Annotated in this window: 66 protein-coding genes and 1 pseudogene; 60 read left to right on the plus strand and 7 right to left on the minus strand. The window is 40.8% G+C overall.

Annotated features, from left to right (window positions below; translation table 11 throughout):
- Window positions 1-186 precede the first annotated feature (186 nt).
- Window positions 187-1,536, plus strand: a complete 1,350-nt coding sequence (locus tag AALA56_RS04320) for a glucose-6-phosphate isomerase (RefSeq protein ID WP_369908905.1) — start codon at window positions 187-189, stop codon at window positions 1,534-1,536.
- 37 nt (window positions 1,537-1,573) lie between these two features.
- On the opposite strand, the gene AALA56_RS04325 is transcribed toward AALA56_RS04320, so the two are convergent.
- Window positions 1,574-2,302 carry a CPBP family intramembrane glutamic endopeptidase gene (locus AALA56_RS04325; protein ID WP_369908906.1) on the minus strand — a complete coding sequence of 243 codons (729 nt, stop codon included), beginning with the start codon at window positions 2,300-2,302 and terminating at the stop codon, window positions 1,574-1,576.
- A 221-nt stretch (window positions 2,303-2,523) separates the two neighbouring features.
- Here AALA56_RS04325 and AALA56_RS04330 point away from each other — a divergent pair, with 221 nt between their 5' ends.
- Together AALA56_RS04330 and AALA56_RS04335 are read left to right on the plus strand one after the other, a co-directional pair.
- The gene (locus tag AALA56_RS04330; RefSeq protein ID WP_369908907.1) at window positions 2,524-3,099 is read left to right on the plus strand and encodes a hypothetical protein; all 576 of its coding nucleotides are present in this window, start codon (window positions 2,524-2,526) and stop codon (window positions 3,097-3,099) included.
- Window positions 3,100-3,247: 148 nt separating this feature from the next.
- Window positions 3,248-3,448 carry a CsbD family protein gene (locus AALA56_RS04335; protein ID WP_369908908.1) on the plus strand — a complete coding sequence of 67 codons (201 nt, stop codon included), beginning with the start codon at window positions 3,248-3,250 and terminating at the stop codon, window positions 3,446-3,448.
- A gap of 254 nt (window positions 3,449-3,702) precedes the next feature.
- Here the strand turns inward: AALA56_RS04335 and AALA56_RS04340 are convergent, their stop codons facing one another.
- Window positions 3,703-4,863 (minus strand): tyrosine-type recombinase/integrase, encoded by a 1,161-nt coding sequence (locus AALA56_RS04340; protein ID WP_369908909.1) that lies wholly within the window; start codon window positions 4,861-4,863, stop codon window positions 3,703-3,705.
- A gap of 246 nt (window positions 4,864-5,109) precedes the next feature.
- On the opposite strand from AALA56_RS04340, the gene AALA56_RS04345 reads away from it, so the two are divergent.
- On the plus strand, window positions 5,110-5,871 hold the full coding sequence (locus tag AALA56_RS04345) for a hypothetical protein (RefSeq protein ID WP_369908910.1): 762 nt from the start codon (window positions 5,110-5,112) through the stop codon (window positions 5,869-5,871).
- Here AALA56_RS04345 and AALA56_RS04350 read toward each other — a convergent pair.
- Entirely contained in the window at window positions 5,868-6,563 is a 696-nt protein-coding gene (locus tag AALA56_RS04350; RefSeq protein ID WP_369908911.1) for a hypothetical protein, read from the minus strand. The two genes, AALA56_RS04345 and AALA56_RS04350, sit on opposite strands and share 4 nt — an antisense overlap.
- Window positions 6,564-6,619: 56 nt before the next feature.
- The gene (locus AALA56_RS04355; protein ID WP_369908912.1) at window positions 6,620-7,363 is read right to left on the minus strand and encodes an XRE family transcriptional regulator; all 744 of its coding nucleotides are present in this window, start codon (window positions 7,361-7,363) and stop codon (window positions 6,620-6,622) included.
- 170 nt (window positions 7,364-7,533) lie between these two features.
- Here AALA56_RS04355 and AALA56_RS04360 point away from each other — a divergent pair, with 170 nt between their 5' ends.
- Window positions 7,534-7,659, plus strand: a complete 126-nt coding sequence (locus tag AALA56_RS04360) for a hypothetical protein (RefSeq protein ID WP_369908913.1) — start codon at window positions 7,534-7,536, stop codon at window positions 7,657-7,659.
- 151 nt (window positions 7,660-7,810) lie between these two features.
- On the opposite strand, the gene AALA56_RS04365 is transcribed toward AALA56_RS04360, so the two are convergent.
- The gene (locus tag AALA56_RS04365) at window positions 7,811-8,140 is read right to left on the minus strand and encodes a hypothetical protein (protein WP_369908914.1); all 330 of its coding nucleotides are present in this window, start codon (window positions 8,138-8,140) and stop codon (window positions 7,811-7,813) included.
- A 310-nt stretch (window positions 8,141-8,450) separates the two neighbouring features.
- Between AALA56_RS04365 and AALA56_RS04370 the strand changes: the two genes are divergently transcribed.
- Together AALA56_RS04370 and AALA56_RS04375 are read left to right on the plus strand one after the other, a co-directional pair.
- Window positions 8,451-8,642, plus strand: a complete 192-nt coding sequence (locus tag AALA56_RS04370) for a helix-turn-helix domain-containing protein (RefSeq protein WP_369908915.1) — start codon at window positions 8,451-8,453, stop codon at window positions 8,640-8,642.
- A 5-nt stretch (window positions 8,643-8,647) separates the two neighbouring features.
- On the plus strand, window positions 8,648-8,848 hold the full coding sequence (locus tag AALA56_RS04375; RefSeq protein WP_369908916.1) for an XRE family transcriptional regulator: 201 nt from the start codon (window positions 8,648-8,650) through the stop codon (window positions 8,846-8,848).
- Window positions 8,849-9,056: 208 nt separating this feature from the next.
- On the opposite strand, the gene AALA56_RS04380 is transcribed toward AALA56_RS04375, so the two are convergent.
- Window positions 9,057-9,572 carry a hypothetical protein gene (locus tag AALA56_RS04380; RefSeq protein ID WP_369908917.1) on the minus strand — a complete coding sequence of 172 codons (516 nt, stop codon included), beginning with the start codon at window positions 9,570-9,572 and terminating at the stop codon, window positions 9,057-9,059.
- Window positions 9,573-9,623: 51 nt separating this feature from the next.
- On the opposite strand from AALA56_RS04380, the pseudogene AALA56_RS04385 reads away from it, so the two are divergent.
- The 49 genes and pseudogenes from AALA56_RS04385 to AALA56_RS04625 form a co-directional block, all read left to right on the plus strand.
- A pseudogene (locus tag AALA56_RS04385) lies at window positions 9,624-9,833 on the plus strand (antA/AntB antirepressor family protein); the annotation flags it as partial.
- A 78-nt stretch (window positions 9,834-9,911) separates the two neighbouring features.
- Window positions 9,912-10,166, plus strand: a complete 255-nt coding sequence (locus tag AALA56_RS04390; protein WP_369908918.1) for a helix-turn-helix transcriptional regulator — start codon at window positions 9,912-9,914, stop codon at window positions 10,164-10,166.
- Between the two features lie 46 nt (window positions 10,167-10,212).
- Window positions 10,213-10,347, plus strand: a complete 135-nt coding sequence (locus AALA56_RS04395) for a hypothetical protein (RefSeq protein ID WP_369908919.1) — start codon at window positions 10,213-10,215, stop codon at window positions 10,345-10,347.
- Window positions 10,348-10,859: 512 nt separating this feature from the next.
- Window positions 10,860-11,030 carry a hypothetical protein gene (locus AALA56_RS04400; protein WP_369908920.1) on the plus strand — a complete coding sequence of 57 codons (171 nt, stop codon included), beginning with the start codon at window positions 10,860-10,862 and terminating at the stop codon, window positions 11,028-11,030.
- A 170-nt stretch (window positions 11,031-11,200) separates the two neighbouring features.
- Window positions 11,201-11,641 (plus strand): hypothetical protein, encoded by a 441-nt coding sequence (locus tag AALA56_RS04405; RefSeq protein WP_369908921.1) that lies wholly within the window; start codon window positions 11,201-11,203, stop codon window positions 11,639-11,641.
- Between the two features lie 10 nt (window positions 11,642-11,651).
- Window positions 11,652-11,804 (plus strand): hypothetical protein, encoded by a 153-nt coding sequence (locus AALA56_RS04410; protein WP_369908922.1) that lies wholly within the window; start codon window positions 11,652-11,654, stop codon window positions 11,802-11,804.
- Entirely contained in the window at window positions 11,804-12,148 is a 345-nt protein-coding gene (locus AALA56_RS04415; RefSeq protein WP_369908923.1) for a hypothetical protein, read from the plus strand. Before AALA56_RS04410 ends, AALA56_RS04415 begins: the two co-directional genes overlap by 1 nt.
- Window positions 12,148-12,630, plus strand: a complete 483-nt coding sequence (locus tag AALA56_RS04420) for a siphovirus Gp157 family protein (RefSeq protein ID WP_369908924.1) — start codon at window positions 12,148-12,150, stop codon at window positions 12,628-12,630. The genes AALA56_RS04415 and AALA56_RS04420 overlap by 1 nt, the downstream gene beginning before the upstream one ends.
- Entirely contained in the window at window positions 12,627-12,779 is a 153-nt protein-coding gene (locus AALA56_RS04425) for a hypothetical protein (RefSeq protein WP_369908925.1), read from the plus strand. Before AALA56_RS04420 ends, AALA56_RS04425 begins: the two co-directional genes overlap by 4 nt.
- Window positions 12,776-13,477: an AAA family ATPase gene (locus AALA56_RS04430; protein ID WP_369908926.1), complete on the plus strand. Its 702-nt coding sequence runs from the start codon at window positions 12,776-12,778 to the stop codon at window positions 13,475-13,477. Before AALA56_RS04425 ends, AALA56_RS04430 begins: the two co-directional genes overlap by 4 nt.
- 37 nt (window positions 13,478-13,514) lie before the next feature.
- A complete protein-coding gene (locus AALA56_RS04435; RefSeq protein ID WP_369908988.1) occupies window positions 13,515-14,807 on the plus strand; it encodes a DEAD/DEAH box helicase in 1,293 nt (430 codons plus the stop codon).
- 15 nt (window positions 14,808-14,822) lie between these two features.
- Complete coding sequence (locus tag AALA56_RS04440) at window positions 14,823-15,281, plus strand: DUF669 domain-containing protein (RefSeq protein ID WP_369908927.1); 459 nt, start codon at window positions 14,823-14,825, stop codon at window positions 15,279-15,281.
- An 11-nt stretch (window positions 15,282-15,292) separates the two neighbouring features.
- Window positions 15,293-16,108, plus strand: coding sequence for a bifunctional DNA primase/polymerase (locus AALA56_RS04445; protein ID WP_369908928.1), 816 nt, complete (start codon window positions 15,293-15,295; stop codon window positions 16,106-16,108).
- Window positions 16,105-17,622 carry a phage/plasmid primase, P4 family gene (locus tag AALA56_RS04450; RefSeq protein ID WP_369908929.1) on the plus strand — a complete coding sequence of 506 codons (1,518 nt, stop codon included), beginning with the start codon at window positions 16,105-16,107 and terminating at the stop codon, window positions 17,620-17,622. The genes AALA56_RS04445 and AALA56_RS04450 overlap by 4 nt, the downstream gene beginning before the upstream one ends.
- A gap of 359 nt (window positions 17,623-17,981) precedes the next feature.
- A complete protein-coding gene (locus AALA56_RS04455; protein WP_369908930.1) occupies window positions 17,982-18,305 on the plus strand; it encodes a VRR-NUC domain-containing protein in 324 nt (107 codons plus the stop codon).
- 242 nt (window positions 18,306-18,547) lie between these two features.
- Window positions 18,548-18,787, plus strand: a complete 240-nt coding sequence (locus tag AALA56_RS04460; protein WP_369908931.1) for a DUF3310 domain-containing protein — start codon at window positions 18,548-18,550, stop codon at window positions 18,785-18,787.
- The gene (locus AALA56_RS04465) at window positions 18,784-18,936 is read left to right on the plus strand and encodes a DUF7204 family protein (RefSeq protein ID WP_369908932.1); all 153 of its coding nucleotides are present in this window, start codon (window positions 18,784-18,786) and stop codon (window positions 18,934-18,936) included. The genes AALA56_RS04460 and AALA56_RS04465 overlap by 4 nt, the downstream gene beginning before the upstream one ends.
- Before the next feature lie 244 nt (window positions 18,937-19,180).
- A complete protein-coding gene (locus AALA56_RS04470; RefSeq protein ID WP_369908934.1) occupies window positions 19,181-19,654 on the plus strand; it encodes a hypothetical protein in 474 nt (157 codons plus the stop codon).
- Complete coding sequence (locus tag AALA56_RS04475) at window positions 19,651-20,205, plus strand: DUF1642 domain-containing protein (protein WP_369908935.1); 555 nt, start codon at window positions 19,651-19,653, stop codon at window positions 20,203-20,205. Before AALA56_RS04470 ends, AALA56_RS04475 begins: the two co-directional genes overlap by 4 nt.
- 75 nt (window positions 20,206-20,280) lie before the next feature.
- Complete coding sequence (locus AALA56_RS04480) at window positions 20,281-20,526, plus strand: hypothetical protein (RefSeq protein ID WP_369908937.1); 246 nt, start codon at window positions 20,281-20,283, stop codon at window positions 20,524-20,526.
- Window positions 20,523-21,080: a hypothetical protein gene (locus AALA56_RS04485; protein ID WP_369908939.1), complete on the plus strand. Its 558-nt coding sequence runs from the start codon at window positions 20,523-20,525 to the stop codon at window positions 21,078-21,080. Before AALA56_RS04480 ends, AALA56_RS04485 begins: the two co-directional genes overlap by 4 nt.
- Before the next feature lie 189 nt (window positions 21,081-21,269).
- Window positions 21,270-21,512 carry a hypothetical protein gene (locus AALA56_RS04490; RefSeq protein WP_369908940.1) on the plus strand — a complete coding sequence of 81 codons (243 nt, stop codon included), beginning with the start codon at window positions 21,270-21,272 and terminating at the stop codon, window positions 21,510-21,512.
- Window positions 21,509-21,658, plus strand: a complete 150-nt coding sequence (locus AALA56_RS04495; RefSeq protein ID WP_369908941.1) for a hypothetical protein — start codon at window positions 21,509-21,511, stop codon at window positions 21,656-21,658. Before AALA56_RS04490 ends, AALA56_RS04495 begins: the two co-directional genes overlap by 4 nt.
- 2 nt (window positions 21,659-21,660) lie before the next feature.
- Window positions 21,661-21,843: a DUF7204 family protein gene (locus AALA56_RS04500; protein WP_369908942.1), complete on the plus strand. Its 183-nt coding sequence runs from the start codon at window positions 21,661-21,663 to the stop codon at window positions 21,841-21,843.
- Window positions 21,824-22,129, plus strand: a complete 306-nt coding sequence (locus AALA56_RS04505; protein ID WP_369908944.1) for a DUF1372 family protein — start codon at window positions 21,824-21,826, stop codon at window positions 22,127-22,129. Before AALA56_RS04500 ends, AALA56_RS04505 begins: the two co-directional genes overlap by 20 nt.
- 67 nt (window positions 22,130-22,196) lie before the next feature.
- Entirely contained in the window at window positions 22,197-22,601 is a 405-nt protein-coding gene (locus AALA56_RS04510) for a DUF1492 domain-containing protein (protein ID WP_369908946.1), read from the plus strand.
- A gap of 122 nt (window positions 22,602-22,723) precedes the next feature.
- Entirely contained in the window at window positions 22,724-23,146 is a 423-nt protein-coding gene (locus AALA56_RS04515) for a terminase small subunit (RefSeq protein WP_369908989.1), read from the plus strand.
- Window positions 23,133-24,410 carry a PBSX family phage terminase large subunit gene (locus tag AALA56_RS04520; protein ID WP_369908947.1) on the plus strand — a complete coding sequence of 426 codons (1,278 nt, stop codon included), beginning with the start codon at window positions 23,133-23,135 and terminating at the stop codon, window positions 24,408-24,410. The genes AALA56_RS04515 and AALA56_RS04520 overlap by 14 nt, the downstream gene beginning before the upstream one ends.
- Window positions 24,410-25,828, plus strand: a complete 1,419-nt coding sequence (locus AALA56_RS04525; protein ID WP_369908948.1) for a phage portal protein — start codon at window positions 24,410-24,412, stop codon at window positions 25,826-25,828. Before AALA56_RS04520 ends, AALA56_RS04525 begins: the two co-directional genes overlap by 1 nt.
- Window positions 25,800-27,305 carry a minor capsid protein gene (locus AALA56_RS04530; RefSeq protein ID WP_369908949.1) on the plus strand — a complete coding sequence of 502 codons (1,506 nt, stop codon included), beginning with the start codon at window positions 25,800-25,802 and terminating at the stop codon, window positions 27,303-27,305. Before AALA56_RS04525 ends, AALA56_RS04530 begins: the two co-directional genes overlap by 29 nt.
- Window positions 27,292-27,447, plus strand: a complete 156-nt coding sequence (locus AALA56_RS04535; RefSeq protein ID WP_369908951.1) for a hypothetical protein — start codon at window positions 27,292-27,294, stop codon at window positions 27,445-27,447. Before AALA56_RS04530 ends, AALA56_RS04535 begins: the two co-directional genes overlap by 14 nt.
- Before the next feature lie 129 nt (window positions 27,448-27,576).
- Entirely contained in the window at window positions 27,577-28,164 is a 588-nt protein-coding gene (locus AALA56_RS04540) for a DUF4355 domain-containing protein (RefSeq protein ID WP_369908952.1), read from the plus strand.
- A 3-nt stretch (window positions 28,165-28,167) separates the two neighbouring features.
- Window positions 28,168-29,010, plus strand: a complete 843-nt coding sequence (locus AALA56_RS04545) for a N4-gp56 family major capsid protein (protein WP_369908954.1) — start codon at window positions 28,168-28,170, stop codon at window positions 29,008-29,010.
- Window positions 29,010-29,171, plus strand: coding sequence for a Rho termination factor N-terminal domain-containing protein (locus AALA56_RS04550; RefSeq protein WP_369908956.1), 162 nt, complete (start codon window positions 29,010-29,012; stop codon window positions 29,169-29,171). Before AALA56_RS04545 ends, AALA56_RS04550 begins: the two co-directional genes overlap by 1 nt.
- 10 nt (window positions 29,172-29,181) lie before the next feature.
- Window positions 29,182-29,502: a phage head-tail connector protein gene (locus AALA56_RS04555; protein ID WP_369908958.1), complete on the plus strand. Its 321-nt coding sequence runs from the start codon at window positions 29,182-29,184 to the stop codon at window positions 29,500-29,502.
- Window positions 29,499-29,798 (plus strand): hypothetical protein, encoded by a 300-nt coding sequence (locus tag AALA56_RS04560; RefSeq protein ID WP_369908960.1) that lies wholly within the window; start codon window positions 29,499-29,501, stop codon window positions 29,796-29,798. The genes AALA56_RS04555 and AALA56_RS04560 overlap by 4 nt, the downstream gene beginning before the upstream one ends.
- Window positions 29,791-30,135: an HK97-gp10 family putative phage morphogenesis protein gene (locus AALA56_RS04565; RefSeq protein ID WP_369908961.1), complete on the plus strand. Its 345-nt coding sequence runs from the start codon at window positions 29,791-29,793 to the stop codon at window positions 30,133-30,135. Before AALA56_RS04560 ends, AALA56_RS04565 begins: the two co-directional genes overlap by 8 nt.
- A gap of 47 nt (window positions 30,136-30,182) precedes the next feature.
- On the plus strand, window positions 30,183-30,521 hold the full coding sequence (locus AALA56_RS04570) for a hypothetical protein (RefSeq protein WP_369908963.1): 339 nt from the start codon (window positions 30,183-30,185) through the stop codon (window positions 30,519-30,521).
- A gap of 12 nt (window positions 30,522-30,533) precedes the next feature.
- On the plus strand, window positions 30,534-31,025 hold the full coding sequence (locus tag AALA56_RS04575; RefSeq protein WP_369908964.1) for a phage major tail protein, TP901-1 family: 492 nt from the start codon (window positions 30,534-30,536) through the stop codon (window positions 31,023-31,025).
- 68 nt (window positions 31,026-31,093) lie between these two features.
- Window positions 31,094-31,459, plus strand: a complete 366-nt coding sequence (locus AALA56_RS04580; protein WP_369908966.1) for a tail assembly chaperone — start codon at window positions 31,094-31,096, stop codon at window positions 31,457-31,459.
- Window positions 31,460-31,494: 35 nt separating this feature from the next.
- A complete protein-coding gene (locus AALA56_RS04585; protein ID WP_369908968.1) occupies window positions 31,495-31,830 on the plus strand; it encodes a hypothetical protein in 336 nt (111 codons plus the stop codon).
- On the plus strand, window positions 31,823-34,888 hold the full coding sequence (locus AALA56_RS04590; RefSeq protein ID WP_369908970.1) for a phage tail tape measure protein: 3,066 nt from the start codon (window positions 31,823-31,825) through the stop codon (window positions 34,886-34,888). The genes AALA56_RS04585 and AALA56_RS04590 overlap by 8 nt, the downstream gene beginning before the upstream one ends.
- A 1-nt stretch (window position 34,889) precedes the next feature.
- Window positions 34,890-35,675 carry a distal tail protein Dit gene (locus AALA56_RS04595; RefSeq protein ID WP_369908972.1) on the plus strand — a complete coding sequence of 262 codons (786 nt, stop codon included), beginning with the start codon at window positions 34,890-34,892 and terminating at the stop codon, window positions 35,673-35,675.
- Window positions 35,672-39,517 carry a phage tail spike protein gene (locus AALA56_RS04600; RefSeq protein ID WP_369908973.1) on the plus strand — a complete coding sequence of 1,282 codons (3,846 nt, stop codon included), beginning with the start codon at window positions 35,672-35,674 and terminating at the stop codon, window positions 39,515-39,517. Before AALA56_RS04595 ends, AALA56_RS04600 begins: the two co-directional genes overlap by 4 nt.
- Window positions 39,518-39,540: 23 nt before the next feature.
- Window positions 39,541-39,684 (plus strand): hypothetical protein, encoded by a 144-nt coding sequence (locus AALA56_RS04605; RefSeq protein ID WP_369908975.1) that lies wholly within the window; start codon window positions 39,541-39,543, stop codon window positions 39,682-39,684.
- 18 nt (window positions 39,685-39,702) lie between these two features.
- Window positions 39,703-40,104, plus strand: coding sequence for a hypothetical protein (locus AALA56_RS04610; protein ID WP_369908976.1), 402 nt, complete (start codon window positions 39,703-39,705; stop codon window positions 40,102-40,104).
- On the plus strand, window positions 40,097-41,338 hold the full coding sequence (locus AALA56_RS04615) for a hypothetical protein (RefSeq protein ID WP_369908977.1): 1,242 nt from the start codon (window positions 40,097-40,099) through the stop codon (window positions 41,336-41,338). Before AALA56_RS04610 ends, AALA56_RS04615 begins: the two co-directional genes overlap by 8 nt.
- A gap of 14 nt (window positions 41,339-41,352) precedes the next feature.
- Window positions 41,353-41,736, plus strand: a complete 384-nt coding sequence (locus AALA56_RS04620) for a phage holin family protein (RefSeq protein ID WP_369908979.1) — start codon at window positions 41,353-41,355, stop codon at window positions 41,734-41,736.
- An 11-nt stretch (window positions 41,737-41,747) separates the two neighbouring features.
- Window positions 41,748-42,593, plus strand: coding sequence for a lytic exoenzyme target recognition domain-containing protein (locus tag AALA56_RS04625; RefSeq protein ID WP_369908981.1), 846 nt, complete (start codon window positions 41,748-41,750; stop codon window positions 42,591-42,593).
- A gap of 160 nt (window positions 42,594-42,753) precedes the next feature.
- On the opposite strand, the gene AALA56_RS04630 is transcribed toward AALA56_RS04625, so the two are convergent.
- Entirely contained in the window at window positions 42,754-42,948 is a 195-nt protein-coding gene (locus AALA56_RS04630) for a hypothetical protein (RefSeq protein ID WP_369908982.1), read from the minus strand.
- A gap of 509 nt (window positions 42,949-43,457) precedes the next feature.
- Between AALA56_RS04630 and dapD the strand changes: the two genes are divergently transcribed.
- From dapD to AALA56_RS04650, 4 genes are all read left to right on the plus strand, one after another.
- Window positions 43,458-44,156, plus strand: coding sequence for a 2,3,4,5-tetrahydropyridine-2,6-dicarboxylate N-acetyltransferase (gene dapD, locus AALA56_RS04635; RefSeq protein WP_369908984.1), 699 nt, complete (start codon window positions 43,458-43,460; stop codon window positions 44,154-44,156).
- 59 nt (window positions 44,157-44,215) lie between these two features.
- A complete protein-coding gene (locus AALA56_RS04640; RefSeq protein WP_369908985.1) occupies window positions 44,216-45,346 on the plus strand; it encodes an N-acetyldiaminopimelate deacetylase in 1,131 nt (376 codons plus the stop codon).
- Window positions 45,347-45,574: 228 nt separating this feature from the next.
- The gene (locus tag AALA56_RS04645; RefSeq protein ID WP_369908986.1) at window positions 45,575-46,102 is read left to right on the plus strand and encodes a 5-formyltetrahydrofolate cyclo-ligase; all 528 of its coding nucleotides are present in this window, start codon (window positions 45,575-45,577) and stop codon (window positions 46,100-46,102) included.
- Window positions 46,099-46,767, plus strand: coding sequence for a rhomboid family intramembrane serine protease (locus AALA56_RS04650; RefSeq protein WP_369908987.1), 669 nt, complete (start codon window positions 46,099-46,101; stop codon window positions 46,765-46,767). The genes AALA56_RS04645 and AALA56_RS04650 overlap by 4 nt, the downstream gene beginning before the upstream one ends.
- Window positions 46,768-46,891 lie beyond the last annotated feature (124 nt).

Raw genomic sequence — 46,891 nt, forward strand, 5'->3', positions numbered from 1 at the left:
TATCCTAAGAAAGTATTAGATTACAAAACTCCCAGAGAGGTGTTATACGCTGGCTAACTTGGACTTGAATTTTGCCTTTATGGTAGCGGTTTATTTTCTTTTGAAAAAGCACAGCAAAACCATTGAAAAAAAAGCTGAAAAAGAGTAAGATAAAAGGTGAATTGTTTTTTAAATAAGGAGAATATGATGTCACATATTTCATTTGATTATTCTAAAGTATTGGACAAGTTTGTCGCACCTCACGAAGTCGAGTATTTCCAACCACAAGTTAGCATTGCAGACAGCATGCTTCGTAATGGGACTGGACCTGGTGCAGATTTCCTAGGCTGGCTTGACCTTCCTGAAAACTACGATGAAGAAGAATTTGACCGTATCCTAAAAGCTGCTGAAAAGATTAAATCAGACAGCGAAGTCTTGGTGGTTATCGGTATTGGTGGTTCTTACCTTGGAGCAAAAGCAGCCATTGATTTCTTGAACAACCACTTTGCTAACCTTCAAACTGCCGAAGAACGCAAAGCACCACAAATCCTCTACGCTGGAAACTCTATCTCTTCAACTTACCTAGCAGACCTTGTTGAGTACGTACAAGACAAAGAGTTCTCTGTTAACGTTATCTCAAAATCAGGGACAACAACAGAACCAGCCATCGCCTTTCGTGTTTTCAAAGAGCTTTTGGTGAACAAATACGGTCAAGAAGAAGCCAACAAACGTATCTACGCTACAACTGACCGTGTCAAAGGTGCTGTCAAGGTTGAAGCTGACGCTAACAACTGGGAAACATTTGTCGTTCCAGATAACGTTGGTGGACGTTTCTCAGTGCTTACAGCTGTAGGACTTCTTCCAATCGCAGCTTCAGGTGCTGACTTGAATCAATTGATGGCTGGAGCAAACGCTGCTCGTAAAGACTTGTCATCAGACAAGATTTCAGAAAACATCGCTTACCAATACGCTGCTGTTCGTAACGCCCTTTACCGCAAAGGCTACACTACTGAAATCTTTGCTAACTATGAGCCATCTCTTCAATACTTTGCAGAATGGTGGAAACAATTAGCTGGTGAGTCAGAAGGTAAAGACCAAAAAGGAATCTACCCAACATCAGCCAACTTCTCAACTGACCTTCACTCACTTGGTCAATTCATCCAAGAAGGAACACGCAACCTTTTTGAAACAGTTGTTCGTGTTGACAAACCACGCAAAAACGTGATTATCCCAGAACTTGATGAGGATCTTGACGGACTTGGTTACCTTCAAGGAAAAGACGTTGACTTTGTTAACAAAAAAGCAACAGACGGTGTGCTTCTTGCCCATACTGACGGTGGTGTGCCAAACACATTCATCACTATCCCAGAACAAGATGAGTTTACTCTCGGTTACCTTATCTACTTCTTTGAGCTTGCCATTGCTGTTTCAGGTTACCTTAACAGCGTCAACCCATTTGACCAACCAGGTGTTGAAGCTTACAAGAGAAATATGTTTGCCCTTCTTGGTAAATCAGGATTTGAAGATCTTAGCGCTGAACTTAACGCTCGTCTCTAATCCTAAAAAAGCTCTCCTTGAGAGCTTTTTTTGTGTCTTATCCCCAATTGACCAAGAGGTAAATCAAGCTGGAGCCAAACATGTCGGCAAGAGCATGTACCAAGAAGAATGGCAGGAGATTTTTGACCAGATATTTGTAGACGAAGTAGTAGAAAAGTCCGACCACCACACCAATGATGAGAGCTGAGGTCATGCCTTGGTAGGTGTGAAATGAGATACGGATGATAGTGGAGTAGACGAGAACCAGCCATTTATGCTCGTCCTTGACGCTAGTTAGTAACCCAAGGAAGAAGAACTCTTCGTAAAAACCGTTTAAAAGGCTATAGAGGATGAGCATGGGCGAGAGGGCTAAGATTTTCGTGACAACAGCCCCAAAGCTCCAATCAATAGCGCCCAAAATTTTAGGGTCAAAGTAGTTGTAGTAGCCTGTGACGCTGTAAAATACGTCTGAAATCAAGCCCATAGCTGCAAAGACAAGGGGCACCCACAAGAGCACAGACCAAGACAGACGGATAGGCAGACTCTTGAAGTCAAAATGACGAAACTTGAGGTAGACAAAGGTCAAGACAAGCATGCAGCTTTGAAAGATAAAGTTTGGTAAATAATCAACCGCCGCCCCGACAGAGCCTGAGTCGCCAGTCTTGATAAAACCGAGTAAGATAGCATTGGATTTGAAAATAAACCAACCAAATAAAATGAGAGTGACCACTAAAATATCATACCATTTGAGGTATCTGTATGTGTCAGCTGTTTGCGTGTTTTCCATAGGATAATCTCCTTTCCTTTCAGTCGATAAGCAGGCTGATATCATATACTGTTAAGCGCTTACAAACTCATTCTACCACTTTCTTTCAGCGCTGACCATATGAAATCCATTAAAAAAGTTTCCTAGGTGTCATTTTTTTGAAAAAAACTTTTTGAAACCGCTTGACAATATATATATATATATAATTATTTTAAGGAAAATTTAAGGTTGGGAGAATCTTTATGGCAAAAAATGGAAAATCATCGAAAAAACCAATCTATAAACGCATTTGGTTTTGGCTCTTGGTCATTGCACTACTTGCCTATGTAGGTAAACTAGGAGGTAATTCGTCTAAGACGCAAGAAGAAACAAAAGTGACAGCCACTTCTTCGAGTTCTTCAAGTAGTACGGAGGAGTCATCTACGTCTAGCAGTACATCTAGTAGTTCTTCAACTGCTGAAAGTACGACAGCAGAGAGTAGCACGACTGTGGTGAGTAGTTTTAATCCAGTGGATACTTCGGATGCTACAATCGAGAGTATCGCAACCTACGATGACTATCTCACAATGTATCAGTTAATCGTCAATGAGTATTTGAGCAATTACGAAGCAGCTATGGCACAATATGGTCTCACAGATGCTACGACATTCCAGTCAATGAGAGACGGCGTTGAAGAAGGCATTGCGCAACAAAAACAAGCCTACGGTGCTATGAGAAGGTCGCCTATCGTTGGGAAATCGGATTTAGTTCAATTTTTAAAAGATTATCGTGACGAGCTAAATGCGTACGTAGCACAAATGAGTTCAGCATTGCAATAAGGAAGTGGTGAGGAATGACATCAAGAACAAAAGGGTGTTTAGGAACGATAGTGTTTATAGAGACTCTTTTTTGCTAGAAAATACATAATATTTGACAACGCTTTCAAAAAGTGAGATGATAGAGCATATCACAAAAGGAGGTATTCCTATGTCAGAAGAAAAATTAAAAGCCAAACTGGACCAAGCCGCTGGTAGCTTAAAAGAAAAAGTAGGCAAGGTGACAGGTGACAAAAAGTTAGAAGCCGAAGGCTTTGTTGACAAGACAGTTGCTAAAGGCAAAGAGCTGGCAGACGACGCCAAAGAAACAGTAGAAGGTGTCGTTGACAGCATTAAGGACAAACTGAAATAAAAAGAGGACTCTAGTTACAAAACTAGAGTTCTTTTATTGAGGTTCATATTTTGCCTAGAATACGCTTTTATGAGAATTAAGACTACAATATTTGGAAAATTCTGTTATAACGCTAATTCAATTTTTTTAATGGATTTGAAAGGTGTAAAAAGGCTTTAAATCAAGGTTTTTAAGATTTTTCTTTTTAGAGCGAACTTGTGGATAGGTGTGGATTTTGGGAATTAGTCGGGGAAATTAGTGGGGATTTTTTGCTGTCAATTGATGGCTTGCATGATGGTTTGTGTAACGTTGCTAGCCACCTCATCTTTGATGTGAGTGTACTTTTCAGTCATGTAATGAGTAGAGTGACCAAGCGCAGCCGCCATGTGGGCGATAGGCACGCCAGCGATAACGCCTTGTGTAGCAAAGAAGTGTCTCATCATGTGCGGCGATACTTTGCTATCTAGCTGATTATTAACCTTGTCAAAAAGATATTGCAAGTGTCCCACTGGAACGGGCTCTCCAAAACGTTTGTGTGTTTCATAGGCGACACGGAAAAGAAAATCTTCTTTTGATAAAATATGGTTGCACTGTTTGCCAATCTGATAAGATTGTTTAATAGCATAGTCAATAAAAGCTGATGTTTGGTCATCTGCTATTAAGGTACGCCTTGATGATTGTGTTTTAAGGGCTTTACCGTTTTTACGTCTTAGTGTGCGGCTTTCTGTTATCGTGATGGTGTATAATCCATCGGTGCGCTTAATGAAATCAGAAAACTTGAGTCCGGCAACCTCACTACGGCGTAGACCTAAATAGGTCAGTCTAACCATGGTATATTGATAGTCGGTCAATATGGAGCGTGCTGTCTCATCCCACGCCTTGAACTCTTCCAAAGATAAGCGCTTGTTTTTAGATGGTTTACTACTTTTGCCAATATAAATACCATTAATGGGGTTGTCATCAAGGTATTTATTTGTGACAGCATCGTTAAACATGGCGTTAAAAATACCATGAGATTGCTTAACGGTATGGAAAGTGAAACGTTTTAAAAGATCGTTAATGTACATTTCATACTCATGACGTGAGACATCTCTCATTTTGACTTTACCATATCGCTCTTTAAAGCGGTGAGTATAAGCCTTGTCTTTATTAGAGATGGTGTCTGGCGCCCATCTACCTGTCTTGATACGATTTTCACAGTACATAGCCCAGTAAGCGTCCACCGTGAGATTTTTGTCAATAGCGTACTCGTTATTTCGTGCTTTTTGCTCAATGTCAGAGAGTACAGAGCGTGCTTGAGAGAGCGTTTTTAGTCCGCTCTTGGTAATTTCTTTTTTCTTGCCCTGAATAATAACAGTCTTTCTGACATAGTAGAGTTTGCCTTTTGCGTTAGTGTAAGTGAAAATATTTGGGTATTTTGTTTTGATGTATTTCATTATGTTTCTCCTTTTAAAAGTGACTTCTGGACAAGGTCTTTTAAGGGAGAATGGTTGATATCACCTCCTTTCATGGTAAAATAGAGTATAGAAAAACAGAGGTACAGAAATACAGTACAGTATAAGTACCTTGGTTTATATTAGTGGATAAGTCTCACACTCAAACTTGGCGGGGAGAGTTTGGGGCTTTTTTATGCTATAATCTTCTTAATAGTAATAAATAAGATTTTTTGGAGTAACTATAATATGAAATATACTAAAATTATTCTAATTGTTATTTCTTTAATTTGGACATCCATACATATTTACTCAGCTATTACTTCTCCTAATGTTGTCAATTTTACTAGTTTTCTTGGAATAATACCGATAATAGCAGGTTTGTACTCTGAGATAGATTGGATATACATAAATTGGAACAAACTAAGAGCATATCTATTTTTAAAAACTGTTTCTTTTGCTCCAAAAAGTTATAAATATATTGATGACAGTATTGAATTTTCAGACTTAGAATCATTAGTAAGGTCATCTCTAGATACAAACGATTATATGGTTGAAGAGGCATATGTGAAAAGGACTGAAGAAGACTTGTACATGAGAATATCAAAAGATGGTTTAAAAAGTGACTTAACCTTGAATTTTCATAAAAAAGCAGATGGATGGCTCCTCATATTTAAAATTGACTATCAACTTGCTTATAGAGATGTCAATAAATTTTGGAAATCGTTTATTAGTATTCGTAATGAATTGTTTTCACAATTCGCAAAAATGCCAAACAGTAAGGAACGTTATGATGTCACAATTCAGACAACAAAAGAAAAAAATTATAATCCATTCTATAGATTGACTGTAAAACACATTGGTAAATCTGAAATCAAAAGCTTTAACCTGAAATTTACTGATAACAAATTAACAGTTACAACTAATATGAATAAGATTCATGGAACATCTTCAAATTACCAAGATATTGAAAAACTTATCAAAGAATATATTCCGCTTTCTCGTACTTAATGTAACATTCCAATTTTTATTAAAGTTGCAATTGCAAATTCTAACATTGGATACTCTTTCTGGTCAGAGAAATCCGTCAATGATGTGAAAGATAAAATTGTACCTGATTGAGTTAGCATTATTGTACGAGATTTCCCGAGAATATCTAAGGTTCCTATAATTTTTGTTGCTTCATCATTATCTAAGGCTTCTATTGCTTCGTCGTTAACATCTACTTCATCACCAGAAAAAGACTTACTGGATACACCAGCGTCGTTACTATTAAATGAAACGCCTTTTGTTTGCGGCATCATATTAGAGATAGTCTTCAAATCAAATTTTAATGAAGTATATCTGATTTCTAAACCATCTATTTTTTCGAGCTCTTTTAAAAACTTTTTGGCAATTGGAGTTGTTGTGCTTAGAAATAATAGTTGATCTGACGAAGAATAAAAAATGTCAAACTCGAAAGCTTTTTGGTATTTTTCATATTGTTGGTATTCATCAGCCTCAAGATTATAAACTAAAATCTCATCATCAATAGTTTTTGTATAACTACCTTTAAATTTTACGAATGTCTTATTTTCGATATTTAAAGTTTTACTAGTTTTAGAAATAGAGCCAATTGTTACATTGGCTTTTGTTATGTCTGTTTTTCCATCAGGAATGTCAAATTGTTGGACTTGTCTAACAGATATAGAAGTAGCTCCCATGTTTTTTTCCTTTCTCCAGCTTTTAGTGTGGTTCAGTGGTTGCACATATTTGTTTTTTAATTTTCCATTGGCATAAAGTTACCAACGATTTTACCGATGATACGAGGTTCTTCATCGTAAGGAGCAAATTTGTCAGCGTACTTTTTATTAAGAGAGACGAGGCGTAAGCCGTCTTTTTCTTTGTAAACTTTCTTGATGTAACTTTGTCCGTCCCAGTCCACGGCATAGATAGCTCCATCATAGTCAAATCCTGTACCTTTGATGAGGGCAACAGAGCCATTGAGGTATTCTGGCTCCATAGAGTCACCGTAAACCCAACTAGCCAGATCGTGGTCTATCTCTTCGTCAAAGTAGACTGTATCATAGTTTCTATCCTCAAAGTAAGCTGTTCCGATACCAGCGGATAACTTTTCATAGACGTGATACTCAAAGAGTTCTTCCTCAACAGCATCATCATTATTCATCTCTTTCACAAGCTTTATAGACGTGTCTACAAGCTTGTCACGTCGTTTGTCGTCTAACTGAGTATAATTGTCCGTCAGACGTGCTAAACGCAAATCTGAGGGCTTCTGTGGGGATTGTGGGGTGGTATTCGTATAAGTTAAAGAAACACCATCAATTTCTTCAGGACGGATGTTTAATATTTTACAAATTTTAAAAATTGTCTCTGCTTTTGCATTTAATATTCCTCTTTCTAGTATTGAGCGCATAGTTGTATATGGAATATCATTTTCAATAGCAAATGCTCTTATACTGTTATATTTGTGTTCAATCATTCTTTTTAATTCAGTTTCATTCATGTATTGTCTCCTTTTCTCTATTATATCATACGAAAAATCGTACGTAAAGAAAGAAAAAGTAAAAAAAAGCAAGAAAAACTATTGACAACATACGAAAATTCGTATATAATATACTCGTAAGGTTGAGAAAGGCAATCTTAGACAAGGAAACTAGTAGAAAGGAACTCATAATGAGAAAACGTTCAAGCAAACGAAAAAAGCTCAGTAGTGAGAAAAAGGTGACACTAATGATTGCTCTCATCAATCTAGTCATCGCACTACTAAGCTTGCTCGAAAAAATCTTAGAAAAGTTCTAAGGTTCACATGTTAGTTGAGGGGCGTAAGCCCCAAGGCTAACTATGTATTCTCATTATATCAAAAGGTGTCAAAAAATGGAAGATAAAACCTATCGCATTTTGTTTTGGTTTATTATTGCTCTTACTATTTTAGCTATTATTATTACAATTGCTATCTAGTAAAAACCTTAAAAAGAGAGGGGATGAGGGGTGCATGAGACCAAATAGGTATCCGTATAGCAGAAAAAAGTCTATCTAACGATAGACTAAGTGTGATTATCAGATTACCAGAGAAGTCAAATTTAATGTCTGCAATTTTTGGGGTTGTTTTTATCATAGCTTCTTTATAGGCACCACCTCCGATAGGTTTCATAGCTTCTGACATTTTATTGAATTGTTGTGCTAATTGTTGACTTTGTTTAACAACATCAATATTGTCAGGTTTAATTAGATCAATAGCTTTCGCTAGATTATTTGCAGCATTAAAGAATTCTTTGTTCAATTTGTTATCGTATCGGCTTTTTATCCGATACTTCTTACAATTTCTTGCAAGTTCAGCATATATCTTCATCTCGTAGAGATGCTGGGCGCTCGTGGGTTAATTAACCTATGCGTTGCACTTTTCCTATTAAGGACTTAGCTCAGGGTTACCTTATCATTTGACTTAGGCTTTCTCTGAATTCACCCAGTACAGAAAATGTATCACTACATTAACGGGCAATCTAAAGATATTGTATCAGAAATGTATGTGATTTACAACATTTAGCTGTATGTCTAGAAACGCAACACTATATATTGTATGGGAGGTAAAAATGTGGCAAAAACTACAACAAATTATGCTTGAGAGAAATCTCAATATGAACAGACTAGCAACGCTGTCTGGCATTAACAGAAGTCAGTTTAGCGATTTAAAGAGTGGTAGGATAAAGTATTTATCTTGGTCGAACATGGAAAAAATTGCTGACGCACTAGATGTTAGTCTAGACGAATTCAGAAAGGGGTGAGGGGTGTGCAGAAAAATATAGAGAAAATCAGAAAAAAAGAGAATGTAACGTTAGTTGACATGGCTGATTTTTTAGGTGTAGATTATCGTACTATACGTGAAAAAATCGATGGGAAGTCTGATTTTAAATTTGGAGAAGCAATGGCTATAAGAAATCGTTTTTTTCCTGAGTATGACGCAGAATTTTTATTTTCAGACGTAGGCTAATTTTTTTATCTCAATATACGAAAATTCGTATAATTTTAAAACTGAAAGGAACAACATGCAGGAAATTTATAACTTTCACGGACAAGAAGTCCGAACATTAACAATTGATAACGAACCACTAGCGCTTAAAAATTTTAAAAATCAGGAGGAAAGAAAAATGCTACTAACCGCAGCACTTATCTTAAATTTGATAGCCAACATTGCTATTCTAGCAATTATCATCAAAATGGGGAACGAATAATTGATGTTTCCTGAATTTATGGATACGCTTATCAGCTGTTATCTTTACTGTGTGTGGTTTTTCATCTAGGTAGTAAGAAAAACTCTCTCTGCTAGCAGGGAATATCTCAGTCTCATGCTTGAATGGGCTAGACTCCCAGCCACTATCTAGCGGAAAGTACGGAGTTGGTAAGGATAGGGTCATCCCCATCATATCAGTACTATAGCTCCCATATTCGTCTCTGTGCTTTGTGAAGGGGTCGAAATTGTTATCAGTTAATAGTTTCCCATCTTTGCTATAAAGTTCAACATTCTTAATAGTAACAGATACATTGGAGAGATTGCTGATGTCAAATTCGTAAAGCGTGTCATATCCATCATCCACTCTGTTGAATGAGCAGTTAGACAGCTTTAACTTGACCATATTGTAATAAACAGAGTGTAAAAGAGCTACTATCGAGATAATTAGGGCTAGAACACCAACGACTGTATTAAAAAATTCCATAAGTTCAACTCCATTTTTTGATTATATTATACCAAATTAGAAAGGAAAGTTATGAACGAAATTATCAACGTTACTTTAAACGAAAATCAAGAACCTGTTGTATCTGGTCGGCAGTTGCATAAGGCGCTAGAGGTTAAGACGGCATATAAAGACTGGTTTCCTCGCATGGTAGGGTACGGCTTTACTGAGAATGAGGACTTTTGCTCAAATTTGAGCGAAAGTACGGGTGGTCGTAGAGCAACAGACCACGTTTTAAAACTTGGCTATTAAAAAAGCCACTGAAAAATCAGCGGCACACAAAAAATACTTAACTAAATTATACCACAAAAGGAGGCTGCTATGGGGAACTTTTTAGAAAGTTTGTCTGAATGGATAAAGCAGACTGTGAAAGCAGCTGTTAAGGAATTGCTGGATTTAGAGCGTTCCAAGGAAGGTAACGGTCTAATGAATATCAAGGAAACCTGTGAGTTTCTAGGGATTTCAACTAGTTGCTTTGAGGAGCATTATCGCTATAAAGCAGGCTTTCCAAAAGAGCTACCAGCCAAACGCTGGTCACGCTATGCCATCATCGAATGGCTCAAAAAACAATACTAAAACACGACTTCTGGACAAGGTCGCAATAAATAAGGAGAACACAACAATGAAACTATTTAACTTTATTTTCAGTAAGAAACAAGAACAAGTGGAAGTACCACGTCGTGAATGGCAAAGTTGGGAAAAGTCAAAAGAAGCTTACAATAAAGCTCACGGCATTTCAGAGGACAGTTTGATTTAGAGGAGTGAGATGATAGACCTTTGAAAATTGAATATGGGTGCGTTGGAAACAAGTTTTTTCAAAAAAATAAAAATGTATTGCGAAAACTATTGACATAACGCAATACATAATGTATAATAGTGACATAAGGTTGATAAAGGAGCAATCTTAGACAAGGAAACTAATAGAAAGGAGCTATGAACTTGAAAAAGGACAACAAAAAAGAAGAGCTTGCCATTCTCTTAATCAAATTTGAAATACTCAAAACGATTTTAGAGATTGTGGAAGCACTTCTCAAAAAATAAAACCTTAGCTAAGCAGGGGCGAAAGCCCCGAGGCTTGGCGTTGTTCTTAGTATATCAAGTTCAAGATTAAAAAGCAATGAAACAATTCAAAATTTTAGTTGTGATTTTACTTGTATTACATGCCATTTTGTCTGTAATACAAGGCTTTGATTTACTGAATACAGTTGATTTAGTAATCACAATTTTATTAGCTTTCCTTGTCATATCAAATAGCAAGGAGGACTAATATTGACGAAAAAAATGGGGCGACCTCTAAAGGGTTCTGAACCAAGAAACAAAAGCCTAGCTATTCGTTTGACCCAAACAGAGTTTGATGACATAACAAAGTTATCTCAAGAAATGGGGATTTCAAAAGCAGAAGTTGTTGTTTCTGGTATCGAGCTTCTTAAAGAGAGGTAAAAAAAGAGCTCAACGTGTAAGCCTGAGAAACTTTACACACGTTGAGCGAACAACGCACCCATATTCATACGAAAATAGGCACGTTTTGATTATATCATAGCGTACCTGTTTTCAGCAACCCTAAAAAACAGGTACGCTTTTTGTGTACCTTGAAAACGAAAGGACACATCATGGAGAAAATTTATACCTTAACTGAAAGTCAACTGGAAGAAATCATCGCTCAACGGATGAGCCATAAACCTATCACCCCACAGGGCTTGTTTAAAGAGGTGAGCTTTAAAGGGGATGAGTTATTAGAAATCAATCAGAAATATCCTGATGTCGTAGAGAAATTGAGAAACGATTGGAATGTACGCTCTGTTGACCCTGCAAAGTTTATTTACACGAATGCACCGCAGTACAACGAAGTGATAAACGAAACCAGCTACCATACCTTGGGCTTTGCGCAAGTTCACAACGCTGTCAGAATGTTAGTGCTACATGTTTTCGGTAAGTCTCAGAATAAAGAGCTAACGGCAGAAGAATATGAAATGGCACAAGCGCTTTATACAGAGTTGAAAGACTGGTACATTCGGTCATACGATAAGCGATTAGAAACATTAGAAAGCTGAGGTGGCTAGGATGGATTTTACTGAAGAAACAGTCACTTTAAAACGCAGCGAGTGGCAAAAGATAATTGCAGAGCGTGACTACTACATCAAAGAGAATGCAGAGTTAAATGCTGTGATTGATAGCATTTTAACAGCAGTGCATAATTGGAAAGGCGGAAAATAATGATTACACAAGCAGAACGTGTTCGGAATTTTTACAAGGGACACCCAAAAGCTGACTATAAAGAGGTAGAGGAAGCGACTGGTGTTCCTAAAACAACTATTAGAGTTTATGTCTCAAAGGACATCAAAGCAGGTCGTTGTGTACGTGATAAAGATGGCAGTCTCAACTATTCTAGCTATTTTCAAGATAGCGACGAAAAAGCAGAGTTGAGAGAGTGGCAGAATGAGGTTCGTCGTGAACTGATTGACCAGCTTTTGGAAGCTAACCGCCACGAGACAGCGAGCGATCAAATCCGCTTGAATGCAAAGGAAATCAATAAATTACTAAACGAGGTGACGAAATAATGGCTACATTATACGAACTTGAAGACAAATACAACTTTCTTTACAACATGGACTTTGATGAAGCAGAGGGCGATGATTGGTTGAAAGAGATTGAAAGCGTTGAAGCCGACTTTGAAACCAAGGCTGAAAACATCGCCAAAATGCAAAAGAACAAAAAGGCTGACATCGAAAGTCGCAAGGCTGAAATCAAGCGTCTGCAAGACTTAAACAAGCGTGATGAAAATACCATCAAACATACAGCCAGCTATCTCAAAAACAGCATGGAAGCCACTGGCAAGCTGAAATTTCAAACACCACTATTTAGTTTTTATATCAAGAAGAATGCGCCAAGTCTTAACATTGAGACTGAAGAGCATATCAGCGATGAATACTACAAAGTTGAAAAGAAACTGGATAAAAAAGAATTGCTAGCTGACATCAAAGAGGGCTTACTTGTCGATGGTGTTAGCGTGAAACAAACGGAAAGTTTGGTGATTAGATGATATTTTACAAGAAGTATTTTGATGTTGACGATTTAAACAAAGACATCCGCAGCAACCCACAGTTGCTGCATGAAGTTGAAGGCTACACTGGCAATAGTATTTTAGTCAAGTGGGCAGGACTGTCGACAAAGGAGTTTAAAAGGGAATGAAAATAACTAAAGCGACTAATATCGAACTTACTAAGAACTGGCGGGTACTAGTCTATGGTAAAGCTGGACTAGGTAAAACATCGTTAATCCGATATTTAAAAGGAAAAACAATCGTTTTGTCTCTTGATAACTCACATAAAGTTTTGCAAAATGCACCAAACGTTGATGTTAGGACTATTGATGATGAAGGGCGCATATCGTTTGACAGAGAACACCCCTCAGAAGACATAACACTGTTTTTGAGAGAAGTGGATGAAGTGATAGATCAGTACGATAATTTAGTCATTGATAACATTTCTAGTTTTGAATCTGATTGGTTTATTGAACAAGGACGTAGTTCTAAAAATGGTATCAGTAACGAGATACAACATTATAATCAATGGACAAACTACTTTTTGCGGGTTTTGTCAGCCATCTATTCAAAACCAATCAACATCTATATCACAGCATGGGAAGAAACCAGAGATTTAAGCTTGGAAACAGGGCAGATTATTACGCAGTATGTTCCAGAAATTCGATCTAAAGTTTTAAATAAACTTTTAGGACTTACAGATGTTGTCGGGCGTATTATCGTCAACCCGAAGACGGATGAACGTGGGCTGATTTTAGAGGGGTCGGAGGGCACTTACGCTAAAAACAGGCTGGATAACAGGAAGGCTTGTAAGATGGAGGAATTATTTGAGTTTACAGTTACGTGATTACCAGCAAGAACTGGTTGATGACATCAAAAAATCAATGATTGCAGGTAATAAAAGTATTATCGTGCAATCACCACCACGCTCAGGGAAAACAGTAGTCATGGCATACATCGCTAAACAAGCAACCGCAAAAGGCAATCACGTCTTGTTTTTCAGTCATCGTAAAGAAATCAATGAACAAGTCGAAGCGACCTTTTCAAAATTTGGTGTTGATATGGACTTAGTCACCATTGGCGGGGTCCAGTCACTAGTTAGACGTCTTGATACGTTACCAATCCCAGAAATCATTTTGATTGACGAAGCGCACCACAGTAAAGCTAAGTCCTATGCGAAAATTATTAACTATTTTTCACAGGCTTACAAGTTGCTTTTTACAGGGACACCAATCCGATTGAATGGTGAAGGTTTTGATGACATTGCAGACGATTTGATTGTCGGAAAATCGGTGAAGTGGTTGCAAGAACACAATCGCATCGCTATATTTCGCTACTATGCACCATCAATGATTGATACTAGCCTTTTAAAGAAGAGTTCTGGAGACTTTACTAAGGCTTCTGTGGATGAGGCGATGAGGTCCGTTATTTACGGCGATGTTTTAAAGCATTATGAGCGATTAGCTAAAGATAAACAAGCTATCGTTTATACACACAACGTAGAAGCCTCTAAAAACGTTTCTGAGGCATTTAATCAAGCAGGGTATAGTTCTATAGTTGTCAGTGGTAAAACGCCTAAAAACGAACGTGAGAGGGCTATGCGCTCATTTAAAAAAGGGGAACTGAAAATCATGGTGAACTGTGAGTTATTCACAGAAGGCATTGACCTGCCAAACGTAGATGTTTGCATTATGCTGCGCCCTACGAAATCTTTATCACTATATTTACAGTTTGCCATGCGGCCCCTAAATCCACGAGAGGGGAAGGTAGCAACTATCATTGACCACGTCGGCAATGTGGAGCGATTTGGTTTACCGAACATGGACAGAAATTGGACGTTGGAAGGCTCTAGCCAAAAGAAGCAGAGTGCCAAGGTTGGTGAACCCACCACCAGAGTTTGCGAGGTGTGCTATGCGACCTATTGGAGCGCAGAGCGAGTCTGCCCAGAATGTGGGCACGTTAATGAGCTAACAGTCAAAGAAATCGAAGAGATTAAAGAGGCTAGACTCATTGAAATTACTGAAAAACGCTTGGCAAAAATTCGTGATAAAGTCAGCACCTACGCTGACCCTGGGGAATGTCAAAGCATGGAAGAACTAAAAGAGTACCGAAAACAACACGGCTATAAGGCTGGTTGGGTCTGGTACATGGCTAAAAAAATTGGAATTTTATATTAAAGGAGACTATACATTATGTTTGCAATAGATTATTCACAAGCACAAGAATTTGCGTCAATTACAGACGGTACTTACGAAACTTTCATTGATAAAGCTGAGCAGGATGCAACCAAAAAAGGGGCTGATTTCTTAAACATCCATTTTCGTATTCGTTCAGATTTTGAGCAAGAGTTTAAAAATAATGTTATTTTCCATCGTATTTTCGCTAAAAAAGCAGACGGAAAATATCCAGCTGGGGCGATTATGAATTTGGCAAAACAGGCTGGTATTCCAGACGGAACACGCTTTGCGTCACTAGATGATTACTTAAAACAGTTAGTCGGAAAGCCTATCAAGGTCACTGTCAAAAATGAAAAATCAGAGTATGAAGGCAAAACATATGACAATCTAAACGTCAAACGTATCGAAAAATCGGAGCTTGGGGCCATGCACAATCCAGCTGATGATTTCGACGACTCTGATCTTCCATTCTAAAAACTATGCAGATGGTTGATTATGCGCTGTACTATCAATCACTGGGCTATTCAGTCATCCCTATTTCACCACAGAGCAAGACGCCGTTGATTGCGTTTGCGGATAAGCCACCACTAAAAGAGAATGAAGTCAAAATCGCATGGCGAGAACATCCAGACGCCAACATTGCTTTGAAGACGGATTCGTTCTTTGTCATTGATATTGACAATCATAATGGCGTTGATGGACTTAGCAATTTGAGGAACTGGGAATATGCAAAACTTATTCCAAAGACTTTGCAATCCATCACGCCGAGCGGTGGCAAGCACATCTTTTTGAAAAAGCGTCCAGATATTCAACTAGAACAAAATATCGGCATGCTTGAAGGTGTGGATTTAAAGGCAAATAATAATAACTACGTGCTAGTTCCACCATCAAATAATGCTAAAGGTATTTATCAATGGGACAAGGAACATTCACCAGCTGACGGCAGCATGACTGAAGCACCGTACAAATTATTAGAAGCTCTTCAAGGGATGAAACCGAGCACACCAGCGCCGCAATATGATGTGTCTGGTTTTACATCTAGTAATTATAGTATCAGCAGTAAGACAGCGAAGCTCTTTGAAATGATTGTCACCGGTTTTGGTGACGAAGGTGGGCGCAATCAAACACTAGCAGAGTTTGTCGGTGGATTGCTTTTTCGTGGGGTTGACGCAGCGATGGCTTACGAATTGTGCAAGATAGCGAATCAACACACGCCTGACCCATTACCACAAAAAGAGCTAGACAGGACTTTTAGAAGTATGTGTCAAAAAGAAGTGAGACGGAGAGGAGAGGAAGTGTGACTCCGGAGGAATTAGCAGAAATACAAGCGGGCTTGAATGAATCAGTTATCACGCCTGGCAAGCCGTCAACATGGAATGCTATCAAGAATAAAATGTTAGCTTATCGTGAAGACTGGTTGGAACGTGTCAATGAGGATAAAAAAGAAGGTAGCAAGATTAAAAATTTATCAGAGTTAGCTGTTGCAAAAGGCATTGATAAGTTTATGCACGTTATTACTCTGGAAAATGGTAAGGTCGCCATCTATGATCCAGAACGTGGTTTTTATCAAAAAGATTACCGTTATGCTTATCGTCTCATCCATATTTTACAGCCAACATTCAATGAAACCAAGTCACGAAACGTCCTTTTCATCTTGTCAAATTTTAACCGTAAATTTGAATGTAACGGTATTCGTTGTGATTTTGAACCAGATTATCTCGACGTGAGACGTTACATCCTTGTTAAAAACGGCATTTACGATAGAACACGCAAGAAACTATTATCGTTTGACTATAAATTCATCAATTTTAGTACTATCGAGACGAACTTAGTTCCCAACGCTCCGCTCCCAATCATAGACGGTTGGGACGTGGAGTCTTGGTTACTAGACTTGATGAATGGTGATAAAGAGTTGGTCAAGCTCTTATGGCAGGTTATCGCTGCTTCGTTAAATGGCAACTATTCATTTCGTAAATCTATCTGGCTTGTTGGGAATGGTAATGATGGTAAAGGGACGTATCAGCAAATGATAAGCAATCTAGTCGGCGTGCGTAACGTTGCACCACTAAAATTAAATCAGTTCTCAGAGCGTTTTGGACTAGCTATCATTGAAGGAAAAACGGTCATTATTGGTGATGACGTGCAGGCTGGTATTTATGTGGATGAGTCATCGAACTTTAATTCAGTGGTGACTGGTGAAGCGGTGTCTGTTGAAAAAAAAGGTGAAAATCCCTACATGGCAATTTTTAAAAAGACAGTCATTCAGTCTACAAATGCTATGCCTGTTTTCAAGAACAAATCAAATGGAACGTATAGACGTGTCTTAATCATTCCGTTCAAGCGGACATTTTCGGCTAAGGATGATAATTGGGCAATTAAAGATGACTACATCAAACGTCCAGAAGTTCTTGAGTATGTTTTGTGGAAAGCTATCAATCTTGAATTTGACCGTTTTGATGAACCAAAAGCGACACAAGAACGCATGAGAGAGTTCAAAGAAGATAACAATACTATCTTGAAGTTTTTGAACGAATATCTTGAAAATGTTGTCTCTACTCGAATACCAGTTCGCTATTTGTGGATTGTTTATCAAAAATGGTGCAAGGGAAATAATGTGACAACACCTAAAAAAAGTAATTTTGATAAAGAGTTGGAAAGTTGTTTACCTGAAAAATGGGAAAAGAAGCGATTAGCCCCTTTAAACAATTTCCAGCCATTTAAAGACCGGATTGACGATTTTCCAAACGATAGTTTCAAATGGAACGAAGTTGAAGACGGTAAAAAGACGACTGTAGTCATTGCTAAGATTACTTGATTACTGCAAGATTACCGCAACCAGTAATCTTGCAATCCATTGATACAAAAGAGATTACACTCTTAGATTACTGAATTACTACTTATTTTCTAAATTGATATAAAAATAAGTAAATAAATAATATATAGAGAGAGTTCGCCAAAAATGCAGTAATCGACCTTTTTAGAGGGTCTAAAGCCTAGAGCGCCAACGGAATTCACGATTACCTCAAGTGGTAATCTGTGCGGTAATCAGCAGTAATTTTAATAGAAAGGGATAAAAATGGAACTAAAAATACTAAAAATTGATGGTTATAATGAACCTTTTGAAAGTATGTCGTGTTTTATTCATGAGTTTTCTAAAAAGGTGGCATTAGGCTTATGACAACAGAATCATCAATACAAAATCAAATTAGGGTGGCTTTATCAAAAGCTGGGTATATGGTTTTTCGGATAAACGTTGGTAAAGTGCGTATGGCTGACGGTCGCTGGTTTGATACTGGTGCGCCAAAAGGTTTTTCAGATTTGTTTGGTTTTCGTCCAGATGGGCAGATATTCTTTATCGAAGTTAAGAACGAAATCGGCAAAGTCAGACAAGACCAAAAACAATTTATGGAAGCTATGAAAAAACGTGGGGCACTGGTTGGTGTAGCTAGAAGTGTAGCAGAAGCACTAAAAATTGCAGAGGGAAATGTTTATGAGTAGAAAACAGTTTGTAGTCAGAGTATACGATAGCTCAGTGACAGTGCCTTTTAAAGTCACAAATTCAAAAGAATTTGATGAGCATGTTTTTGAAACAAGAACAGACGCTTTATACTTTCACGAGTATTGTCGTGGACGAAATTTAAAGTCTGAAATATATCAATTAGAGGTGAACACATGAACATTTATCGCTATACAATTGAAATGGTTACGCAGAGCACAGTTATTAGATATGGGGTTGTTAAATGACTAAACAAGAATTTGATCCAGTCAAAAAGCCAAAACATTATCAAGGTAAATATGGACTTGAAGCCATGTCTGTGATTGATAATTTTATCGGTGATTTAGCTGGCAAAGCTGCTTATTGCTGGGGAAATATTATCAAGTATCTACTACGCTTTCAGAAAAAGAATGGTGTAGAAGACCTTAAAAAAGCCCGTCAACATTTAGACTGGCTGATTGAAGAAACGGAGAAAAAGAAATGAGTTACACAGTGACAGTAATTTTTGACAATATGGAAGTAGACGAAACACACTACTTTGATAAAGAAGGCGACGCTAGAAAGTGTCTAGCGCAGCTCAAGGCAAAATATCGTGGCAAACCGTTGTATAAAGTGGAGTTCGAGGAACTATAAAAAAATTCGAGCTGGGATTTTCGGAAAGCAACCTAAAATCAAGATTTCTCGTAGCCAGTCGTGGTGTTAATGGACGTTCGACTCGTCCACTGGTTATTGCCGTCAGACAAATCTTTCAACGATACCATTTTTAGATTTTGCTCCTTAAATTATATTTTTTTACAGTCTGACGGCGGGCGCTGTGATTTGTGAAAGGGTCACAGCGTATAGGTTGCGCAACCATTAAAAAAAGAGGTGAAAACTGATGAAAAAATACGAACTACTAAAAGATGACACAAAAATTATGTCGGGACGTACACTATATCGTATCAAAGCATTACGAGATTTTAGCGACGTTGAAAAAGGGGATTTAGGTGGTTATATTGAGAGCGAAAACAATCTAAGCCACTTTGGCAATGCGTGGGTCTGTGACAATGCGTGGGTCTGTTACAATGCAAGGGTCTATGGCAATGCTAGTGTCTGGGGCAATGCAGAGTTCTGTGGCGATGCAAGGGTCAAGTCAGATGACGACTATATAGTTTTCAAAAACAACTGGTCAAGCGGTCGCTACTTTACTTACACTAAATCAAACAAAATGTGGAAAGTCGGTTGTTTCTATGGTACAGGTCAAGAGCTGATAGAGAAAGCTTATGCAGATAGCGAATTATCTGGCAAGTGCTATGAAGCTTATGTGAAGTTAGTAGAGCAGTTAGAGGAGATTCAGGAGGGTAAACGATGAGTGAAAAACTGAAATACAAAGTCGGTGATGAGTTGTTGGTTAGAGTAAAGATACTTGATGTTGATGGTAAGACAACGCGGTACCACTACTTACTAAGCACCTCTGGATGGTTAAGTAAAGAAGAGCTTAATCAAATAACCGTAGGTGCACCTCAAAAGCCAAAAGTCACACAAGAGGTGATGGTTTGGTATGAAGAAGTTAAAAGTGAAAGAGCAGATTGGACTATTAATAATTGGTTGAGGACTATAAACACTCCATCAGAAGTATGCTATTGGCTTTATGGAGAAAATCACCTAGAAAATCAACACGCCCTTGCAACTCTTATTGCCTATGGTCCTGATGCTGTTGAGGTTGAGAAAGAGAAGAGGTATAAGGTAAGTTTAGTAGGCTTAAAAGAGTCAGATGGAAAACCACAATACTTGTTTAAAGACCATGGTGGAAATATTATGGCTTCTTGGCTTGGAACACCTCTTACTCAAAAAGAACTAGAAGAAGATGGTTTCGGTGATGTGTTTAATAATCCTTTATTTGAATTGGAAGAGGTAGAGTGATGTTTGATGTGGCTTGTAGAAAGTGCATAAATCGTTGTATGTTTCAAAAGGTTATTGATTGGGGGGAGAGTGCAAATGGTCAAAAACACAATTGAAGATGTTAATAATTTGTTGGTTGCGCAATTAGAAAAATTAAGCGATGAGGAATTGTCGTCTGAAACATTGGAGCTAGAGGTTGCTCGTAGTCGAGCAATGGTACATCTGACAGATGAAATCTTAAAGACTCAAGCGCTAGCTCTACGAGTTGTTGAAACTTTGTCGGAAGTTACCAGCAATGAGGTTACACCCCCTAAAATGCTATTAGCTGGAGGTGCAAAATGACTGATATTGTAGATATTTATATGGAATGTGGAAATTTTCACGAAGCAGTAAAAAAATCTGGTTTACCGATTCATGTAGCCCATCTAAAACTATTGAGAAGTGGTTGTCTCAAAATTCAAGACAAAATCAACTTTGGTAGCGCAGCGGCTAAAATGGGCGGAAGAGCCGAAGAAGAATTTCAACGCTTAGTACCTGAAGCTATTGATGCGAACAAATATTTTCAGAAGAACAACCCAGTTTACGATTTTTACATGGATGGAATTACCATTGACGTAAAATATTCGTCTCGCAGAACTAACAAAGGACTTAAAAATGGATGGGGTGTTTCAGTCAGAGGTGACCAAGATTTCATCGTTGCGTTTTTAGAGCACGAGACTGGAAAAGAACTAGAAAATTGCTATATACTTTGTATACCGATGACGTTTGTAGACCAGACTCAAAAACTATCGATTACAGAAGGGAATGTCTATTTCAAAGAATTTATGGTAGAGCCCGAGGAGTTACAGCCCATGTTGAAAGAATACGCAAAGTTACGGAAAGAAGGTCTATTTTGATGAAGAGAGGATATATCCATTTGGACGGCAATCATTTGAATTTTGCGTCGGATAATCTATTTGTTGTTAACATAGACGAATTGAGGGAGTTTCACAAACAGAAACACCAAAAACTACATCCTGATTACGTGAAAGCTGTGATTGCAGGGATTAGACTAAGGATGAAAATCAAAGAATTGGAGACTACAGATGCCGAAAGTGATTTATAATACAGCAAATGTTGTGGACATGTTAGGACGGGCAGAATATACTGTTCTTCCAGTTTGCCCTGTATGCGGTGAATGTACATATGGTGAAGATACGTGCCCATTCTGTCGTATGAATGGTGTGGTGACAGAGCTAGAGTATGATGGCGCTAAAGTACCAGAATTTTTTGACGAAAAAGGAAACAAGGCTAAATGCCATTGTGGAGTATGTGAGGAAAACAGATGAATATTGGCGATTTTTTGTTTTTAGCCTTTCTATTTTTCCCTTCTTTGTCTGTAAAAGATGAGAAGGGAGTAGTTAGGTTTAGTATTAAAGGTTTTATTCTTGCCTTTTTTGGATTGGTTGATCGAGGAAATCGAAAAGGAGTGTAGTTATGGCTAAGAAACAAGCTTGGACAGTTGATGTCTATTTTGACAATATGTTGGATGAGTCGCACTATTATAGCGACGAGGGCGAAGCTCTGAAAGCTAAAGCTGACCTAGAGCGTAAATATCAAGGTAAGCGTCTGTATCGTGTGGAGATGGAGGAAGTGAGAGATGAAGAAAGCTCTAGCTAGTTATTTAACTACCTTTTTGATTGGTTTGACTATCAGTTTTGGATTTAGAATTCATAATCTAAACAAGGAAATCGAAGTGTTAAAATCTCGTGAGCATATCATCATTCACAAAGTCGATAACGCAGGTGGTTCGATTGTTGGCAAAGTCACAGACAAGGAAATTATCGAGGGGCGCTATACTATCACTATCGGCGCTTACGGACGTTTTCTCGTCACAAAAGAGCAGTTCGATAGTATTCATGTTGGCGATGAGATTCCAGAGTATTTGAAGAAAAAAGGAAACTAAAAAAGCCACGGTTACCCGCAGCAATGTTAAAGCATATATAGCTATATTATAACATGAAAGGGTAATCATGAGCAAGGCGTACGATATTTTAAACGAACTCAAAATGCTGACGCCGTACATTCAAAGTCTTGAAGATGAGCGTGAGCAGCTGAGAGCGTCACTCTTGACCAGTCCAAAAATAAGCGATATGAAAGTCGCAGGCGGTATTAAACGCAATGTTGATGACTCGTATATTAGTATGCTCGGGATTGATGAGGAACTTGAAAAAGCTCTCAAACGCAAACGAGAGCTAACTGGATTACTAAAGCAATTACCGCATGAAGAGGGGTTGGTCTTACGAATGGCGTTTATTAACAGGTACAGTGAATATGAAATCCGAGACCGATTGCGAATTGGTCGCAATAGATACTACCAACTAAAAAAAGGTGGTATCAAAATGCTGGATGAGATTTTATTAGGCGGTACAAATTAACACTAATTAACACAAATTAACACTAATCAACACATTGCAAAGTGTTATTATAGTATTATCAAAAAAATGAAAGTAAGGCACATGGGCGTCTTGCTTTTTTTTTGCGTTTGGAGGTGATGGAAATATCTAAACTAACACTGAAACAACAGCGCTTTGCAGATGAGTACATCATCTCTGGTAATGCGACTGCTGCAGCTATCAAAGCTGGGTACAGTAAAAAGACAGCTAGGTCAATCGGTCAAGAAAACTTGACAAAACCTGACGTTAAGTCCTATATAGACAAGAGACTTGCTGAACTCAAGGCAGATAAAATTGCGGATCAGACAGAGGTCTTGGAATTTCTAACTGCTGCTATGCGTGGCGAGGTGACAGAACCTATTCTTAAAAATAGTGGGGATTTTGAGCAGGTTATCGTTGATGTCAAGCCAAGTGTTGCGACACGTAAGCAGGCTGCTGAATTACTCGGCAAACGTTATGGTTTATGGGTTGACCGTAAGGAAGTTGAGCATACGGGAGAGGTGACTTTTATCGATGACATCAGTTAAGTTAAGCAAGCTATTACCTCCTAAGTTTCATGAGGTTTGGCGTGCTAGCCTTAATCATGAGATTTTACATGTTGTTTGTGAAGGTGGTCGTGGCTCTGGTAAATCATCTGATATTGCGCATATCATTATTCAGCTCATCATGCGTTACGCTGTTAATGCTGTTTGTATTCGCAAGGTGGATAACACTTTGGAACAATCTGTATATGAGCAACTCAAGTGGGCTATCAGCGAACAGCAGGTCACTCATCTATTCAAGGTCAATAAGTCGCCTCTGCGGATTACCTATCTTCTTAGAGGAAATTATATTGTCTTTCGTGGAGCACAACAACCTGAGCGGATTAAGTCTTTGAAAGACAGTCGTTTTCCCTTTGCTATTGGTTGGATTGAGGAGCTAGCGGAATTTAAAACAGAAGATGAAGTTAAGACGATTACCAACTCACTTTTGCGTGGTGAGCTTGGTGATGGTCTTTTTTATAAGTTTTTCTATACTTACAATCCACCTAAGCGTAAGCAGTCTTGGGTTAATAAGAAGTATGGAACGCAGTTTATTCCTAAAAATACTTTTGTTCATCATTCAACTTATCTAGATAATCCTTTTATCGCTAAAGAGTTTATTGAGGAGGCGGAGGCGACTAAGGAGAAGTCAGAAAGACGTTATCGTTGGGAGTATTTAGGTGAGGCAATAGGCTCTGGTGTCGTTCCTTTCGATAATCTGAGATTTGAGACGATACCTCAAGACTTACTTGATAATTTTGACAATATTCGAAATGGTCTGGACTTTGGTTATGCGACAGATCCATTAGCTTTTGTCCGCTGGCATTATGATAAAAAGAAAAATGGTATCTATGCAGTTGATGAATACTATGGACAGAAGATTTCAAATAGGCAAGTTGCTAAGTGGCTACAAGAGGCAGGTTATTCTACTGACGAAATCTATTGTGATAGCGCTGAGCCTAAGTCTATTGCTGAATTACGACAAGAGTTTGGTATTAAAAGAGTAGTTGGTGTTAAAAAAGGACCTGATTCAGTTGAGTTTGGTGAGCGCTGGCTTGATGATTTGGATTTTATATGCATTGATCCACAGCGTACACCGAATATTGCTAGGGAATTTGAAAACATTGATTATCAAGTGGATAAAGATGGTAACCCTAAGCCAAGACTAGAAGATAAGGATAACCATACCATAGACGCAACGCGTTATGCTTTTAGCAATGACATGAGAAATAACAAAGTACAAGTCAAGACGTTTAGAGGAGGGTTCTAGTGACTTACATTACATTGAATAATCGCAAACGCTTTACGTTGTTGAAAGATGTAGAGATTAGTGCAGATATTGTCAGTGAAGCGATTAAGCTACATCGCAACAGTCTATTTACCAATTATCAAAAAAATGAGCAGATGTACATGTCAGAGCATGCGATTTTAAAAGATGCACCTAAGGCAGCCTATAAGCCCGATAATCGGCTGGTTATCAACTATGCCAAGTACATCGTAGATACCTTCAGTGGTTATCATATCGGTGTACCTGCGACTGTGACTAGTGATGACGATACTATCAAGGACTTTGTAGCAGACTTTCGTTCTCGCAATGACATGGAAGATACGGAGTTTGAGCTGGCTAAGCAGGCAGATATTTTTGGACATAGCTTTTTGTACGTCTATCAAAATGAGGAAGCAGAGACCTGCGTGACTTATGAATCGCCCTTGTTTATGCTGATTGTTTATGATAATAGCATTCAAGAACGTCCTGTCTTTGCGGTGCGCTATGCATTCACAGAGACAGAAGGTGGTGTGTCCTCACAAGGCTACGGTGAGGTCATCACAGACTCTGAAGTTATCAAGATTGAAGTCAATCAGTCCTATGCAGTGACTTTTGGTGATAGGACATCACACATCTACAACGACTTGCCAGTGATTGAGCTGATTGAAAATGAAGAGCGCCAAGGTATCTTTGATAGTGTCAAGACGCTTATCAATGCACTGAACAAGGCAGCGAGCGAGAAAGCCAATGACGTGGACTATTTTGCGGACGCCTATCTGAAAATCATCGGCGTTGAGCTGGATGAAGAGGTTAACCAGACCATTCGAGATAGTCGGATTTTCAATCTGTGGTCAAACGGTGATGGTCAACAAGTAGACGTTGCTTTTTTAGAGAAGCCAAACGCTGACACAACCCAAGAGAACCTTATCACGCTCTTAAAAGAATCAATCTTCTCTATCTCCATGGTCGCTAATCTATCGGCAGAGGATTTTGGCAATGCGTCAGGAACAGCGCTTGCTTTTAAACTGCAGGCTATGGATAATCTGGCTAAGATGAAAGACCGTAAAATGCAATCTGCTTTTAATCGTTTATACAAGGTTGTCTTTGGTGTGCCTAAAACCAGTGTACCTGATGATGGTTACAAAGAATTGCGTTATCAGTTCACAAGAAATGTACCTCGCAATATCCTTGAAGAAAGTCAAATTGTTACGCAGTTGAATGGACAGGTCTCTGATGAGACTAAGCTGTCTGTGCTTTCCATCGTGCAAAATCCAAAGGATGAGCTGGAGCGTTTGCACAAGGAAGAGCAAGAAGCTATCAAGGCAAATCAAAAGCAACTAGAAAGCTTGCGATTTGATGATGGGCAATTAGAACAGGAAGGCGACAAGGACGATGACCGATTACTGGAGAAAGCGGATTGAGAAAGAGCAGTTGGCTCAAAAGGAGCGTGACGCACAGCTCGGTAAAGAGATGAGTCGTCTCTATCAGAGTCACTTTGTCGATGTCACCAAGGAAGTTAAGGGCTTTTTAGAGCGCTATGCTGATAAGAATGGTTTGTCCTATACAGAGGCGATGAAGCGTGTTGAGCAGTTTGATGTGGTGACTTTTCAAGACAAGGCTAAGCGCTATGTCGAGACAAGAGACTTTTCACCACAGGCTAACCGAGAGCTAGCCCTCTACAATCTCAAGATGAAGATGAACCGTTTGGAATTGCTCAAAGCTAATCTTACTTTAGCACTTGCGACACTTGAGAGTGATGAAATGCGACTAACCAATCGTTTTCTAAATGAGGAAGTCATACAGACCCTTAAACAACAAGCTGGTCTGTTAGGACGTAGTGTGGCTAGTCAGGGGAATTTGCAAGCTGTGGCGCAAGCACGTATCAATACGCCTTTTGAGGGGGCGACTTGGTCAAGGCGCATTTGGCATAGGCAGGCTTATCTACGCCAGCAGGTGGATGCTTTTACGCAGGACTTGGTAGTGCGTGGTGTTAATCCAACGACAGCCATTCGTAAGTTGCGCTTAACTTTTGATGTTACTGCTCATCAAGCAAAACGTTTAGCTGTGACCGAAGGGGCTAGGGTTCAAACAGAGGTACAGCGTGAGATGCTCAAGCGAGCAGGTTTTGAAATGGTGGAGTACATCACAGAACCTAACGCCTGTCCTATTTGTGGACCGCATGGAGATAAGCACTATAGAATCGACCAGCTTGTACCAGGACTCAATGCGCCACCGATGCACCCGTTTTGTCGCTGTAGCATTGCGGCGTGGGAGGATACGCAAGGTTTAAACAATAAATTGGAAGATAAAATGGAGCATGAGCAAGCTGTAAATATATCACCCAAAAAAACTAAAAATCTTTTTTCTGTTGACAGAAATTTAGTGAACTCAAAAACATTTCATGACAAATTTGAAAATTTGCCTTTCTCGAAAAATGTAAACGAAAACCTTTATAAAAGTGGACTAAAAATCCTAGAACATAGAGATGGAACTAATGTAGAAGATCTCTATATATTAGATGCTAGGACAGGTGAAGAAATAACTAAGAACATATCCGCCCAACAGGGGTATAAAGTTGGGCTAAATAATGCTCAATATACGAAAGTTCTAGATAATGAAAGTATTGTTATACTTCATAATCACCCAGAAGGTGGTAGGCTATCTTATGCAGATATAAAAACTTTATTTGAAACGCCCAATGCTAAAGGTAGTGTAGTCGTTGGACATGATGGTTCTGTTTTTGTCGCTCATTCACCAAATCGTAATATATCCATTGCAGAAATTTATGGAAAGTTGTACAATGGATACGTAAGGGAGTATCAAAATAAAGATATTGCGAAATTAAGAGCAACAGATAGACTATATGAAATGGGGATATTTAGCCATGAAAAAAAATAAGGTTTTTATGGTACATGATGATACTGGTATTTATGATGTTAAACAATTGTCTCCTGAACAAAAGGAAATCTACGATAATTTACCAGAAGTTTTTTCGAAGGAAGAACTGACCCAAATTTTACTTGATTCCGTAATTTCTTAATATAGAAATCGCTGAAAATTATACTAAGCATTCGAGGTTATCGAGTGCTTTTTTGTGTCCAAAACTTGCTGATGACGTTAAAAGGTGCAGGGTATCAGTCCACTCGGGACTTAAAAGGGAGGTCGCCTTATGGCAGAAGAAACAAAAGAAGTAGTTGAAACTGAACGAGAGCAAGCTAGCACTCAAGAACAGTCAGAAACTGCAGAAAAGACATTTACACAAGAAGAGCTGGACGCTATTATCCAAAAGGAAAAGGGTAAAGCTAAGCGTGCTGCTGAAAAAGAGTACAAGGCTAAGCTAGATGAGGCTGAGAAGCTACGACAAATGAATGCTGAGCAAAAAGCGGAATACGAAGCTAAAAAACAGGCGGACTATATCGCAGAGTTGGAAGCTAAAATCAATCGTAGTGGTCTTGAAAAAGAAGCCTCTAAAATGCTTTCTGAGGGCGGTATCGTTCCAGATGAAGAAATCCTTGGCTTTGTCGTTAAAGACGACGCAGAGAGCACGCAGGAGGCTGTCAATAGCTTTACGGCTCTTGTGAATGACCTTGCTGGCAAAAAGGTCAATACATTGCTCAAAGGTAAGACACCTCAAAAGGTCGAGCAGACCACGGCTGGGGTGCTGACAAAAGAGCAATTTGACCGTATGGGTTATAAGGACCGAAACGAACTCATCCAAAATAACCCAGAACTTTATGCAACATTGAAAGGACAATAAAATATGGCACAAACACAAATGGCACAAATGATTAACCCAGAAGTCATGGCGGATATGGTATCGGCTAAGCTGCCTACGATGATTAAATTCACACCGCTAGCTTATGTGGAGCGTGAGCTGGTGGGACAACCAGGTAATACGATTACCGTTCCGAAATGGATCTATTCTGGAGACGCTAAAGACATCGCTGAAGGTGTCGCTATCGAACCTGACCAACTGACCACAGATAAGTCAACAATGACTATCAAGAAAGCTGGTAAGGGTATTGAGCTGACTGACGAGGCGGTACTTTCTGGCTATGGTGACCCGCTTGGTCAAGCGACACATCAAATCGCCCTAGCGATTGCCAATAAGATTGACAATGACATCATCGCAGAAGCTAAGAAAGCAACTCAATTTATCGCAGAAGCACCAACGACTGGTGCAGCCATTGACAAGGCACTGGCTGTCTTTGATGATGAGGAGGACGCTCGCTATGTAGCCCTTATCAATCCAGCTGACGCTATTGACTTGCGTGCAGATACGGTGAAAGAGTGGATTTCTGGTTCAGAAATCGGTGCAAACATCGTGGTTTCTGGCACTTTTGGTGAAACGCACGGCGTGCAAATCGTTCGCTCTAAAAAGGTTGAAAAGGGTAAGGGTCTCCTTGTGAAAGTCTCTGCTGCCACAACCGACACAACAGACGTGGCTAAGTACGGTGCTTTTGTCCTTAATCTTAAACGTGACGTCACTATCGAGACAGACCGTGACATTTTGAAGAAGACAACGGTCATCACTGGAGATGAGCACTACGGTGTTTACCTCTATGACCCAACTAAGGTCGTGAAGTTTGGAGGTAATGGCTAATGGGAGTAGGTGCTTTACGTAGGCATTATCAAAAAGAAGCGACTGCTGTAGATTATAGCACTATGAAAAAAGACGAGCTTGTAGCGCTTGCTATGGCTCGTGGTATCCCTAGTGCGGATAAACTGAAAAAAGAGGAGCTTATCTTAGCTCTGAGCGAATGAGGTGGGCGTTATGGCAAGTTACAAAAGTCGTGCTAAGTCACTGCTAGGATTGAATGATGAGTTGCAAGATGATATCTTGAAGACCATTGAGGAATTGACCCTCATGCAGTTTCAAGCTCTATCAGCTAGTGAATATGTTCCTGATGAACTAGACTTTATCATCGTTGAGGTAATGGTCAAACGCTTTAATCGGCTTGGCTCTGAGGGAATGACTTCGCAGTCTGTGGAGGGCTTATCTATGAGCTTTGAACAGTCTGACTTTGAGGAATACTTGCCACTTATCAAGCGTTCCTTTAGTAAAATTTATCAAGCGGGGTTTAAGGTGCTATGAGATATGATAAGAGAGTGACTGTGCTTATCAAATCGTCTGTAGAGCCTTACTATGACCCTGACCTTGGTCAGATGGTTGGTGATAGTCCAAAAGAGCTTATTCTGCCCTGCCATGTCTCTGAACAGGGGCTGGAGCTGAGAGAACAATTGGATGAGAAGCTAGAGCTTGACGCCTATATCATTAGGCTACGTCAAGAGGTTGCTAATGTTGACAAGGTTATACTAGACGGTAAACACTACCGTGTTGTGACTAAGCGTGCAAAAACGCTCTATGTAGAGGAGGTGCGCAGTGGCTAGTGTGACTTTGATTGGTGATGATGAGCTTTTAGCAGGTTTACTGAAAGAAGCTCGCTTTGAAAAGAAGAAGGCAGCTGTCAAAAAGCATGGTGCGAGTTTGCAGCGAAAAGCGATGAAGAACGCTGTCTTTACCAAAGGTTACTCAACTGGGGCAACTAAGCGCTCTATCACCTTGACTATCGGTAATGGTGGTATGTCTGCTAAGGTCGCAGCTGGTACTGCCTATAGTGGATATGTCGAAGCAGGGACACGCAAAATGGAAGCACAGCCTTTTATGAAACCTGCTTTGGATAGTGTGATGGAAGCCTTTTTGGCAGATTTAGGAAAAGCAGAATGAAAAAACAACCAGATCAACAATTACATGATGAAATGTTTAAGCGTGTGATGGCTTTAGGGATACGTGTTTTTGAATTTCTGCCCAAGGAAGGGACGCCTTATCCCTTTGTCGTCATGGGTGATACACATTTATTGCCACAAGCAACCAAGACACATCTCTATGGGCGCTGTACAACGACTTTGCACCTTTGGGCAGATCCCAATAATCGTAAGCAAGTCAGCGATATGATAGGCAATATCATGGCAGAAGCTAGTCGCATTAAACAGATTGAACGCACGCAGTGGTCAATGATAATCAGTGAGAGTGACAGTCAAATACTGAAAGATAACAGTACGTCAGAGTCCCTCTATCATGGGCTACTGCATCTTTATTTTAGATTTTTGTAGGAGGAAACATACATGTCAGAAGCAGTACAAGGAAAAGACCGCATTCTTATGTTCCGTGTGAAGGGAGACAAGAAAGCGGCAACGAAGCTGTCTTTTCAAACGGAGCATACGTGGAAGTATGAGCGTAAGGCAGAGTCAACAAAGACTAAGGACGGCGCTGTCGTCTCTGATGGCGGTCTTGAGGTGACACTTGAAATCAAAGGTATCTCAAGTCGTGATGAACTCAATATCACCCTAGCAAACTCTGTCATCCAAGGACAGGAACTTGAAATTTGGGACATTGACCTTGCAGGTAAGAAAAATAGCAACGGACAATACCCTGCTAAATATGCTATCGGTAAACTCTCATCTTGGGAAGTGCCAGCGAATGTTGAAGAGCTCTCTGAACTATCAACAGAAGCGTCTATCACAGGTTGCCCTGTTGATGGCTATGCAACGCTTAGCAATGAGCAGGTACAGGCTATCCAATACGTCTTTGCGGATACAATTGCTATCACGGACTAAAAATAAAAACGATAAGACAGGCAAGCTCACAGTAGCTTGCTTTTTATGTTTAAAGGAGAAGAGAAACGATGAAACAAATCGATATTGCAGGAAAAGAGTATCCGCTCTCTTATGGTTTTGACTTTATTCGTCAAATGGATGAGCGCTATCATGCGGATAATAATGGATTTACTTTTGGGACAGGGGTGCAAACGGCTGTTATGCAACTTTCCCTTGGTAATCCGTTGATTTTAGAGGACATCATCTTGTCAGCCACACACACGCTAAAAAGTGTTCCGAGTAAGAAAAACATTGAGGCTTGGGTGGTTGAGCAGGCGGAAGCGGATAAACTGCAAGAGGTCTTTGATGATTTTTTAGCGAGCTTAAAGACTGCACCTCTACTGAAGGCACAAGTCTTGCCAATCTTGAAAGCAATGGAGGAGAAAAAGGCTTAACTCAAAAAAGTTCTTTAGAGACCTATGAAGAAATCATGGCGACAATCTATGGTCCTCTTGGTGTTGTCAGTCGCACTGAAGCGGGTGAGATGACGGTTAGGGAGTATCATTTGCGCATGAAAGGCTATGGGATGAGGCGCTTAGACGCTGAGCGTGATTTGTACTTGCAGGCTTTCCTTAACAGGGTTGCTAAGGCAACGGATAAGTCTGGCAAGAAGTACCTCTTTCCAAAATTTAGCGACTTTTATGACTATGAGAAACGTCGCAGAGAGGTTCTTGGTTTCAATGAAGAACAGGCAGTGCATAACAAGCTAAGAGAACGGGCAAGTCGTGTCCGAGAGTTACGAGAGAAAGGAGTTATAGATGTCTAGTCAATCTTATACAGTACAAGCTATCTTAAGAGCAACAGACGCTAACTTCACCTCGACCATGAGTAAAGCGAGTCATGCTGCACAATCGACCTTTGAAAAAATCAAGAGTATCTCGAACTCCAATGACTCTATGATGGGCAAAATCGGTCAGTACACGACCATGGTAGGACATGGGTTAACTACTGTAGGGCAAGGACTAACCAAGTATGTGTCCCTACCACTTGCTGGTATTGGGACAGCTTCGGTAATGACTGCTGCTAAATTTGAAAAGCAAATGAACCGTGTCAAAGCCATCTCTGGCTCAACGGGAAAAGAGTTTCAACAGCTAAGAGACCAAGCGATTGACTTGGGAGCGAAATCTGTCTTTAGTGCGACAGAGGTTGCACAAGCTCAAGAAATGATGGCGTCAGCTGGTTTCAACTCTAGTCAAATCTATGCTGCCATGCCAGGTGTTATGGACTTGGCGGCGGTATCTGGTGGTGATATGGCGCTTGCGTCAGAAGCGGCAGCAACTGCAGTTAATATGTTTGGCTTAGAAGCTGGTAAGGCAACTCACGTCGCTGATGTCTTTGCTAAAGCGGCAGCGGATACCAATGCAGAAGTAGGCGATATGGCTGAAGCGATGAAATATGTCGGTCCTGTAGCTGGGGCTATGGGTATCTCTCTTGAAGAGACAGCTGCAGCTATCGGTATCATGTCAAACGCTGGTATCAAGGGTTCACAAGCTGGTACAACGCTTAGAACAGCTATGACACGTCTTGCTAATCCGACTGATAAGATGAAAGAAGTCATGGAGAGTTTAGGACTTAAGTTCTTTGACAGTGAAGGTAAGATGAAGTCCTTATCCGACATCACAAACGAACTCCGAGATAAAACAGCAGGTCTAACCGATGAGCAAAAATCAGCAGCTTTATCAACTCTGTTTGGTAAGGAGTCTTTGTCAGGGATGTTGGCGCTTGTCAATGCTTCGCCTGATGCACTTGCTAAACAAACACAAGCCTTGAGGGACTCAGATGGTGCTGCTAAACAAATGGCTGACACGATGAACAGTGGTACAGCAGGCGCTATAGAAAACCTAAAAGGTGCGCTTGAGAGTGCTGGCATCGCCATAGGTGAGCGCTTAGCACCTTATATCAATAAAGCAGCTAACTTCATCAGTAAATTAGTGGATAAGTTTAATCAGCTACCTGGTCCTGTGAAAGACGCCATTGTGATTTTTGGTATCATTGCGGCTGCGATTGGTCCAGTGCTCATTATCATTGGGCAGTTGATTTCAGCGGTTGGTACTATCATGTCTGTTTTTGGTGGTTTTGAGGGTGCAGCTGCTGGTTTATCTGCTGCTTTTGGTATTTTAACAGGTCCAATCGGCATCGTTATTGGAGTGATTGCTGCATTAGTAGGCGCTTTTATGATTGCTTGGAATACTTCTGAATCCTTTAGGAATGCTGTGACCAATTCTTGGAATACTATCGTGGCTACTTTTAGTGGAGCGATGTCCTCTATTATCGCTTTAGTGACCAGTGTTTTTCAATGGATTGTGGCAAATAGTCAAGGTATCGTGGACGCACTGAAGATGATTTGGGACGGCTTTGTCTTGATGCTACAAGGTGCGTGGGAAATGATAGCAGGCGTTGTACAAGCAGGTCTAGCAGCTATTAAAGGTATCATAGATATCGTTATGGCTGTTGTCAAAGGCGATTGGGAAGGTGCGTGGAACGCTCTTGTTACCATGCTACAAGGTGTCTGGGAAGGCATCAAAATGTATCTCAGTGGCTTAGTAACGTGGACTCAGGGTGTTTTTACAATCTTTTTCGGAGTCTTAAAAGGTGTCTGGGAAGTTGGTTGGATGGCGTTGAAGGCTATTTTTGAAATGGTTTGGGAAACCATAAAAGCTGTCGCTACTGTTATTTGGAACAGCTTAGTCGCTGTTTTTACGGCAGTATGGTCAGTTATTCAGCCGATATGGGATACTGTTTGGAATGCTGTTAGTACAGTGTTTAGTACTATTTGGAACGCTATAGTTGCGGTAGCGACAGCTATTTGGAATGGCTTAGTCACTGTTTTTCAAACGGCGTTGAATATTATTCAGACTGTTTGGTCTACTGTGTGGGAAACGATTAAAATCGTTTTTGCAGCAGTTCTGCTGACTATCGTGGGGTTAGTGACAGGTAATTTTGATTTGATTAAACAAGCAATTTCGAATGCTTGGGATATGATTAAATCAAAAACAAGTGAGATATGGAATGCTATCTCTAGCTTTATCAGCTCTGTTTTGAGTGCTATTGCTAGCACGGTGTCTAATATCTGGAACAGTATCAAATCAACTGTTTCAAACGTTATGGATGGTATCAAGAGCGCTATTTCTAATGCTTGGAATAGTGTCAAGTCAACAGTATCTAATGTCATGAGTGCTATTAGCTCAGCTATTTCTAATGGCTGGAATCAAGTGGTTAGCACGGTAACATCGGCAGGGTCTCAAGTAGTGGACGCTGTTCGTAATGCCTTTAACAATGCGGTCAATGCTGCTAAAAACTTTGTCGGTCAAGCTGTGGGGATTGGTGCTAACCTCATCAGTGGTTTTGTGCAAGGTGTTGCTAACGCAGCGGGCAAACTCATCTCAGCCGTAAAAGATGCAGTTGGTAATGCTATCAATGCAGCTAAGAGCTTACTTGGTATTCACTCGCCATCTCGGGTCTTTCGTCAGTTTGGTATCTTTACAGACGAGGGATTTGTGATTGGTGTTAATAAAAAGGCGAATAAGGTGGCTGGCGCTGTTTCTGATATGGCAAGCGGCGCTATTTCTGCCTTTGAAGCGCAGGATGTGGCGGGTGCTATGCAAAGGCACTTAGATGATGGTGTTAATCACCTAAACGCTAATACGCTTGGTTTGGCACTTTCAGAAATGACAACTAGTGTGCAATCTAGCATAGATGTTCAGGACAATCGTCAAAAACAACCGCTCGCTGTCACCTTATCGCTTGGCGGTCGCCAGTTCAAGGCATTTGTCCAAGATATAACGGACGTGCAAGCAGCAGAATTGAGAATGGAGGCTTATTAGGATGTATTCTTTTATTGATATTAGGGAGCCGACACCTAGTGTAGCGCCTCCTTCGGACGACTTGCTCATCAATGGTCGGTCGTTGTCAGATGTAATCGAGGGATATCGCCAATTAACTGTGACAGGTCGAGGGCTAGTTGGACGAGTCGTGACAACAACGGACATCCCTGCTAAGCGTGGTGTGTGGGTAGATAGCGCTAAGGATGATAAGCTAGAATTGACCATCAGCTATCAGTTAGTTGCCACATCATCGGAAGAGCTTAGACGCCAGTTTACACTTTTAAATACTATCTTGCGAGGAGACGAAGATGGTAAGCTGACGTTTAGCTTTGCGGACGACAGCAACTATCACTATGAAGGCTATCTGAGTGGTGTGGAAGCTACTGCCGAAGACAGACTGACAATTGTGTCGTCTTTTACACTTCTGGTTCCTGATCCTTATCGCAAGGGCAGTAAGCAGAGCGTGACAAATGGAAAAGTATCTTTGACCTATGCTAATCAAGTCTTGCCAGTCTCTATCTTGGCTACGGTAACGCAAAATGCAAGCGAGCTAGAGGTTTTTACAGACCGCTCTAGGATAAAGTTTGTCGGTAACTATGCGGTAGGCAAAACGCTTGTGATAACGTGGTTAGACGACGAGATAACCTGTCGTTATGATGGGCGGTCTATCTTGTCTGAGCTGGCACATTTATCTGTACCTGAGTCATTTTACCTGCGAGATGGTGATATAGTGAAAGGGAAAAATTTGACGATTACTAAAGTAGAATGGAGGGATGAGAAACTGTGATTTACTTGTTCGATAAAAATGAGCGTTTAATCAAGATTATTCGTAAGAAAGCTATCAAAACTATTGCACAAAAGCAAACGCTGACCGATACACGCTATGTCAGTGACCGTCTTAGTGTTGAGCTAAAAGCACTGTCTAGCAACTTACTTGATAAAGTAGAGTATCTGGCTATTCCGACACGTAAAGACCCACGCAAGTTTCACCTCTTTTTCTTAGCCACTCATGAAACGTCAGGAAACATAACCACGCTTGAAGGAACGCAGACAGGTATTGAGGAATTACGCAAGGTCATCATTGAAGACAAGAAACCTCGTAACAAAATGTTGCGCCCTGTGGTAGAAGAGCTCTTAGCAGGAACCAACTGGTCAGTGGGCTATGTGGCTGAGACTGGCTTTGGTAATACCAACTTTTACTACACCTCTGTCTTTGAAGCGATGCAAAAAGCGTGTGAGGTATGGGATGCTGAAATGCAGCTCTTTGTGGAGATGGCAAATAACCAGATTGGTGCTCGCTATATTGATTTTAAATCCAAGATAGGTAAGAAAACAGGAACTCGTCTGGTCTATGGCACCAATGCTTTAACGCTTGTCTGTCAATCAGAAAAGACTAATCTCATTACCGCAGCTATAGGGCGTGGGAAGGGTGAAGAAGTATCTAGCGCTGAAGAAAATGAAAGTGGTCAAGCAGGCTATGGACGTAAAATTCAGTTCACTGATGTGGTTTGGTCAAAAGCTAAAGGTGACCCAATTGACAAGCCAGCAGGGCAAAATTTCATCGAACTGCCTGAAGCAACAGCTCGCTATGGTCTGAAAAGACCTAATGGCATGGTGGCGAAGTTTGGTATTATTGAAGTTGATACCGATGATAAAGAGGCGCTCCTTAGGCGCACTTATGAGCAACTACTGACGCTATCTCGTCCACAAGCAACCTACAAGACTAGTGCCGTTTATCTCAAAGACGCTGAGATAGGCGGCACTATCCGTGTGGTGCGCAAGGACTGGGAGTTGGATTATGAGACCCGCATTTTTGAAATCACATGGGACAGGCTATCGGATAAGGCGAGCAGTATTACCTTGGGTGACCGTCTCAATGTGTCTGAAAATGCCAAAAGCATGCAGTTGTCTAATCAATTAGATGACCTTGCTAGTCAAAAAGCGGGCGACCTCAAACAATACCTCTATGACAACTTGCCAAGCGCCGATGGCTTTAATAAGAATTGGTATACAGACACAGAACCTAAACGAAATAAAGTCAAAATCGGCGATATCTGGTACAAGCCAGACCCTGAGCATGAGGGCGAGAAAATCATGCTTATCTGGGACGGTGAGAACTGGGTGGAAGTGGTGCGGACGGTTGGCACTAAGGCTATTCAAGAAAAGATAGATTATCTTGAAGCCGAATCTGAACAGTTTGAAAAGGACTTCACTGCGGGTCTTGCTGATGTCCATACCAAGGTCAATCAAAAGGCAGAGGACTTAAAAAAAGAATTGGAAACAACTATCCATTCTGAAACGCAAGATATCAAAGCACGTCAAACTACTTTTGAGGCAAGCTTTCAGACAGATAAAGGGGCATTAACGACGCACTTGACTAGTGTTGAGACAGGATTGACGAATTTGACAAAGCAGATCCGTCAGGATAAAGCGTACTTAGAAGATGTTGTTAGTCAAGCAGACTCCACGGCACGACAGGCAGCGAATCAACTGAGTATTGCTAGGCGTGAGTTAAGTCAACAAGCAGATGCTCAAAAAGACCTTACGAAACGCTTGACTATCGTTGAAAAATTGGCGGACGGCACACAGATAACAACAGAAGAGCTGACCAAGACGCTGAATCAAGCGAAGAGCGATATCTCCTCAGTTTCTAAACGAACTAAGGTTGTTGAAGATAGCCTAAAAGGGCAATTGGTTAAGTTGACAGAAACGGAAACTAGCCTTGAGACCACCAAGCAAAATCAAGCTAACTACGAGATGACAACCAATCGTAAGCTAGCCGAATTAACTCAATCTACGCAAACGCTGGATGGTAAGATTGCCACAGCCAACACCAAAGTAGAGCTGACAACAGACGGATTACAACAGCTCTCAACTAAGGTCACTAATCAAGAGGGCTTGATAACGTCGCATACGGCGGATATTAAGCGTCTGAATAGTGAGCTGTCTAGTAAGGTGTCACAGACGAGCTATGATACGCTGACGGGGCGTGTGACGAGTGCTGAGAGCTTGATACAGCAACAGGCGAATGCCATTAATCAGCGTTTGACAGCTACGCAGGTAGAAGCAACTATAGCAGGGCACAACTTTGCGACTGCTACGACTCTAAACAACAAGGTACGTGAGACGGTAGAGGGCTACACTCGTGAGGTTAGCCGAGTGGAGGGGCTTATTCCCACAGAAACAACTGGAAACTTACTACTAAATTCTAACGTTGTTTTAAAAGACGTGGGGTCTATGACCTATGAAATCGCTGAGACGTTGGTTAGACGGCAGACCTACACCATTATCTCTCACTTTTGGAAAGGTGAAGGCTCACAGGGACATACGGGGACGATTAAGGGCGCAGATGGTAATGTCATTATCAAGAATGCGAACGGTACAGACCAGTATTTCAACTTGACTTATAACCACAAGATTGATAGCTGGATGGTGACTATCACGCCTATGGTCAATATCCCCAAGGGTAGTCGTCTACAGCTCTTTTCACACCCTGCGAACTCTAAGGGTAACGTCTCGTTTGTGACGATGGTCAAAGGGATTGTGCCTTTATCTAGCTGGCAACCGCACTGGTCTGAGCAGGCGACGGTGACGGCTCTAAATGCTGTCAAGTCGACAGCGGATGAGCACACACGGACGTTGACGAGCTTGCAAAATGACACGCTGAAAAAAGCGGAGGTGTCTATCACGTCTGATAAAATCGTGCTGGGTGTAGGCAAGGAAATCAATGGGCGGACGTTCTCAACTATGATTGCGCAAAATAGCCAGTACGTAGACATCATCGCTGAAAAGTTGCGGGTGTCTGGTAACATGATTGTGGATGGCACGATTACCTCGAAAGATTTGGCGGTGGGTTCGGTGACGGCGGCGCAAATTGTAGCGAACAGCGTAACTGCTGATAAAATCGCTACAAATGCTGTCACGGCTGATAAACTGCTGGCTGACCAAGCACTCTTTAACAAGCTAAAAGCTAATCAGGCTTATCTGAAAACGCTCTTTACCACGGACGCTTTTGCGCAGACGGTCAAGACTATTGAGTTGAATGCTGATAAAATCACGGCAGGTACACTGAATGCAGCTAAAACTAATGTTATCAACCTAAACGCGAGCAACATCACTAGTGGGACTATGTCAGCTAATCTGATTAAAGGCGGCGTCTTAAAAGCTCTAAATAACAACACTATTTTTGATTTAAATAATGGAAATATTACCTTTAATACAAGCTCATCCATTATTTTTAATCAGTCAGGAAATGCTTTAAAAAGAACTAAAAATGGCTCCACAGCTTTCATGCACTTTAATGACAGCGCTGCTGGTGGTGTTTATGCTGGTTTTGGAGTCACTTCACATAACGAGGGGGTGAAATCTCAATATACTTCTCGTTTTGCAGGAGTTCGTGCTTTTCGGGACGACGATGCTAATGATCAAGTTGAAATTTTTGGTGACAAAATTCTTATGGGTCATGCGTTTGGAACGAATGCGCACGCCTTATGGATAACTCCTACAGGTTTAAAGGGGACTGTTGATTTGATTGACTTTATGAGGTGGTGTCGAACAGAAATTTTACGGCTACATAATGTAAAAACAACACAGACAGCTTACACCTATAATGTTTTGGGAGAATTTTAACTAATTCTGTTATGGAGGACAATATGGACGAACAAATTAAATCAAACTTGGCTTTGCAGATTGCGCAATTGTCGCTAGATAAGGCGACACTGCAGGCTGAAAATAAGCAACTACATTCACAGAATAGTGAATTAACACGGCAGTTAGATGAACTAACAGCACCGTAAAACTAGGAGGACAAGAATATGGGTAACTATCAAAATATTAAAGTACGCTATAAATTTGTACGGACAGATGAAGCAGGCAATCCAAGTGATGTCGAAGTCTTCGTTAATAATGATAATGGTTTACAGTTTGTTGCTTATTTACCATTAGGGACTGAAAAACTACCAGAGGATAAACTAGTGGAAGCTGCGTTCGAGTGGTTCTTCCAAACCTACTTTGCTGACCGCCGAGCTCGTGAGGAGTTTGAAAAGCAAGAAGAGACTAACAAGGCGACTGCTGGAAATATTAAGCAACTTCAGGCTGATGTTGCAGCGCTCCGTAAGATAGTGCTGGAGCATATAGCCAAGGACACAGGTGAAATCAATGAGGCGACCATTGATAAGTCCAAAGAACATGAAGCTGAAATTGAGTTAGATGAATAATACTAATTTACATCAAGTCGATGGTGGGACGGTCATCAAACAAGGGGATAAGTCGTCTCCTCTTGCTTTTGAATTGCGAGACGAGAATGAAAAAGCCATTGATTTGGAGGGCAAGCAAGCTATTGTAACTTTGGCTAAGGAGGATGTCATTCTCTTTGAAACGGTGGTAGTAGTAGTTGAGAACAAGGTTAGTTTTACTATCGATAAGGTCTTGCCAGTTGGTAAGTACGTTCTAGAGATTAGTTGTGAAGGTTATGTCTTTCCGTCTGACCGTAAAACTAAAATAACAGTCATGGCTGCCAATCGTGGCTATGTAGTTGAAGAAGATTTGTCGGAGGTATTGACAAAAACATCTGCAAAAAAGTTTTTCGCTGAGTTAGGACAAGTTGCTTCTTATGATGATACAGCTATCCTAGAGCGCTTATCAGCCCTAGAAGGTAAGGGAGACAGTGATACTCTCTATGATGATACACAACTGAAAGCACGTATTGAGCGTTTGGAAAATAAGCCAGATAAGGATACTGTTTATGATGACAGTACTTTACGTGTCAGTATTCAGTCCGCATTAGACAAAAGCAAATCTAATGAACGTAGTATTGCTTCTCAATCGGAACGTTTAGTAGCTCTAGAAGAGCGTACTGACCAAGACACTATCTACGATGATAGTCAGCTGAAAAACGATATTTCAAAGCTCAGTAATGATCTGGATAAACTCAAAGCGAGCTCATTGACAACAGACATAGAAGCTCGTTTACGCTTACTAGAGCACCGGCAGGAAGTTTCTATAAGTCGGCGTCCTCCCACGAGCTGGGGACTTGATAGAACGGACGCTAAGACCTATAAAGTGATGTTTGATAATGGCGTTATTATGTATCGTAAAAACGACCGCTCAGCTGACACTACCGGTTATGGAGAGTATAACTTTCCTATCATTTATCGAGGGGTCATGGTGGCTATGTTGCCCTATCAGGTTGTTTGGTTATCTAATGGTTCTATGACCCTTGATGAGTATAAAAGTAAGGCCAATGGTTTGGTCTACGCTTGGCAAGATAATCTTATTATTGATAATCCAGTCAATGATAGCAAAGACTTTGATTTTAGTCAGGCAAGTCTTGGATTAGATACTAGCAAGAATGCTGAGAATGCAAGACAGAAAAATGCCATTAAGCATTTGTATGAAATCGGCGCTTTATCAGAACGTGAGATTCTGACGCTTGGTGCTGTAAAAAAATAGAAAGTGAGGAAAACATGGAACATATTCCAACAACAATTGACATGATGCGTTTCTTTTACATTTACCAGTCGGATATCTGGATTTGGGTAGCGATTGGGCTGGTGTTTTTAGATATTGTTACAGGTCTAATTAAGGCGTGGGCAAGCAAGACTATCAGCTCAAGCGTGTCTATCAATGGACTAGGTAAGCACTTTACAGTGATTTTATTTACTATCGCTGTTTATCCGATTGTAGTCTATTTAACCTTTGAGGAGGTGGCGTGGGCAATGTTGGCGCTTATCATGGTGACCTATGTTATTTCCATCATCGAAAACTGTGTTGTACTAGGAATGCCAATTCCTAAATTTGTCGTGAAGCGTTTGGAAAAAGTTAAAGAAACTATTGATCCAGAAGAATAGGAGAAAGATATATGAATATTGACACACTTATTAACTGGTTTGTTGCACGTCGTGGCAAGCTGACTTATAGCATGTACGGCAGTCGTAACGGCAACGATGGCACAGCGGATTGCTCTGGCTCAATCTCGCAGGCTTTGAAAGAAGCTGGCATCCCTATCCAAGGCTTGCCGTCCACAGTGACACTTGGCAGTCAATTGGCTAAGAACGGCTTTTATCGTGTATCTGCCAATCAGGACTGGGACGCTAAGCGTGGCGACATTGTCCTCATGAGCTGGGGCGCTGATATGTCAACATCTGGCGGTGCTGGCGGTCACGTTGGCGTGATGATGAACGGCGAGGACTTTATCAGTGTGGACTACTCCACTGGCGGACAAGCTGGAACGGCTGTCTCTATGCACAAGTGGAACAACTACTACGCAAGAAATACCCCTCGCTATATCGAGGTATGGCGCTATAATGGTGCAGTGACAAATGCGAGTGCGCCACAGCCTGCGGTGCGCAAGCCAGACGGAAAAGCCTACTACCTCGCAAATGAAGTGAAGTTCATCCACGGTATCCACCAAATCAAGTGTGATTATCTTGCGCCGATTGGCTTTGATTGGCTTGAGAACGGTATCCCCGTGGCGATGGTTAACTGGGTAGACGAGAATGGCAATAACGTCAAGGACGGTGCTGATAAGGATTTCAAGGCTGGTATGTATTTCAGTTTTGAAATTGACGAGAACAACATCCGAGATACTGGAGAGGGTGGCTATTACGGCGGTTACTACTGGCGTAAGTTTGAGTTTGGACAATATGGTCCAGTCTGGCTCAGTGCTTGGGACAAGGACGACCTCGTCAACTACTACAAGCCTTAATGTGGTATAATAAATTTTGTATACAACGTGAGCTACGAAAGAAATCAAAAAGAATTGAGGAATCTCCTTTTGACCACTTATCGTCAGTGGCTAAAGACGAAGTAGCGAACGTAGAAAAGCCCTTCTAGCAGCAGCTAGAGGGGCTTTTTTGTGTGTAGGTTTAGTTGTTATTTTGCTTCAACTCCTTGGCGAATTTGGTCATAGCTAGACCATGCTTTAAGCGCATATTCATGATGTCTGCTGTGCCGTGTTTGTACTTGTCAACGGCTTGTGTAGATAGACCACAGTGCTTACTGATAGCGTAAGAAGTGGCATGGTTTAGTAACCATATAATATCGTCAATACTTATGTTCATCGCAACCTCTCTATTTAACAATTAACCAGATAATAATAGCTATAAGAATCAGCCAACCAATGAGGGCTTTCCAGTCGAAGGGATGTTTTGTGACATTAAATTTTACTTTCATGACTCTTTTTGATACTATTTAAGTACACCCCGTAAGGGGTGGATAGTGATTTTTCACTATCCGATTTCGATGTGCCATTCAAGCGTGATAACTAACAAGCTGATTTTGATGACAAGTTTGTTAGTCTTTAGTTTGAGTGGCTTTTTTAAGTACTTAAACATTGTTTTTACCTTTCTATAGTTTCCTTGTCTAAGGTTACCTCCCTTAACCTTATGTCTATATTATATAACTAAAGTTATATAAAGTCAAGTGTTTTTGGAAGTTTTTTTAATATTTAGATAAAAAAGACCTTGTCCAGTAGGTCGTAGTTTTGTCGTGGATGAACTTTTCTAAAGATTGATATAACAATATTTGGAAAATTCTGTTATAATAGAAAAAAACGATTGGAGATGACCTTATGACAGCACAGAAAATGTCGGCACAAGAGATTATTGCCTTTATTGCAAATAGTCCGAAAAAAACACCGGTGAAGGTGACTTTCGAGGGAGAATTGGTTGGTAGCGTTCCAGACAGCGTGACTAAGCTTGGCAATGTCCTCTTTGGTGATTGGAAAGACGTTGAGCCTTTGCTTGCGAACTTGACGGAAAACAAAGACTACGTCGTTGAGCAGGATGGGCGCAACTCTGCTGTTCCTCTGCTTGATACACGCAACATCAACGCCAGAATCGAGCCAGGTGCGATTATCCGTGACCAAGTCACTATCGAGGACAATGCGGTTGTGATGATGGGCGCTGTAATCAATATCGGCGCTGAAATCGGCAGCGGCACCATGATTGATATGGGCGCTGTCCTTGGTGGGCGTGCTATTGTCGGGAAAAATAGCCACATCGGAGCAGGTGCAGTGCTTGCCGGTGTGATTGAGCCAGCGTCAGCTGAGCCCGTTCGTATCGGAGACAATGTCCTTGTCGGAGCCAACGCCGTTGTTATCGAGGGGGTTCAAGTGGGCGATAACGCTGTTATCGCAGCGGGAGCTATCGTGACTCAGGACGTGCCTGAAAATGTGGTTGTTGCTGGTGTGCCAGCTCGTGTTATCAAGACCATTGATGAAAAGACACAGCAAAAAACAGCCCTTGAAGAAGCGCTGCGCCAGCTATAATAGGTGGGTCTAAAACAAGCGTTTTAGACCTTTTGACTAGATGTGACAAGGAGGAGAAGATGACACTAGACTTGATTCAAATACGTAGAAGCTTGCACCAGATTCCTGAGATTGGCTTGGAGGAGTTTGAGACGCAGGCTTACTTGCTAGACCAGATTGAAGCGCTAATCAAGGACAAACCTTTTATCCAGTACCACACTTGGCGGACTGGTATTCTAGTCTTTATCAAAGGAACTGCGCCAGAAAAAACCATTGGCTGGCGCACAGATATTGACGGCTTGCCAGTTGTAGAGCAGACAGGTCTGCCTTTTTCAAGCCAGCACGAGGGGCGCATGCACGCTTGTGGGCATGACATTCACATGACCGTGGCACTTGGTTTGCTGGAAAAAATGACAGCAACACAGCCTAAGAACAACCTCCTCTTTTTATTTCAACCAGCGGAGGAAAATGAAGCTGGTGGTATGCTTATGTACCAAGACGGCGCCTTTGGCGATTGGTTACCAGACGTTTTTTATGGCTTACACGTGCGACCAGACTTCCCTGTAGGGACTATCGCCACTAACACAGGCACTTTATTTGCAGGGACTTGTGAGGTCTTTATCACCTTTACAGGAAAAGGCGGACACGCTGCTTTCCCACATGAGGCAAATGACGCCCTGGTTGCTGCCTCTTACTTTGTCACGCAGGCTCAGACTATCGTCAGCCGCAATGTTGACCCGATAGAGGGTGGGGTGGTGACTTTTGGCTCTATGCACGCAGGGACGACCAACAATGTCATCGCAGAGACAGCGACGCTTCACGGCACCGTGCGCACGTTGACACAGGAGATGAGTCTCCTCATCCAGCAGCGTCTGCGTGACCTCGCTGACGGCATTGCCAAGTCCTTTGGACTCAGTGTTGAGATTAACCTCAAGCAGGGTGGTTATCTCCCTGTGGAAAATAATCCTGAATTAGCAGCTGAATTGATGGCTTTCTTTGATAAGGATGAGGAGGTCGCGCTTGTTGATTGCTTGCCAGCTATGACAGGTGAGGACTTCGGCTATCTCTTACACCAAGTGCCAGGTGTCATGTTTTGGCTAGGCGTTGATAGCCCATATGCTCTACACCACCCTAAAATGTCACCAGATGAGAAGGCTATCAGTTTTGGTGTCAATGCAATCAGCCGTTTTTTGAACTATAAAGCCAATTAAATAAAAGGAAAAGGCGCCTTGGGAGGGGCGCCTTTTTAGGAGATTTATCCTAACAATCTGACAAAAGCTAGGATTATGAAAAAGGAAAATAATTTAGGAGAGAGTATTCTCCAAAACGGTTGTACAACCGCTTTAATTAGGATGTTTTAATTATATGTGAGTAAGCTTAAAGATTTCTTAAAAACCTTAATAAAAGCATAAAAAGCTATTTTTTGATATGATAGGACTATGGAAAAAAAAGAGATACGAAAAATGATAATTGCCCAAATGGCAGAGCAGGATAAGCAGCTAAAAGAGCAGCGTGACAAGGAGCTGCTCTTGGATGTGACAAAGAGTTCCTCTTACAAGGACGCTCAAGTCATTGCTACTTATATGGCTTTTGGGCATGAGTTTGCGACGCTGCCTTTGATTGAGCAGGCGATTGCAGATGGTAAGACGGTGCTGATTCCAAAGACCTATCCCAAAGGGCGCATGATTTTTGGTGAGTACAAAAAAGAAGAGCTGATGAGGACAAACTTTGGGCTTTTGGAGCCAAAAAGCGAGATGGCTTTTCCTAAGGATAAGATTGACCTCATCCATGTGCCAGGGGTTGCCTTTAATGACAAAGGCTTTCGTATCGGCTATGGTGCCGGTTATTATGACCGTTATTTGGCTGATTTTTGGGGAGCTACGGTGAGTACGATTTATGATTTTCAGCGCTATGGCTTTGAGGAGGAAAGTCATGATGTGGCTGTGAGAGAGGTTTTTGTGCGATGAGAGAGTTCAAAAAATATCCTGTTACCATACTAATCTTGGTACTGACGACGCTTATTTTTCTTGCTATGCAGCTGACATATGGCAGCTATGCGGAGACCAGTATAGCAGGTATCCAGTTTGGGGCTATGTACGGTGAGTTGGTCAAGGCAAGTCCCATTCAGGTCTGGCGCTTGGTGACGCCTATCTTTGTCCACTTTGGTTGGGAGCATTTTCTCATCAATATGCTGACCGTTTACTTTTTAGGGCAGATGGCTGAGACCATTTGGGGCTCACGCCGATTCTTGCTCCTTTACGTCTTGTCAGGTATCATGGGAAATGCTGTGACCTTGTTTTTCACGCCTAATGTCGTGGCTGCTGGAGCATCAACTTCTATCTTTGGTCTCTTTGCAGCCGTGATTTTGGTTGGCTACTATGGTCATAATGTCCAGCTCAAGCAACTGGGGCGTTCTTATCAAGCCTTGATTGCTATTAACTTGATTTTTAACCTTTTTACACCGGGGATTAGTCTCGCTGGTCACCTTGGAGGGCTTCTTGGCGGTGCCTTGATGGCTGTTTCCTTGCCGACACTCTTTGAGCCACATCTTTTTAGCAAAAAATACCGAGCCTTAGCCGCTGGTCTTTATGTGCTGATTGTAGTGCTTTTGGTTTTTCTCGCTTTAGCTTAAATAAAAAAAGAAGAGAACGGTACTAGCCCCAAAAATGAGACACAAAAAAAAACACTCCTGTTGAAAATCTAGTAAACTAGAAACAGGAGTGTTTTGTTATGGTCAAAAAAGCATATTCATTAGA

Origin of the sequence: Streptococcus hyointestinalis (genome assembly GCF_041225505.1) — a bacterium.
Lineage (GTDB): Bacteria > Bacillota > Bacilli > Lactobacillales > Streptococcaceae > Streptococcus > Streptococcus hyointestinalis_B.

Coding starts and splice junctions, on each gene's coding strand:
- AALA56_RS04320 (WP_369908905.1), top strand. CDS start 187: ATGTCACATATTTCATTTGATTATTCTAAAGTATTGGACAAGTTTGTC.
- AALA56_RS04325 (WP_369908906.1), bottom strand. CDS start 2,302: ATGGAAAACACGCAAACAGCTGACACATACAGATACCTCAAATGGTAT.
- AALA56_RS04330 (WP_369908907.1), top strand. CDS start 2,524: ATGGCAAAAAATGGAAAATCATCGAAAAAACCAATCTATAAACGCATT.
- AALA56_RS04335 (WP_369908908.1), top strand. CDS start 3,248: ATGTCAGAAGAAAAATTAAAAGCCAAACTGGACCAAGCCGCTGGTAGC.
- AALA56_RS04340 (WP_369908909.1), bottom strand. CDS start 4,863: ATGAAATACATCAAAACAAAATACCCAAATATTTTCACTTACACTAAC.
- AALA56_RS04345 (WP_369908910.1), top strand. CDS start 5,110: ATGAAATATACTAAAATTATTCTAATTGTTATTTCTTTAATTTGGACA.
- AALA56_RS04350 (WP_369908911.1), bottom strand. CDS start 6,563: ATGGGAGCTACTTCTATATCTGTTAGACAAGTCCAACAATTTGACATT.
- AALA56_RS04355 (WP_369908912.1), bottom strand. CDS start 7,363: ATGAATGAAACTGAATTAAAAAGAATGATTGAACACAAATATAACAGT.
- AALA56_RS04360 (WP_369908913.1), top strand. CDS start 7,534: ATGAGAAAACGTTCAAGCAAACGAAAAAAGCTCAGTAGTGAGAAAAAG.
- AALA56_RS04370 (WP_369908915.1), top strand. CDS start 8,451: ATGTGGCAAAAACTACAACAAATTATGCTTGAGAGAAATCTCAATATG.
- AALA56_RS04380 (WP_369908917.1), bottom strand. CDS start 9,572: ATGGAATTTTTTAATACAGTCGTTGGTGTTCTAGCCCTAATTATCTCG.
- AALA56_RS04390 (WP_369908918.1), top strand. CDS start 9,912: ATGGGGAACTTTTTAGAAAGTTTGTCTGAATGGATAAAGCAGACTGTG.
- AALA56_RS04395 (WP_369908919.1), top strand. CDS start 10,213: ATGAAACTATTTAACTTTATTTTCAGTAAGAAACAAGAACAAGTGGAA.
- AALA56_RS04405 (WP_369908921.1), top strand. CDS start 11,201: ATGGAGAAAATTTATACCTTAACTGAAAGTCAACTGGAAGAAATCATC.
- AALA56_RS04410 (WP_369908922.1), top strand. CDS start 11,652: ATGGATTTTACTGAAGAAACAGTCACTTTAAAACGCAGCGAGTGGCAA.
- AALA56_RS04415 (WP_369908923.1), top strand. CDS start 11,804: ATGATTACACAAGCAGAACGTGTTCGGAATTTTTACAAGGGACACCCA.
- AALA56_RS04420 (WP_369908924.1), top strand. CDS start 12,148: ATGGCTACATTATACGAACTTGAAGACAAATACAACTTTCTTTACAAC.
- AALA56_RS04425 (WP_369908925.1), top strand. CDS start 12,627: ATGATATTTTACAAGAAGTATTTTGATGTTGACGATTTAAACAAAGAC.
- AALA56_RS04430 (WP_369908926.1), top strand. CDS start 12,776: ATGAAAATAACTAAAGCGACTAATATCGAACTTACTAAGAACTGGCGG.
- AALA56_RS04435 (WP_369908988.1), top strand. CDS start 13,515: ATGATTGCAGGTAATAAAAGTATTATCGTGCAATCACCACCACGCTCA.
- AALA56_RS04440 (WP_369908927.1), top strand. CDS start 14,823: ATGTTTGCAATAGATTATTCACAAGCACAAGAATTTGCGTCAATTACA.
- AALA56_RS04445 (WP_369908928.1), top strand. CDS start 15,293: ATGGTTGATTATGCGCTGTACTATCAATCACTGGGCTATTCAGTCATC.
- AALA56_RS04455 (WP_369908930.1), top strand. CDS start 17,982: ATGACAACAGAATCATCAATACAAAATCAAATTAGGGTGGCTTTATCA.
- AALA56_RS04460 (WP_369908931.1), top strand. CDS start 18,548: ATGACTAAACAAGAATTTGATCCAGTCAAAAAGCCAAAACATTATCAA.
- AALA56_RS04465 (WP_369908932.1), top strand. CDS start 18,784: ATGAGTTACACAGTGACAGTAATTTTTGACAATATGGAAGTAGACGAA.
- AALA56_RS04470 (WP_369908934.1), top strand. CDS start 19,181: ATGAAAAAATACGAACTACTAAAAGATGACACAAAAATTATGTCGGGA.
- AALA56_RS04475 (WP_369908935.1), top strand. CDS start 19,651: ATGAGTGAAAAACTGAAATACAAAGTCGGTGATGAGTTGTTGGTTAGA.
- AALA56_RS04480 (WP_369908937.1), top strand. CDS start 20,281: ATGGTCAAAAACACAATTGAAGATGTTAATAATTTGTTGGTTGCGCAA.
- AALA56_RS04485 (WP_369908939.1), top strand. CDS start 20,523: ATGACTGATATTGTAGATATTTATATGGAATGTGGAAATTTTCACGAA.
- AALA56_RS04490 (WP_369908940.1), top strand. CDS start 21,270: ATGCCGAAAGTGATTTATAATACAGCAAATGTTGTGGACATGTTAGGA.
- AALA56_RS04495 (WP_369908941.1), top strand. CDS start 21,509: ATGAATATTGGCGATTTTTTGTTTTTAGCCTTTCTATTTTTCCCTTCT.
- AALA56_RS04500 (WP_369908942.1), top strand. CDS start 21,661: ATGGCTAAGAAACAAGCTTGGACAGTTGATGTCTATTTTGACAATATG.
- AALA56_RS04505 (WP_369908944.1), top strand. CDS start 21,824: ATGAAGAAAGCTCTAGCTAGTTATTTAACTACCTTTTTGATTGGTTTG.
- AALA56_RS04510 (WP_369908946.1), top strand. CDS start 22,197: ATGAGCAAGGCGTACGATATTTTAAACGAACTCAAAATGCTGACGCCG.
- AALA56_RS04520 (WP_369908947.1), top strand. CDS start 23,133: ATGACATCAGTTAAGTTAAGCAAGCTATTACCTCCTAAGTTTCATGAG.
- AALA56_RS04530 (WP_369908949.1), top strand. CDS start 25,800: ATGACCGATTACTGGAGAAAGCGGATTGAGAAAGAGCAGTTGGCTCAA.
- AALA56_RS04535 (WP_369908951.1), top strand. CDS start 27,292: ATGAAAAAAAATAAGGTTTTTATGGTACATGATGATACTGGTATTTAT.
- AALA56_RS04540 (WP_369908952.1), top strand. CDS start 27,577: ATGGCAGAAGAAACAAAAGAAGTAGTTGAAACTGAACGAGAGCAAGCT.
- AALA56_RS04545 (WP_369908954.1), top strand. CDS start 28,168: ATGGCACAAACACAAATGGCACAAATGATTAACCCAGAAGTCATGGCG.
- AALA56_RS04550 (WP_369908956.1), top strand. CDS start 29,010: ATGGGAGTAGGTGCTTTACGTAGGCATTATCAAAAAGAAGCGACTGCT.
- AALA56_RS04555 (WP_369908958.1), top strand. CDS start 29,182: ATGGCAAGTTACAAAAGTCGTGCTAAGTCACTGCTAGGATTGAATGAT.
- AALA56_RS04560 (WP_369908960.1), top strand. CDS start 29,499: ATGAGATATGATAAGAGAGTGACTGTGCTTATCAAATCGTCTGTAGAG.
- AALA56_RS04570 (WP_369908963.1), top strand. CDS start 30,183: ATGGCTTTAGGGATACGTGTTTTTGAATTTCTGCCCAAGGAAGGGACG.
- AALA56_RS04575 (WP_369908964.1), top strand. CDS start 30,534: ATGTCAGAAGCAGTACAAGGAAAAGACCGCATTCTTATGTTCCGTGTG.
- AALA56_RS04580 (WP_369908966.1), top strand. CDS start 31,094: ATGAAACAAATCGATATTGCAGGAAAAGAGTATCCGCTCTCTTATGGT.
- AALA56_RS04585 (WP_369908968.1), top strand. CDS start 31,495: ATGGCGACAATCTATGGTCCTCTTGGTGTTGTCAGTCGCACTGAAGCG.
- AALA56_RS04590 (WP_369908970.1), top strand. CDS start 31,823: ATGTCTAGTCAATCTTATACAGTACAAGCTATCTTAAGAGCAACAGAC.
- AALA56_RS04595 (WP_369908972.1), top strand. CDS start 34,890: ATGTATTCTTTTATTGATATTAGGGAGCCGACACCTAGTGTAGCGCCT.
- AALA56_RS04605 (WP_369908975.1), top strand. CDS start 39,541: ATGGACGAACAAATTAAATCAAACTTGGCTTTGCAGATTGCGCAATTG.
- AALA56_RS04610 (WP_369908976.1), top strand. CDS start 39,703: ATGGGTAACTATCAAAATATTAAAGTACGCTATAAATTTGTACGGACA.
- AALA56_RS04615 (WP_369908977.1), top strand. CDS start 40,097: ATGAATAATACTAATTTACATCAAGTCGATGGTGGGACGGTCATCAAA.
- AALA56_RS04620 (WP_369908979.1), top strand. CDS start 41,353: ATGGAACATATTCCAACAACAATTGACATGATGCGTTTCTTTTACATT.
- AALA56_RS04625 (WP_369908981.1), top strand. CDS start 41,748: ATGAATATTGACACACTTATTAACTGGTTTGTTGCACGTCGTGGCAAG.
- AALA56_RS04630 (WP_369908982.1), bottom strand. CDS start 42,948: ATGAACATAAGTATTGACGATATTATATGGTTACTAAACCATGCCACT.
- dapD (WP_369908984.1), top strand. CDS start 43,458: ATGACAGCACAGAAAATGTCGGCACAAGAGATTATTGCCTTTATTGCA.
- AALA56_RS04640 (WP_369908985.1), top strand. CDS start 44,216: ATGACACTAGACTTGATTCAAATACGTAGAAGCTTGCACCAGATTCCT.
- AALA56_RS04645 (WP_369908986.1), top strand. CDS start 45,575: ATGGAAAAAAAAGAGATACGAAAAATGATAATTGCCCAAATGGCAGAG.
- AALA56_RS04650 (WP_369908987.1), top strand. CDS start 46,099: ATGAGAGAGTTCAAAAAATATCCTGTTACCATACTAATCTTGGTACTG.